The organism is Bradyrhizobium sp. WSM3983, from assembly GCF_000473045.1.
In the GTDB taxonomy this organism is placed as follows: domain Bacteria; phylum Pseudomonadota; class Alphaproteobacteria; order Rhizobiales; family Xanthobacteraceae; genus Bradyrhizobium.
The window spans coordinates 172778-230448 of sequence record NZ_AXAY01000001.1; the positions used below are offsets into that span (position 1 = coordinate 172778).

The 57671-nt window shown below is 63.7% G+C and carries 47 protein-coding genes and 3 pseudogenes (1 of these 50 cut by a window edge); 27 read left to right on the forward strand and 23 right to left on the reverse strand.

The annotated features are described in order from the left end of the window. Nucleotides 1-48: 48 nt before the first annotated feature. The 6 genes from ccoP to YUA_RS0100830 form a co-directional block, all read right to left on the reverse strand. Nucleotides 49-921 carry a cytochrome-c oxidase, cbb3-type subunit III gene (gene ccoP / locus YUA_RS0100805; RefSeq protein ID WP_027528921.1) on the reverse strand — a complete coding sequence of 291 codons (873 nt, stop codon included), beginning with the start codon at nt 919-921 and terminating at the stop codon, nt 49-51. Nucleotides 922-927: 6 nt separating this feature from the next. Then, nucleotides 928-1092, reverse strand: a complete 165-nt coding sequence (locus YUA_RS0100810; protein WP_027528922.1) for a CcoQ/FixQ family Cbb3-type cytochrome c oxidase assembly chaperone — start codon at nt 1090-1092, stop codon at nt 928-930. A 13-nt stretch (nt 1093-1105) separates the two neighbouring features. Further along, nucleotides 1106-1840 (reverse strand): cytochrome-c oxidase, cbb3-type subunit II, encoded by a 735-nt coding sequence (gene ccoO / locus YUA_RS0100815; protein WP_027528923.1) that lies wholly within the window; start codon nt 1838-1840, stop codon nt 1106-1108. Between the two features lie 10 nt (nt 1841-1850). Beyond that, nucleotides 1851-3500, reverse strand: coding sequence for a cytochrome-c oxidase, cbb3-type subunit I (gene ccoN / locus YUA_RS0100820; protein WP_035970348.1), 1650 nt, complete (start codon nt 3498-3500; stop codon nt 1851-1853). A gap of 212 nt (nt 3501-3712) precedes the next feature. Continuing rightward, nucleotides 3713-4138 (reverse strand): HPP family protein, encoded by a 426-nt coding sequence (locus YUA_RS0100825; protein WP_027528925.1) that lies wholly within the window; start codon nt 4136-4138, stop codon nt 3713-3715. Nucleotides 4139-4174: 36 nt separating this feature from the next. Continuing rightward, the gene (locus YUA_RS0100830; RefSeq protein WP_027528926.1) at nt 4175-5008 is read right to left on the reverse strand and encodes a universal stress protein; all 834 of its coding nucleotides are present in this window, start codon (nt 5006-5008) and stop codon (nt 4175-4177) included. A gap of 195 nt (nt 5009-5203) precedes the next feature. On the opposite strand from YUA_RS0100830, the gene fixL reads away from it, so the two are divergent. The 4 genes from fixL (at nt 5204) to YUA_RS0100850 (ending at nt 8625) form a co-directional block, all read left to right on the forward strand. Continuing rightward, the gene (fixL, locus tag YUA_RS0100835) at nt 5204-6721 is read left to right on the forward strand and encodes a sensor protein FixL (protein ID WP_027528927.1); all 1518 of its coding nucleotides are present in this window, start codon (nt 5204-5206) and stop codon (nt 6719-6721) included. A 3-nt stretch (nt 6722-6724) separates the two neighbouring features. Next, nucleotides 6725-7342, forward strand: coding sequence for a response regulator FixJ (fixJ, locus tag YUA_RS0100840; RefSeq protein ID WP_027528928.1), 618 nt, complete (start codon nt 6725-6727; stop codon nt 7340-7342). Nucleotides 7343-7400: 58 nt separating this feature from the next. Next, the gene (locus YUA_RS0100845; protein ID WP_027528929.1) at nt 7401-7823 is read left to right on the forward strand and encodes a response regulator; all 423 of its coding nucleotides are present in this window, start codon (nt 7401-7403) and stop codon (nt 7821-7823) included. A gap of 103 nt (nt 7824-7926) precedes the next feature. Then, nucleotides 7927-8625, forward strand: a complete 699-nt coding sequence (locus YUA_RS0100850; RefSeq protein ID WP_027528930.1) for a helix-turn-helix domain-containing protein — start codon at nt 7927-7929, stop codon at nt 8623-8625. 41 nt (nt 8626-8666) lie between these two features. Here the strand turns inward: YUA_RS0100850 and YUA_RS0100855 are convergent, their stop codons facing one another. The 4 genes from YUA_RS0100855 to YUA_RS0100870 are packed head-to-tail and all read right to left on the reverse strand — an operon-like array spanning nt 8667 to nt 14571. Then, nucleotides 8667-9977, reverse strand: a complete 1311-nt coding sequence (locus YUA_RS0100855) for an MFS transporter (RefSeq protein WP_027528931.1) — start codon at nt 9975-9977, stop codon at nt 8667-8669. Nucleotides 9978-10000: 23 nt separating this feature from the next. Further along, entirely contained in the window at nt 10001-10522 is a 522-nt protein-coding gene (locus tag YUA_RS0100860) for a PRC-barrel domain-containing protein (RefSeq protein ID WP_027528932.1), read from the reverse strand. Between the two features lie 21 nt (nt 10523-10543). Further along, nucleotides 10544-12748: an amylo-alpha-1,6-glucosidase gene (locus YUA_RS0100865; protein WP_027528933.1), complete on the reverse strand. Its 2205-nt coding sequence runs from the start codon at nt 12746-12748 to the stop codon at nt 10544-10546. 59 nt (nt 12749-12807) lie between these two features. Further along, nucleotides 12808-14571 (reverse strand): ABC transporter ATP-binding protein, encoded by a 1764-nt coding sequence (locus tag YUA_RS0100870; protein WP_027528934.1) that lies wholly within the window; start codon nt 14569-14571, stop codon nt 12808-12810. Between the two features lie 276 nt (nt 14572-14847). On the opposite strand from YUA_RS0100870, the gene YUA_RS0100875 reads away from it, so the two are divergent. Then, complete coding sequence (locus tag YUA_RS0100875) at nt 14848-15918, forward strand: glycosyltransferase family 4 protein (RefSeq protein WP_027528935.1); 1071 nt, start codon at nt 14848-14850, stop codon at nt 15916-15918. 166 nt (nt 15919-16084) lie between these two features. Here YUA_RS0100875 and YUA_RS0100880 read toward each other — a convergent pair whose 3' ends face one another. The 5 genes and pseudogenes from YUA_RS0100880 to YUA_RS0100895 form a co-directional block, all read right to left on the reverse strand. Next, entirely contained in the window at nt 16085-18016 is a 1932-nt protein-coding gene (locus YUA_RS0100880; RefSeq protein WP_027528936.1) for an alkyl/aryl-sulfatase, read from the reverse strand. A 105-nt stretch (nt 18017-18121) separates the two neighbouring features. Continuing rightward, nucleotides 18122-19405, reverse strand: a complete 1284-nt coding sequence (locus YUA_RS52485; RefSeq protein ID WP_027528937.1) for a TRAP transporter large permease subunit — start codon at nt 19403-19405, stop codon at nt 18122-18124. A gap of 240 nt (nt 19406-19645) precedes the next feature. Next, nucleotides 19646-20014, reverse strand: a pseudogene (locus YUA_RS52490) (TRAP transporter small permease); the annotation flags it as partial. A 235-nt stretch (nt 20015-20249) separates the two neighbouring features. Further along, nucleotides 20250-21263 carry a DctP family TRAP transporter solute-binding subunit gene (locus YUA_RS0100890; RefSeq protein ID WP_027528938.1) on the reverse strand — a complete coding sequence of 338 codons (1014 nt, stop codon included), beginning with the start codon at nt 21261-21263 and terminating at the stop codon, nt 20250-20252. Between the two features lie 215 nt (nt 21264-21478). Beyond that, nucleotides 21479-22249 carry a methyltransferase domain-containing protein gene (locus YUA_RS0100895; protein ID WP_027528939.1) on the reverse strand — a complete coding sequence of 257 codons (771 nt, stop codon included), beginning with the start codon at nt 22247-22249 and terminating at the stop codon, nt 21479-21481. A 155-nt stretch (nt 22250-22404) separates the two neighbouring features. Here YUA_RS0100895 and YUA_RS0100900 point away from each other — a divergent pair, with 155 nt between their 5' ends. Next, entirely contained in the window at nt 22405-23148 is a 744-nt protein-coding gene (locus YUA_RS0100900; protein WP_027528940.1) for an SDR family NAD(P)-dependent oxidoreductase, read from the forward strand. Nucleotides 23149-24006: 858 nt separating this feature from the next. Here YUA_RS0100900 and YUA_RS51510 read toward each other — a convergent pair. Next, nucleotides 24007-24333 (reverse strand): annotated as a pseudogene (locus YUA_RS51510) (transcriptional regulator); the annotation flags it as partial. Between the two features lie 160 nt (nt 24334-24493). Here YUA_RS51510 and YUA_RS0100910 point away from each other — a divergent pair. Beyond that, a complete protein-coding gene (locus tag YUA_RS0100910) occupies nt 24494-24733 on the forward strand; it encodes a DUF1127 domain-containing protein (protein ID WP_027528941.1) in 240 nt (79 codons plus the stop codon). 416 nt (nt 24734-25149) lie between these two features. Further along, nucleotides 25150-25299, forward strand: a pseudogene (locus tag YUA_RS43295) (NAD(+)--rifampin ADP-ribosyltransferase); the annotation flags it as partial. 136 nt (nt 25300-25435) lie between these two features. On the opposite strand, the gene YUA_RS0100920 reads toward YUA_RS43295, so the two are convergent. Next, entirely contained in the window at nt 25436-26365 is a 930-nt protein-coding gene (locus tag YUA_RS0100920; RefSeq protein WP_027528943.1) for an AraC family transcriptional regulator, read from the reverse strand. A gap of 506 nt (nt 26366-26871) precedes the next feature. Between YUA_RS0100920 and YUA_RS0100925 the strand changes: the two genes are divergently transcribed. The 5 genes from YUA_RS0100925 (at nt 26872) to YUA_RS0100945 (ending at nt 32024) form a co-directional block, all read left to right on the forward strand. Continuing rightward, nucleotides 26872-27822 carry an AraC family transcriptional regulator gene (locus YUA_RS0100925; protein ID WP_027528944.1) on the forward strand — a complete coding sequence of 317 codons (951 nt, stop codon included), beginning with the start codon at nt 26872-26874 and terminating at the stop codon, nt 27820-27822. 99 nt (nt 27823-27921) lie between these two features. Next, the gene (locus YUA_RS0100930; protein WP_198029358.1) at nt 27922-28911 is read left to right on the forward strand and encodes an alpha/beta fold hydrolase; all 990 of its coding nucleotides are present in this window, start codon (nt 27922-27924) and stop codon (nt 28909-28911) included. 43 nt (nt 28912-28954) lie between these two features. Beyond that, a complete protein-coding gene (locus YUA_RS0100935) occupies nt 28955-30160 on the forward strand; it encodes an NAD(P)/FAD-dependent oxidoreductase (protein ID WP_027528946.1) in 1206 nt (401 codons plus the stop codon). Nucleotides 30161-30197: 37 nt separating this feature from the next. Beyond that, nucleotides 30198-31109, forward strand: a complete 912-nt coding sequence (locus tag YUA_RS0100940; RefSeq protein ID WP_027528947.1) for an MBL fold metallo-hydrolase — start codon at nt 30198-30200, stop codon at nt 31107-31109. A gap of 168 nt (nt 31110-31277) precedes the next feature. Continuing rightward, a complete protein-coding gene (locus YUA_RS0100945) occupies nt 31278-32024 on the forward strand; it encodes an SDR family NAD(P)-dependent oxidoreductase (RefSeq protein WP_027528948.1) in 747 nt (248 codons plus the stop codon). Nucleotides 32025-32260: 236 nt separating this feature from the next. On the opposite strand, the gene YUA_RS0100950 is transcribed toward YUA_RS0100945, so the two are convergent. Next, nucleotides 32261-33322: an isocitrate/isopropylmalate dehydrogenase family protein gene (locus YUA_RS0100950; RefSeq protein ID WP_027528949.1), complete on the reverse strand. Its 1062-nt coding sequence runs from the start codon at nt 33320-33322 to the stop codon at nt 32261-32263. Nucleotides 33323-33492: 170 nt separating this feature from the next. On the opposite strand from YUA_RS0100950, the gene YUA_RS0100955 reads away from it, so the two are divergent. Further along, complete coding sequence (locus tag YUA_RS0100955; RefSeq protein ID WP_027528950.1) at nt 33493-34881, forward strand: MFS transporter; 1389 nt, start codon at nt 33493-33495, stop codon at nt 34879-34881. A 22-nt stretch (nt 34882-34903) separates the two neighbouring features. Here YUA_RS0100955 and YUA_RS0100960 read toward each other — a convergent pair whose 3' ends face one another. Further along, complete coding sequence (locus tag YUA_RS0100960) at nt 34904-37114, reverse strand: hypothetical protein (RefSeq protein WP_027528951.1); 2211 nt, start codon at nt 37112-37114, stop codon at nt 34904-34906. A gap of 162 nt (nt 37115-37276) precedes the next feature. After that, complete coding sequence (locus tag YUA_RS0100965) at nt 37277-38866, reverse strand: B12-binding domain-containing radical SAM protein (protein ID WP_035970355.1); 1590 nt, start codon at nt 38864-38866, stop codon at nt 37277-37279. 353 nt (nt 38867-39219) lie between these two features. Between YUA_RS0100965 and YUA_RS0100970 the strand changes: the two genes are divergently transcribed. The 12 genes from YUA_RS0100970 (at nt 39220) to YUA_RS46780 (ending at nt 51049) form a co-directional block, all read left to right on the forward strand. Continuing rightward, complete coding sequence (locus YUA_RS0100970; RefSeq protein WP_027528953.1) at nt 39220-39669, forward strand: (2Fe-2S)-binding protein; 450 nt, start codon at nt 39220-39222, stop codon at nt 39667-39669. 12 nt (nt 39670-39681) lie between these two features. Beyond that, nucleotides 39682-41868, forward strand: a complete 2187-nt coding sequence (locus YUA_RS0100975; RefSeq protein ID WP_027528954.1) for a xanthine dehydrogenase family protein molybdopterin-binding subunit — start codon at nt 39682-39684, stop codon at nt 41866-41868. 45 nt (nt 41869-41913) lie between these two features. After that, entirely contained in the window at nt 41914-43197 is a 1284-nt protein-coding gene (locus YUA_RS0100980; RefSeq protein ID WP_027528955.1) for an NAD(P)/FAD-dependent oxidoreductase, read from the forward strand. Nucleotides 43198-43389: 192 nt separating this feature from the next. After that, nucleotides 43390-43833 (forward strand): sulfur oxidation c-type cytochrome SoxX, encoded by a 444-nt coding sequence (gene soxX, locus YUA_RS0100985; protein WP_051383083.1) that lies wholly within the window; start codon nt 43390-43392, stop codon nt 43831-43833. A gap of 8 nt (nt 43834-43841) precedes the next feature. Beyond that, entirely contained in the window at nt 43842-44300 is a 459-nt protein-coding gene (locus YUA_RS0100990) for a SoxY-related AACIE arm protein (RefSeq protein WP_027528957.1), read from the forward strand. Next, nucleotides 44300-44617: a thiosulfate oxidation carrier complex protein SoxZ gene (gene soxZ / locus YUA_RS0100995; protein ID WP_027528958.1), complete on the forward strand. Its 318-nt coding sequence runs from the start codon at nt 44300-44302 to the stop codon at nt 44615-44617. Before YUA_RS0100990 ends, soxZ begins: the two co-directional genes overlap by 1 nt. Beyond that, nucleotides 44614-45393 (forward strand): sulfur oxidation c-type cytochrome SoxA, encoded by a 780-nt coding sequence (gene soxA, locus YUA_RS0101000; RefSeq protein ID WP_027528959.1) that lies wholly within the window; start codon nt 44614-44616, stop codon nt 45391-45393. Before soxZ ends, soxA begins: the two co-directional genes overlap by 4 nt. A 75-nt stretch (nt 45394-45468) precedes the next feature. Beyond that, nucleotides 45469-46794 (forward strand): ABC transporter substrate-binding protein, encoded by a 1326-nt coding sequence (locus tag YUA_RS0101005; RefSeq protein WP_027528960.1) that lies wholly within the window; start codon nt 45469-45471, stop codon nt 46792-46794. After that, entirely contained in the window at nt 46791-47729 is a 939-nt protein-coding gene (locus tag YUA_RS0101010; protein WP_027528961.1) for a carbohydrate ABC transporter permease, read from the forward strand. The genes YUA_RS0101005 and YUA_RS0101010 overlap by 4 nt, the downstream gene beginning before the upstream one ends. Next, a complete protein-coding gene (locus tag YUA_RS0101015) occupies nt 47726-48550 on the forward strand; it encodes a carbohydrate ABC transporter permease (protein WP_027528962.1) in 825 nt (274 codons plus the stop codon). The genes YUA_RS0101010 and YUA_RS0101015 overlap by 4 nt, the downstream gene beginning before the upstream one ends. A 238-nt stretch (nt 48551-48788) precedes the next feature. Next, nucleotides 48789-49886: an acyltransferase gene (locus YUA_RS0101020; RefSeq protein WP_027528963.1), complete on the forward strand. Its 1098-nt coding sequence runs from the start codon at nt 48789-48791 to the stop codon at nt 49884-49886. Further along, on the forward strand, nt 49883-51049 hold the full coding sequence (locus YUA_RS46780) for an SGNH/GDSL hydrolase family protein (protein ID WP_051383071.1): 1167 nt from the start codon (nt 49883-49885) through the stop codon (nt 51047-51049). Before YUA_RS0101020 ends, YUA_RS46780 begins: the two co-directional genes overlap by 4 nt. An 83-nt stretch (nt 51050-51132) precedes the next feature. On the opposite strand, the gene YUA_RS0101030 is transcribed toward YUA_RS46780, so the two are convergent. The 3 genes from YUA_RS0101030 to YUA_RS0101040 form a co-directional block, all read right to left on the reverse strand. Beyond that, complete coding sequence (locus YUA_RS0101030; protein WP_027528964.1) at nt 51133-52800, reverse strand: hypothetical protein; 1668 nt, start codon at nt 52798-52800, stop codon at nt 51133-51135. Between the two features lie 10 nt (nt 52801-52810). Further along, the gene (locus YUA_RS0101035; protein WP_027528965.1) at nt 52811-53509 is read right to left on the reverse strand and encodes a cysteine hydrolase family protein; all 699 of its coding nucleotides are present in this window, start codon (nt 53507-53509) and stop codon (nt 52811-52813) included. 275 nt (nt 53510-53784) lie between these two features. Then, nucleotides 53785-54768, reverse strand: a complete 984-nt coding sequence (locus YUA_RS0101040; protein WP_027528966.1) for a hypothetical protein — start codon at nt 54766-54768, stop codon at nt 53785-53787. A gap of 162 nt (nt 54769-54930) precedes the next feature. On the opposite strand from YUA_RS0101040, the gene YUA_RS0101045 reads away from it, so the two are divergent. Further along, nucleotides 54931-57671 carry the 5' portion of an indolepyruvate ferredoxin oxidoreductase family protein gene (locus YUA_RS0101045; RefSeq protein WP_027528967.1) on the forward strand. It continues 736 nt past the right edge of the window, so only the first 2741 of its 3477 coding nucleotides appear in the window; the start codon lies at nt 54931-54933; its stop codon lies beyond the right edge, outside the window.

The following is a 57671-nucleotide window of genomic DNA, read 5'->3' on the forward strand; positions in this document are numbered from 1 at the left end:
GTGCGTTGCCGTCGATCGAACTCCATTCGACTTCAATCCCTCGCCGCTCTACTTGCCACCGCCCAGTGAGTGGACGTAGACCGCCATGGCCTTGATGGTCGAAGGATCGAGCCGCCCTTCCCAGGCCGGCATGACGCCGGCGCGGCCCTGGCTGATGGTCTCGATCAGGGTCGCCTCGTCCGAGCCGTAAAGCCAGATCTTGTCGGTCAAATTGGCGGCGCCGAGCTCCTGATTGCCCTTGCCGCCGTCGGCGTGACAGGCGGCGCAATTGTCCGCAAAGATCTTCTCGCCCTTGGCGGCGTCATAACCTTTCCGGGTCGAGAGGCCAGACAGCGAGCGCACGTAATTGGCAACCGTGACGATCTCGTCGCCCTTCAGCACGCCGTCCTTGCCAAAGGCCAGCATCTGGCCCTCATGCGTCTTGGCGTGGCCAGAGCGTGCGCCGAACTGGATGGTCTGCAAGATCTGGTCGAGCGTGCCGCCCCACAGCCAGTCGTCGTCGTTCAGGTTCGGAAAGCCCTTGGCGCCGGCCGCGCCGGAGCCGTGGCACGGCGCGCAATTGTCGCCGAACACGGTCTTGCCCTTGGCGCGGGCGAGCGCCAGCAGGGCAGGATCTTTCTCGATGTCGGCGAGCGAGGCCGCGCCCAGCGCCGCCATCTTGTCACCCCGGATCTTGTCGAGATTGGCAAGTTCGAGCGCGACGTCGGCGCGCGACGAGTAGCCGAACAGGCCCGTCGTATTGCTGGAGATCAGCGGCCAGGCCGGATAGACGATCCAGTAGCCGATCGCCCAGACGATGGTGAGGTAGAAGCAGATCACCCACCAGCGCGGCAGCGGCGTGTTGAGCTCCTTGATGCCGTCCCACTCGTGTCCGGTCGTGGCCCTGCCGGTGACGGAATCGATTTCGCTATGATCGGTCATGATCTCTTACTCCTCCCGCAGCGGCAGGCTGGCCGCTTCGTCGAACGCGGCCTTGTTGCGGGGCCAAAACGCGTAGGCGATGATCGCGAGAAAGATCGCGACGAACACCGGCGTCCAGATTGTGGTCACGAGACCGGACGCGAGATTGTCGAGTGTCAGGATGGCTTTCATCGGTGATGCCTTCTCAGCGAAGATTGGCTTTCTCGTTGTAGAGCTTGAAGTCGACCAGCGTGCCGAGCATCTGCAGGTACGCGATCAGCGCGTCCATCTCGGTCGGCGTTCCGGTCTTGCCATCGAAATTGCGCACGACGGCCTTGGCGTAGCGCTTGGTGAATGCGTCGGTGCCGGCATTGTCCGGATCGGCCTGGGCCTTCATGTCGGCGGCCGCGCTGGCGATCTGGTCGTCGGTATAGGGAACGCCGACGGTCCGCAGCGTGCGCATATGGTCGGCGATCGTGTCCGGATCGACCTCGGTACGGGCCAGGAAGGGATAGCCCGGCATCACCGATTGCGGCACGATCGCGCGCGGGTTGGTCAGATGGGTGACGTGCCAGTCGTCGGAATACTTTGCGCCGACGCGGGCGAGATCGGGACCGGTGCGCTTCGAGCCCCACTGGAACGGATGGTCGAACATGCTCTCGGCGGCGAGCGAGAAGTGGCCGTAACGCTCGACCTCGTCGCGCAAGGGACGGATCATCTGCGAATGGCAGAGATAGCAGCCTTCGCGGACGTAGATATTGCGGCCGGCGAGCTCCAGCGGCGTATAGGGCCTGACGCCGTCGACCACCTCGATCGTGCTCTTGAGGTAGAACAGCGGCGTGATCTCGACGAGACCACCGATCGCGATCACCAGCAAAATGCCGACGACCAGGATGATCGAGTTCTTTTCGAAGATTTGGTGGCGTGTCCAGAACGACATGGGAAGCTCCTCATTCCGCCGGCTGAAGAGCGACGGGCATCTGGACTTCCTGCTCGCCGACGCGAACGGTCATCCAGAGGTTAAAGGCCATGATCAGCGCGCCGATCAGGAACAGAGCACCGCCGGCGGCGCGGATGACGTAGAAGGGATGCATCGCCTCGACGGTCTCGATGAAGGAATATTCGAGGAAGCCGAGCGAGGTGTAGGCGCGCCACATCAGGCCCTGGAGGATGCCCGACACCCACATCGCCGAGATGTAGAGAACGATGCCGAGGGTAGCGATCCAGAAGTGCCAGTTGACGAGCTTCAGGCTGTAGAGCCCCTTGCGATTCCACACCCACGGCACCAGGCAGTACAGCGCGCCGAAGGAAACGAAGCCGACCCAGCCGAGCGCGCCGGAATGCACGTGGCCGATGGTCCAGTCGGTGTAGTGGCTGAGCGAATTGACCACCTTGATCGACATCATCGGCCCCTCGAAGGTCGACATGCCGTAGAAGGCAACGGAGACGACGAGCATGCGCAGCACGGGATCGGTGCGCAGCTTGTCCCAGGCGCCGGACAGCGTCATCAGGCCGTTGATCATGCCGCCCCAGGAGGGCATCCACAGCATGATCGAGAAGGTCATGCCGAGCGTCTGCGTCCAGTCGGGCAGCGCCGTGTAGTGCAGATGGTGCGGGCCGGCCCAGATGTAGAGGAAGATCAGCGCCCAGAAATGGATGATCGACAGCCGGTAGGAATAAATCGGCCGTTCTGCGCGCTTCGGAATGAAGTAGTACATGATGGCAAGGAAGCCGGCGGTCAGGAAGAAGCCGACCGCGTTATGGCCGTACCACCATTGGAACATGGCATCCTGGATGCCGCCCCAGGCGATGTAGGATTTCGAGCCGAAGAACGACACCGGCAGCGCGGGATTGTTGCCGAGATGCAGAACCGCGATCGTCACGATGAAGGCGAGATAGAACCAGTTCGCGACGAAGATGTGCGGTTCCCTGCGCTTGATGATGGTGCCGAGGAAGACCAGCAGATAGGTGACCCAGACGATGGTCAGCCAGAGGTCGGCGTACCATTCCGGCTCGGCATATTCCTTCGACTGCGTGACGCCGAGCAGATAGCCGGTGCCGGCGATCAGTATGAAATAATTGTAGCCGAGCACGACGAACCAGGGCGCGAGATCGCCGGCAAGCCGCGCGCGGCAGGACTTCTGCACGACATAGAAGGACGTCGCGATCAAAACGTTACCGCCGAAGGCGAAGATCACCGCGGAGGTGTGCAGCGGCCGCAGCCGGCCGAATTGAATCCAGGGCAGGTCGAAGTTCAGCGCGGGCCAGGCCAGCTGCGAGGCGATGATGAGCCCGACCAGGAAGCCCGCGATGCCCCAGAACATCGCCATAAAGGAGGAGAACTTGATCGGGCCCATGTTGTAGTTGGGACGACCATTGATCTCCGCGGGCGGCAGCGCCGCCGGGCGATCGTAGTAGCGGTTGATGATGAAGAACACTACGGCCAGGCTCGCCGCCGCGCTCAGCCCGGCGTGGAATGCGAACGGCGCGTCGAGCGCCTTGGCCGAGGCGATCAGGCACAGGAAGGCAGCGACCGCGAAGATGAGCGCCAGGCCGCTTTCACCTGTTGTCATGGTCTTGGAGATGGAGGGCTGGGGCATCGCGGATTCTCTCTGAAAGAACACGCCGCCAGAAACCACATTCACCCTCGCGAGGAATTGATTGAAATCAAGATAGATGGATTTCTGTCCATGTGAGGCTGCTGCCGATCGGCAGGCGATATCAATCGCTTGGGCGCAGTGCCAACCGCGCGACGCGTCGCCGCCTCCGTGAAATCACGGAGCCAGGGCGCACAGAATTCAAGGAAGATTCGTCAGTCGCTCGCGGTCGCCTTGAGCGCGGCGATGACGTCCTCGCGTGCGACGATTCCGACCAGCTTCTGGGCCCTGTCGAGCACGATGATGCTCCGGATGCGGTGCTCGACCATGATCTGGAGCACGCGTGTCAGTCGCGTGTCGGGGCTGACATAGATGAACTCCGGCGTCATGACGTCGCCGACCTTGCGGCTCATCAGGTCGTGATAGCGCGGCAGCATCTGGCTCGGCGTGAAGGCAAAGCACTTCAGGATGTCGAATTTGGTGACGATGCCGACGACGTACCCGTCGTCCGCGACAGGATAGGAGTTGAAATCGTCCTGCTCGAACATCTCGCTGAGCGCGAGCAAGTCGAGGTCGCGCGTCACCGTCCTGACGCCGCGCGTCATGTAGTCGTCGACGGTCTGCTCAAGGAATTTGTACACGGCGCGTCCTCATCGATTCATTGTCTTGCCGGGCCCTCAGTGCGACAGCAGCACGCAGCGGGCGGTTTGCGTGACCAGGTATTGGGTGACGCCGCCGAGGATCAGCTCGCGGAAGCGGGAATGACCGTAGGCGCCGGCGACGATCAGGCCGGCGCCGACATCGCCGGCAACCCTCTCCAATTGCGCGGCGGCGGTCTCACTGCCCGTGGCTTCCGCCGCGCGCGCCGTCGCGGTGACGCCGTGGCGGGCAAGCCAGGCAGCCACGTCGCTGACATGTGCCATAACGGCCGAACGGTCGTCATCCACTTCCGGGATCTCGACGATGGCGACGTCCTTCGCCTTGCGCAGCATCGGCAGTGCGTCGGCCACGGCCCGCCGCGCCTCCGGCGTGTCCTTCCAGGCCACCAGCACGCTGCGCAGATCGAGCCAGTTGATCCGATCAGGCACGACCAGAAGCGGCCGGCCAATCTGCATCACCAAATCCCTGGAGCTTACCAGCGAAAAGGCATCGGAGAAGGCCGGGCTCTGCCCGCCGCTGACGACGATGTCGGCGCAACGCGCCTGCGCCAAGACGAATCGCGCCGGAAAATCCGTGGCGCCGCGCCATTCAACGCGCCCGCCGCGAGTCCTGGTCGCGCCGCGGAATTCCGCCTCCAGATCGGCGAGGCACCGCTTGACGGAGGCCTCCTCCTGATCAATCAGGCGCTGAGCCGCGGCACCATCGGTGAAATAAAGCGGCGGGGCGAACTTCGCGGCGGCGACCCCGACAAGTGCGGCCTCGAATCGTTCGGCAAGCTCACCCGCGACCTGAAGGCGCGCATTGTTGGGCTGATTCAGCGCCAGGCTGACCATCACGGTCATGTATGTCATCGGAAGCCTCCAGTGCATTCTCTTTGACCAAAATGTACGCCCGCCCTTCATTCCTGGAGATGAGATAGATCAAGAGCGCGCCAATGCCCCGCCCTCCGGCCGGCGACGGAACTTGCCTCCGGCCCGGGCTTGGGCGACATTGCGGCAGCGGTAATGGCGTCAGGGGCCACCGCGTCAGGATTTTAGGAGCATCGCTTGTCGCCGACCCGCGTAACGCATCCCCAAGATGACGGTCGTGGCGAGCATTTCCGGGTTCGAATCGAGGGGTTCGGCGTCGGCACCTGGGATCTTGATCTCACGACGCGCGAGCTGGAATGGTCGGAAACCGCGCGGATGCTGCTCGGTGTCGAGCCGGGCCAGCCGGCGAGCTACGACCTCTTCCTGTCACGTCTCGAGCCCGAGGACCGCGAACGCGTCGAGACGGCGATCGACCGGGTCGGCAAGCGTGGCGGCGGCTTCGACGTCTCTTTCAGGATTGCCGGGACGTCCGAGCGGGGCAAATGGATCAGGGCCCGCGCCGGTCTGATCCGGGATGATGCCGGCGTCGCGCGCCATCTCAGCGGAATCTTCCTCGATATCAACGAGGAGAAGCAGGTCGAGGAAGCGCTGCGCACGCGCGAGACCCACCTCCGCTCCATCCTTCACACCATTCCCGACGCCATGATCGTCATCGATGGTCGCGGCATCATGCAGCTGTTCAGCACGGCCGCCGAGCGCCTGTTCGGCTGGTCCGAGCAGGAAGCGATCGGCCAGAACGTCAGCATCCTGATGCCGGAGCCGGACCGCACCCGACACGACAGCTACATCGCGCGCTACCGCTCGACGAACGATCCGCACATCATCGGCATCGGCCGCATCGTCACCGGCAGGCGCCGCGACGGGACCACTTTCCCGATGCATTTGTCGATCGGCGAGATGCAGTCGGGCGGAGAGCCCTATTTCACCGGCTTCGTCCGCGACCTCACCGAGCACCAGCAGACCCAGGCGAGGCTGCAGGAATTGCAGTCCGAGCTCGTCCATGTGTCTCGGCTGACCGCGATGGGCGAGATGGCCTCCGCGCTCGCCCACGAGATCAACCAGCCGCTGGCGGCGATCAGCAACTACATGAAGGGGTCGCGGCGGCTGCTCGCCGGCAGCGCCGATCCGAATCTGGCGAAGATCGAAAGCGCGCTCGATCGTGCCTCGGAACAGGCGCTCCGCGCCGGGCAGATCATCCGGCGTTTGCGCGACTTCGTCTCCCGCGGCGAATCCGAGAAGCGAGTCGAAAGCCTGTCGAAGCTGATCGAGGAGGCCGGCGCGCTCGGCCTTGCCGGCGCGCGCGAGCAGAACGTGCAGCTCCGCTTCAATCTCGATCCGGACGTCGACCTCGTCCTCGCCGACCGGGTGCAGATCCAGCAGGTGCTGGTCAATCTGTTCCGCAACGCGCTGGAAGCGATGGCGCAGTCGCCGCGGCGCGAGCTCGTCGTCACCAATGCCCGCATCGGTGACGACATGATCGAGGTCGAGGTGTCGGACACCGGCTCCGGCTTCAAGGACGACGTCATTCCAAACCTGTTTCAGACCTTCTTCACCACCAAGGAGACCGGCATGGGCGTGGGATTGTCGATCAGCCGCTCGATCATTGAAGCTCACGGCGGCCGCATGGTGGCCGAGAGCAACGCATCGGGCGGCGCGACATTCCGCTTCACTTTGCCGGCAGCCGATGAGACCTGAGCAATGACGACCAAGGGACATGTTTACGTCATCGACGACGACGAGGCGATGCGGGACTCGCTCAACTTCCTGCTGGATTCCGCAGGATTCGGCGTCAATTTGTTCGAGAACGCGCAAAGCTTTCTCGACGCCCTGCCCGGCCTCGCCTTCGGCTGCGTCGTCTCCGACATCAGGATGCCGGGCCTCGACGGCATCGAGCTGTTGAAGCGGATGAAGGCACAGCACTCACGGTTTCCGATCCTGATCATGACCGGCCATGGCGACGTGCCGCTCGCGGTGGAGGCGATGAAGCTCGGCGCCGTCGACTTCCTGGAAAAGCCGTTCGAGGACGACCGCCTCACTGCCATGATCGAGACCGCCATCCGCCAGGCGGAGCCGGCGGCCAAGAGCGAGGCCATCGCCCAGGACATCGCCGCCCGCGTTGCCTCCTTGAGCCCGAGGGAGCGCCAGGTCATGGAAGGTCTGGTCGCCGGCCTCTCCAACAAGCTGATCGCCCGCGACTACGACATCAGCCCGCGCACCATCGAGGTCTACCGGGCCAATGTCATGACCAAGATGCAGGCCAACAGCCTGTCGGAACTGGTGCGGCTGGCGATGCGGGCCGGCATGCTCAACGATTGAGGCAGCTCAGGTTGAGGCAAGTCAAAACAGCCCCTTCCGCCTGTGCTAGGCGATCAAAATGATCGAAATCGGCTCGGAGCATCAGCGGTCGCCAAAGGCATCACCCGCACAGCCCATCGTCTACGTTGTCGACGACGATGACGCCGTGCTGGGGTCATTGCGCTTCCTGCTGGAAACTGACGGCTTCGCGGTGCGGACCTTCCGGAACGCCACGGCGCTGCTCAACGCGACGGGCCTGCCCGGCGCGGACTGCTACGTCATCGATTACAAGATGCCCGGTATCAACGGCATCGAGCTCGCTGGCCGGCTGCGCCAGTCCGATCGTGACACCCCGGTGATCCTGATCACCGGCTATCCCGACGGGAATATATCGGCCCGAGCGGTGGCGGCGGGCGTGAGAGAGGTAATTTTGAAGCCGCTTCTCGACGAAAATCTGGTCAAACGCATCCGCCGCGCCATCCAGGATCGGCCGCGAGCGTGACCTACGGGATTCTACGTAGGTAACCCCCCTTAAGATATCTCGCGAAATTTTCGAAGCACCCGATACCGCGTAGGAAAGCGTCATCACAACGGAGATGGCGCAGATGCTGACCCAGACGCTCAACACCCACGCGATCAACACGCAAGTTCGTGGCAAGATTGCCCCGGCCCATCCCGTCACCGACCAGTTCGGTGCGATCACCGGCCATGTCGGCCTGGTCGCCACCGAGTTCTCCTACCGCAAGGACGAGGAGATCTACGGCGATGACGAGCCGGCGGAATATGTCTACCAGGTCGTCTCTGGCGCGGTTCGCAGCTACAAGCTGCTCTCCGACGGCCGCCGCCAGATCGGCGCCTTCCATCTTCCCGGCGACGTGTTCGGCCTCGAATCTGGCGCCACCCATCGCCTCGCCGCTGAAGCCATCATCGACACCAATGTCCGCCTGGTGAAGCGCGCGAGCCTCGAGAAGGCCGCCGGCACCGACGTGCTGGTCGCCCGCAAGCTCTGGGCCATGACCGCAGGCGAACTGCGCCACGCCGAGGACCACATGCTGCTGCTCGGCCGCAAGACCGCGATGGAGCGGGTCGCGACCTTCCTGCTCGAAATGGACCGCCGCCTCGCCGTTGCCGGCATGATGGCGCTGCCGATGTGCCGGCGCGACATCGGCGACTATCTTGGCCTGACGCTCGAGACCGTGTCGCGCGCGCTGTCTCAGCTTCACGTCCAGGGCATTTTGGGCTTCTCGGGTGCCCGCCAGATCGTGCTGCGCAACCGTCAGCGCCTGCACAATCTCGACGCCTGATCGTTTTGTCTTCCCCATCCACCGTGGCCGGCTGACTCCGTTCAGCCGGCCATTTCTTTTGCCGTGACTCCAATGTGCCGGGTCTCCGGCATCACGAAGAGGATCAGCAAAAGCCCTGTCGCCGCAATGCTCGCCAGCCCGAAGAAAGCGGTGGCATTGCCGAACTTGTCACTGACATAACCGCCAAGCACGGTGCTCAAGGCCGCGCCGATGCCGGTCGCAGTGCCGACGATGCCCTGTGCCAGATTGAAGTGCCCGCTGCCGAAGGCAACGTCGGCCACGATCAACGGAATCATCACCGCGAACACCGCGGCCGTAAAACCGTCGAACACCTGCACCGCGACCAGCAGATAGGGATCGCGCACGGTCGCGAACAGCAGACCGCGGATCGTCAGCGCGCCGAACCCAATCAGCAGCAGCGGACGCCGGCCCCAGAGCTGCGCCTTGCGCCCGACCGTCGGCGACAGCAGCGCCACGATCGCCTGCGGCACGACAATGCAGAACGCAACCAGGACCGTGGCCCATTGGCTCGATCGCGCCGTCACCGCACTTGCCATCAGCGGCATCATCGAGGCGTTGGCGAGCTGCAACAGCAGCACGCTCAGCGCAAAGACGATAAGCGGCTTCTGCCGGATCAGATGCCAGAGATTGGTGTCGCCGCGATCTTGCGCTTCGCGCGGCATCTCGCCATGGCAGCGCGCGATATCGACTTCCTCCTCGCGGATGCGCGACAGCGCGATCAGGGTCGGGATCGCGAGCAGGAAGGTGACCAGGAACACCGAGCGGCTCGACAGGAGATAGCCAGCCGTGCCCATCACGGCAGCCGCGACGCCGTTGCCAAGCGAGGCAAAGCGTGCGTTACGGCCGAGCCGTTCACCGATCTTGAGCGGACCGACCAGACCCAGGCTGATCGCCGCAATCGCCGGCCCCAGCACGCAACTCGCCGCCGCATGCAAGGTCGCCGCGGCGATCACGACGGGGAAGATCGGCATCGCGGCATAGGCGAGCGCGCAGCAGCCGATGGTCGCGATCGCAAGTGCCGCGACCAGCCGCTCGGACTTCGCGGCGTCGATGATGGCGCCGCCCGGCATCTGGCCGATCAGCCCGACGATGCCGCCGATCGACAGCACGAGGCCGATCTCGACCTGAGTCCATTTCTGCGTCGTCAGATAGACTGCGATGAAGGGGCCGAAGCCGGTCTGCACGTCGGCGAGGAAGAAGATGAACCAGTCGAGGCCGCGCAGGCTCCGGCGCGACGGCGCCGGAATGCCCGCAGGCAAAGGCAAGGCGACGTCGTCCCGCTCAACGCGTCCCTCGCGATCTGCATGGTTCGGCTTCCTCGACAACAGCACAGGCAGCCATCCCTCCCCGCGCCTCACTGAACCGCTTGTAGCGGTTGCAGGCTGCCGGATGCGCCGAGCACGACCATCGGCGTGTCTTCCTTGTATTCCGGTGCGGCCGCGACCTGCGCCTTGGTCAATTCGAGTGTGATGCTGTCCTTCTTGTTGGCAATCTTTCCGAACCGCATCGCGTTCCAGTCGACCACGATCTTGCGGCTGCCGACGCCAAGGAAGCCGCCGAAGTCGATCACGGCGGCGCGCACATGGCCGGTGCGGTCGACGATGACATCAACGATATGGCCCATGTCCTCGTCCGCCGCACTGCGCACGTCGCGCCCGAGCACGCCATGGGCGTCGCTGGCACCGATGATGGTCACCGACGGCGGCGGTGCGGCATCCTTCGGCGTCACGGGGACCACGGAAGCCGGCGGCTGCACCGTCGGTGGCGCTTTCGCTTCGTTTGTGGCCGCGGGCAACTCCTCCGCGGCACGCGATACGGCAACCGTCAATCCCGCGAGGATCGCCACGCTCAGGATCAACCATCCGGCGGTACGCATGAAACCTCCTTGCCGGCGCCGCTAACGCGCCAGCACGATCGACACCTGGATCTGGCCGCGCGTCCGCAGCACCTCCAGCGCGACGTCGTCGCCGTGGCGGCTGACGCGCAGATCGACGCTGGACGCCCCCAGCCGCAGGTCGCGCAGGATGATCTCGTTCAAAAACGCCGGGAGATGCGGATTGCGCAGTCGGATTTCTCCGCGTCCGACATCGAACTCGATGCCCAGCGCCGCCTCCAGGAGCGTGAACGGCGTCGCGCTGGCCCAGGCCTGCGGTGCGCAGGCGACCGGATAGAGTGTCGGACCGCGGCGTCTCTCGCGGCGGAAGCCGCAGAACAACTCCGGCAGCCGGCGCAGATCCATGTAGGTCGCGGCATCGAACAGGCCCTTGAACACGTGCGCGACCGCGTGCTTGAGGCCGTAATGCGCGAGCCCGAGCGCGATCAGCGCATTGTCGTGCGGCCAGATCGATCCGTCGTGATACGACATCGGATTGTAGCGTACCTCGCCGCGCGCTACGGTGCGGATGCCCCAGCCCGAGAAGAAGTGCGGCCGCATCAGGTCGGCGGCAACGAGCCGGGCGCGGTCCTCGCGGATCATGCCGCTGAACAGCACCTGGCCCGCATTCGAGGTACGGACCTCGCATCGCTGCTTCTTGCCGTCGAGCGCGAGCGCATAGGTGCCGAGTTCCTCACACCAGAATGCCTTTTCGAAGCGCTCGGCCAGCGCCGTGGCTTCCGCATCGAGCTTCTTGGCGAGGTCAGGCTTGCCGAGCCGCAGTGCGCATCGCGCGGCGAGCTGTTTTGCGGCGTAGACATAGCCCTGGACCTCGGCGAGCGCGATGTTGCCCTCCGCGAGCTTGCCGTCGGCATGGAAGATCGCGTCGAAAGAGTCCTTCCATCCCTGATTGGCGAGCCCCTTCTCGGTGGCGCGCTGGTATTCGACAAAGCCGTCCTGATCGGGGTCGCCGGGACCGTCGATCCAGGCAAGTCCGGCCTCGATCGCGGGCCACAGTTCGACCAACGTCTTCTCGTCGCCGGTGCGCTCGAAATAGCGGCCGGCAAGCAGGACGAACAACGCGGTCGAATCCACGCTGCCGTAATATTGCGAGAACGGCACTTCGCGCAGCGCCGCCATCTCGCCGCCGCGCATCTCGTGCAGTATCTTTCCCGGTGCGGCATCGGCCAGCGGATCGACCGCCTTGGCCTGGAAATGCGCGAGCCGCCGCAGCACGCCCTTCGCCACCCGCGGATCGACCCACAGCATCTGCAGCGCGGTGATTAGGCCGTCGCGGCCGAACGTCGTCGAATACCAGGGAATGCCGGCATAGGGATAGCGCCCCTGCGGCGTCTCCGTCATGAGCATGTTGAGGTCGGCCATGGCCTGGCACAGCACCTCGTTAAAAATGTTGTTGGAGGTCTCGATGCAGGCCGCGCCAATCGTCGACTGCCGCATCTCGCGGCGGTGGGCGAGCAGGCCCCGGAAGAACCGCGCCGGCTTCTCCGCGATCGGCCGGTTGCAGGATACGGCCATGAACAGCGATTTCGTCTCATGCGGATCGAGCTCGAGCTGCCAGGTCGCGGCATTCACCGAGAGCCGCGTCGGACGCGGATCGAAATGCAGCCCGGTGGTCCGCTCGGCATCGTCGAGGCCGCGATATTCGAACAGCACGTCGGTCGGCCCGAGCAGCTTGCTGGTGCCGGTCCCGCGGCGCGGCCGCCGCTCGCCGCGGACCTCGAACAGATCGGCGAAATCGCTGTCGAACAGCAACGTCAGCTCGAAGCTGGCGCGCTGCTCGCCGTGGTTCTGCAACCCGATGCGCTGATACGCCGTGCCGCGCCACAGGAAGATCGTGCGCACGATGTGCAGCAGGTCCTTTTGCAGCACAATGCGGCCCTGGCGATAGATGTCGGGATTGGTGAGGTCGACCGTCAGTCCCGAATTGTCATCGCGCAGATTCGACCCAAGCAAGAGCGGCTGGAGATCGTCGAGGACGAGTTCCAGCCGCGCCAGATAACGCGTGTCGTAGTTGAACAGGCCATCCGGCCCGCCGGCCGAGGCGCCGATGTCGCCATGGCTGTCCAGCACGATGAACGTGTCGTCGTGCTTGAGCGACCGCCGCGGACGCGCGGCGGGGCCCGTCATCGGGATATAGAACGCCTGCTCCGCGACGGTCTCTATCGTCTGCGACACCGAAATGATCTTGGTTGCGGCTTCGGCTGCCATGAGCTGCTCCCCTGCGGCTTGTTTCTCGAACGCGACCAACGCAAACGCAACTGTTGGGTTTACGCGGCGAACTTCGCGAGCCGGCTCATTTCCTGCGTCACCAGCTCACGGTACGGACCGTGGCCCTGCATCAGGCGGTCGGGCGCGCCGTCCTCGATGATCTTGCCATGCTTGAGCACGATCACCCGGTCGAAATTGCGCAGCGTCGCAAGGCGATGCGCGATCGCGATCACGGTGCGGCCGCGCATCAGCCGCGACAGCGCCTCGCGGATGGCTTCCTCGGACTCACTGTCGAGCGCGGCCGTCGCCTCGTCAAGCAGCAGGATCGGCGCGTCCTTCACGAAGGCGCGCGCGATCGCAATGCGTTGCCGCTGGCCGCCGGACATCTTGACGCCGCGGTCGCCGACCATGGTGTCGAGACCTTCCGGCAGGCTATCGATGAAATCGCAGCGCGCCGCGATCGCCGCGCGCAGCACCTCGTCATCGGTCGCATTCGGCCGGCCGTAGCGGATGTTCTCACGAATGGAGCGGTGGAACAACGAAATGTCCTGCGGCACCACGGAGATCGCCTCGCGCAAGCTCTGCTGCGTCACCATGGAGATGTCCTGACCGTCGACAGTTACGCTGCCCTCGTCGACATCGTAGAAGCGCTGCAGCAGCGTGAACAGTGTCGACTTTCCGCCGCCGGACTGGCCGACCAGGCCGACGCGCTGGCCGGGCTGGAGCCGCAGGCTGAATCGCTCAAAGATCTTCTCAGCCCCGGGATAGCCGAAGGTGACGTTGTTATAGGCGATCGCGACGCCAGTCTTGACCAGCGGTTCCGCCTCCGGGTGATCGCGTAGCTCGTGCGGCACCAGCAGCGTCGCAATCGCCTCGGTCAGGCGCGCGACGTGCTGGGTGACATCGACCAGGGCCACGGCGAGATCGCGCGTCGCACTGAGAATGGAGATGCCGAGGGTACAGACCAGCACGACGTCGCCGGTGGTCGCCTCGCCCTGCTGCCAGAGCGTGACGGCCCAGGCCATCAGCGCAACGGTCAAAAGCACGGTCACGCCGGCATGTAACAGCCGCAGCTTCTCCAGATAACGCAGGCTGCGGCTTCGCGCGGTGAGCTCCCGGTTGACGGTGGCATCGAACCGCTCGTGCTCATGGCCGATGCCGCAGAACGCCCTAACCAGCGGCATATTGCTGATGACGTCGATCATCTCGCCGTCCACGACGGCGGCCTTGTCGGCGAAATCGTCATGCAGCGGCTTGCCGGCCGCAGCCAGATGGAACATGGCGATCACCATGCCGCCGGCGATCACGGTAAGGCCGAGTGCCATATACGGGCTCACGGTTCCAATCAGCGCTATTGCCGCAATTGTGGCGATGCACGGCGGCAACACGTTCCAGACGAACATGTTCTCGACGGTGAACACCGCATTGGATGTGGCCGTAATGCGGCTGGTCAGCATGCCCGGCATGCGGTCCGAGAAATAGCTCGGCGCATGCCCGGTCAGATGACGAAATATGTCACGGCGTAAATCGCCCGTGACACGCACGAAGGTGAAGCTCGCCGTCCAGCTCGCGATCCGCCACAGAAAGTTGTCCGCCGCGATCAGCGACATGAGCAGAATGAATGCCAGCCATACGCTACCACCATGCGAGGTCCCCGCCGACAGACTGTCGACAAGAGATTTGACGCCGTATTGCGTGCCGACCGAGCAGGCGACGGCTGCAACGACGGCGCCCAGGATCACCAGATGCGACGCCAATCGACGCCGCAAATAGCGCAGGACAAAGGCAAATGGCCTGCGCGCGTATCCAGAAAGGTGATCCATGTGACACTCGACCCCGTCGTGATAATTCCAATTGTTCTTACTGGCCGATTGAACATCGACCGCTTCGCCTCGGTTCCGGGCACCGTCATCACGACATGCGGATGCGGACGATCTGCGAAGAGGTGATGGCAGCATCGAGACAGGCGCCAGATGTGTCCAATAAGTAACGTCTGTTGAACGGAACTTCGCAACTGCGGGAACGTTCCCTTGTCTGGCATTTGCCGGTGCCGATACGCTGGGGGTTTCAAAGTTCATGATCGCAGAGGAGATGGCGAGATGCGCATCGCGCAGGTAGCTCCGTTGACGGAGGCTGTTCCACCCAAGCTGTATGGCGGCACCGAGCGGGTGGTGCATTGGTTGACGGAAGAGTTGGTTGCCCTCGGACACGACGTCACACTGTTCGCTAGTGGCGATTCACAGACGTCGGCGAAGCTGGACGCGTTATGGCCGCGGGCGCTTCGCCTCGACGGTTCCGTGCGCGATCCCAACGCGCTGCACATGGTGCTCTTGGAGCGCGTGCGGCAAAAATGTGACGACGAGGAGTTCGACTTCCTCCACTTCCACCTCGATTATTATCCGTGGTCGCTGTTTTACCGGCAGCCGACACCGTTCCTGACCACGCTGCACGGCCGGCTCGATTTGCCGGAGCATCAGCCGGTGTTCAACATCTTCTCCAAGATGCCTGTCATCTCGATCTCGAACGCGCAGCGGCGACCGGTGCCGCAGGCGAACTGGGTGAGGACGATCCATCACGGCCTGCCGGAGAATTTGCTGACGCCGAAGCCGGCCAAGCAAGAGTATCTCGCCGTGCTCGGCCGGATCGCGCCGGAGAAAGGCGTCGACCGTGCCATCAAGATCGCGATGCATTGCGGCATTCCGCTGAAGATCGCGGCCAAGGTCGATCGCGCCGACCAGGATTATTACGACGAGCTGATCAAGCCGATGATCGTGAACAATCCGCTGGTCGATTTCATCGGCGAGATCAGCGATCACGAAAAGTCCGATTTCCTCAGCGGTGCGCTCGGCCTGCTGTTACCGATCGACTGGCCGGAGCCGTTCGGCCTGGTGATGATCGAAGCCATGGCCTGCGGCACGCCGATCGTCGCCTTCAACCGCGGCTCGGTGCCGGAGATCATCGACGAGGGCCTCACCGGCTTCGTGGTCGAGGACATCCTCAGCGCCGCCGGCGTCGTCAACCGCCTCGCGCAGCTCGACCGCACCGCCATCCGCAAGCAGTTCGAGACGCGCTTCACCGCGCGGCGGATGGCGCTCGACTATCTCGCCGCCTATCGCAGCCTGACGGATGCGCAGGCGCCGCGGATCAAGCTGGTCAGCAGCGCGGAGTGAGGGGCGCGCTGTCGCCTCAAGACACACTGTCATGCCCCGGCTTGACCGGGGCATCCAGTACGCCGCAGCTTCTCGGCTCAAGCCTTGCCGTCTCTGGAATACTGGATCGCCCGGCCAAGCCGGGCGATGACAGCGAGTGTGTGGCAACGACAGAGGCAGCAGCGCCCTACACCACCACCGCCCGCTTCGGCTCCACAATCTCGAACATCCGCGGGAATTCATCCATCAGGCCCATCAACTCGGCGAGCCGCATCGGGTTGCCTGACAGCTTGACCTTCCCTGCGGCGACGGCTTCCGGAAAGCTCGTCAGCTTCGCGATCACCTCATCCAGCGTCGCGCGTGCCAGCGTGAAGCAGGCGTCGGCATTCTCCGCCTGAAGGCCTTCCGTATAAGTCAGCGCGCAGTTCTCCAGATTGAGCACGAACGTTTCGCCCGTATCGGAAAAACTCCAGTTCAGCACGATGTGCTTGCCTTCCGCCTTCGGGCCGTTGAGGCGGACGCCGAGCACGTCCCAGAGCTGCTCGGTGCGCAACGCCGCCAGCGTCTCACGCGGCATCGGCGGGCGCGGCGGGGTATTTGGCATGCCCTGGCGCAATTCCTGGGCGCCAAACAAATAGGCGTTACGCCAGGTCGAGCTCTCGGCGGCATAGCCGAGCTGCTCCAGCGTATCGGCCAGCAGCGCACGCGCCGCTGCATTATCGGGCTCGGCGAAGACGAGATGGCCGAGGACCTCCGCCACGAAGCGAAATTCGCCCTTGTCAAAGTCCGCAGCGGCCCGTGCGAGGATCGCGTCTGCGCCGCCCATATACTCGACATATTTCTTGCCCGACTCCACCGGCGGCAGCGGATCGAGATTGACCGGATTGGCGTCGTACCAGCCGAGATATTTCTGGTAGATCGCCTTCACATTGTGCCGGATGTGGCCGTAATAGCCGCGGCCGTGCCAGGCGCCGTCCAGGCTCTTCGGCAGTTGGATCGTCTCGGCGATCTCGGCGGCGTTCAGACCGTGGTTCATCAGGCGGATGGTCTGGTCATGCGCGAATTTGTAGAGGTCGCGCTGCTGCCGGATCATTTCGCCGATGCGCTCGCGGCCCCACACCGGCCAATGATGCTGGCCACACATCGCCTCGGCCTTGCCGCCCCACAGATGCAGCGCCTCGTTGAGATATTTCGACCAGGCCAGCGCGTCGCGCACGTCGGCGCCGCGGAACGGCAGCAGATTGTGGAAATTATGCGTGCAGTTCTCGGCAAGGTTCAAAAGCCTGTAGCGCGGTAGGAAGAAATGCATCTCCGCCGGCGCTTCGCTGTTCGGCGCCATCTGGAATTCGAATTCGACGCCGTCGATGACGCGCTTGTCGCCGGTCGCCATGATCAGGTCGGTCGGACGCAGCAGCGCGACCGCGCCCGCCGCCATGGTCTTGCCGAGGCCGCAATCGACATGGCCGCGCACGCCCTTGGCGAGGAACGGCCCGAACTGGTATTGCGCCCGGCGCAGCATCGCCGGTCCCGCAATGATGTTCTCGGAGACGGCGTGCTCCATGAACAGGTTCGGCGCGATGATGGGCACGCTCGCACTGGCCAGCGCGTCCTCCTCCAGCACGCCGCGCGCGCCGCCCCAGTGATCGGTATGGGTGTGGGTGAAGATCACGGCCGCGACCGGCTTCCGGCCGCGATGCTCGAAGTAGAGCTCGAGCGCGGCGCGGGCGCCTTCGATCGCGGTCAGGGTATCGACCACGATGACGCCGCTGTCGCCCTCGATCAGCGTCATGTTGGCGATGTCGAGCCCGCGCACCTGGTAGACGCCGGGCACGACCTCGAACAACCCGTGCTGCATGTTGAGCCGCGACTGCCGCCACAGGCTGGGATTGACCGTGGGCGGCGCCTCATCAGTGGACAGAAAGCGATAGGGCTCGAGGCTCCAGACCGTCCGCCCCTGCGGGTTCGTAATCTTCGCGTGCTCGATCGTGCCGAGGAAGCCGCGCGCAGCGTCGTCGAAATCCCGTGCGTCGGAAAAAGGAAGCGCATTCAGCATCGCCGTTTGCTGTGCAATGACGGACGGCGTTGCGTCCTTTGGCTCGCTGCTCGAAATCTCGGTCATTGGGATGGCTGCTCCCCTCATTTGGTTGGAGCCATCTAATCCGATTAGTGTACCGATTCCAACAGCCAACGACCGGCAACGCCGGTCGCTGAACGCGGCGTCGACCTAGTGCATCCCCAGCACCCGCGGCAGCCATAGCGTCAAATCGGGCCAGTAGGTCACGATGACGAGGAAGCCGAGCATGGTGAGCAGCCATGGCATCACCGCTCCCGCCAGATCGGTGATGCGCATGCGCGCTATCATTGATGCCACGTAGAGGTTCAGGCCGACAGGCGGATGACAGAGCCCGACCTCCATATTGACATCCATCACGATGCCGAAATGGACGAGGTCGATGCCGAGCTTCTTGGCCGCCGGTGCCAGGATCGGCGCCATGATCAGGATGATCGAGTTCGGTTCCATGAAATTGCCCGCGAGCAGCAGCAGCACGTTGACGACCAGGAGGAAGCCGACCCAGCCGAGATTCTGCGCCGCGATCCAGTCCGCGAGGACCGTCGGCAGGTTCTCGTTGGCGAGCACGAAGGAGAATAGCACCGCGTTGGTGACGATGTAGAGCAGCATCGCGCTGGTATTGGCGGCGCGCAGCAACACCCGCGGCACATCCTTCAGGCCGATCGCCTTGTAGACGAACACTGCAATGATGAAGGAATAAACCGCGGCCATCGCGGCGGCCTCGGTGGCGGTGAACAGGCCGCTATAGATGCCGCCGATGATGATGACGACCAGCATCAGGCCCCAGATGCTCTCACGGAAGGTGCGGACGGTCTCGCCCCAGGTCGCCTTCGGCAGTCGCGGATAGTCGCGACTGCGCGCGAGCCACCAGGTGACGATGCAGAGCATGGTCGTCAGCAGGATGCCAGGCAGGAGGCCCGCGACGAACAGCGCGCCGATCGAGGTGTTGGTGGAAACCGCGTAGACGATCTTCGGAATCGACGGCAGCATCAGGATGCCGAGCGAGCCCGCGACGGTGATGATGCCGGCGCCGAAACGCATGGGATAGCCGTGGCGGACCATCTCCGGCAGCACGATGGCCCCGATCGCGGCGACCGTCGCCACACTCGAGCCGCACACCAGCGCGAACATGGCGCAGGCGACGATGCCGGCGAGCCCCAGTCCGCCGTGCCAGTGCCCGATCAGCGACGTCGCGAAGTTGATCATGCGGCGCGCGACGCCGCCATGGGTGAGGAAATTGCCCGCCAGGATGAAGAACGGGATCGCCATGATCTCGAAGCCCTCGATGCCCGTGAAGAGCTTCATCGAGACCGCTTCGATCGGCACCGTCGTCAGCGTGAACAGGAAGGTCATCACGGTGAGGCCGAGCGCGATCGAGACCGGGATGCCGGTCAGCATCAGCGCGATCAGGAGCCCAAACACCGTCGCAGCCCGCATCCATTGCGGCAGCGCGAACACGCCGAACTTCTCGGCAAGGCACATCGCGAAGATCAGGATCGGCGCCATGATCAGGATCACGCCGAGCGGCGAAACCTTTCGCGAGGCAGCCTTCGTTGCGGCGCCAGCGGGCTGCGGATGCAGCGCCGGCGAGCCGTCGGCCTCGACGCCCTCGACATGGCTCTCGTCATGATGCGGCAGCTCGCCAGTCCAGTAGTAGGACCACGAGACCTGGAGGAAGCGGAAGCACATCAGGCCCGAGCCGAGCGGGATCGCCAGATAGACGAACCACATCGGCGCTTCCAGGTCGTTGGACTGCTGCCCGGTCTTGAACATCTCGGAAACGAACGAGGCGCCGAAGGTGGCAATCATGCCGGTGAACAGCGCGCCGCAGAGCAGCGAGAACAGGATCACGTGCTTGCGCGAATGTTCGGGCAAACGGTTGACGAGCAGATCGACGCCGACATGGATGCCGGTGCGCACGCCATAGGCCGCGCCGAACTTCGCCATCCAGATGAACATGTAGATGCACAGTTCCTGCGCCCAGGAGAGGTCGAGCTCGGACAGGAAGGTGAACACCGCCATCGACAGCGACGCGAGCCAGGTCATGCCGTGCGCGGCGGCCCATCGCGACAGATTGATCGATTCACCCGCACCGTAGCGGTGCACGACGGCGATGAAGATCAGTCCGGTTGCAGCCGCAATGAGCGTCGCGATCAACCATTCTTCGAGATGATTGAGCAGCTGGTTGAGCACGCGCAGCAAATCAAGTCCCCCTATCGATGCGAAACGGTCGGGAGTGCGCACACTCCCGACCGTTGGTATTATTCTCCCGGAAAACGCGTCAGTTCATCTTGACGTCGAGCTCCTTGCCGATGAGATCGAGCACTTCCTGCCCGACCCGGCCCTTGGCCCATTTATAAGTCGGCTGCATCGCTTCCTGCCACGCCTTGCGGTCGGCGTCGCTGAGATAATGCAGCGTGGTCTTGCCCGTCTTCTTGATCTCGGCCAGCGCGTCCTCGTTCTCCTGGTGCGCGATCTGGTTCGTGTACTCGGTCGCGTCCGCCATCGCCTTCTCGAGCTGGGTGCGCATGTCAGGCGGCAGGCCGGACCAGAATTTCGAGTTGACGATGACGGCATATTGCAGATGCGCGTGATAGGACACGGTGATGTCCTTCTGCACCTCGTAGAACTTCTGCGTCAGATAGTTGGACGCGGTGTTCTCGCAGCCGTCGACCACGCCGGTCTGCAGCGCCTGATAGACTTCGGAGAATGCCATGATTTGCGGGATCGAGCCCATGAGACGGAAATACTGGTCGGCGATCTTCGAGCCGGAGATGCGGAATTTCAGGCCCTTGAAATCCTCCGGCTTCATCAACGGACGGTTCGACGACACCATGTGGAAGCCGTTGTCCCAATAAGCGAGACCGGTGATGCCCTTGGCCTCCAGTTTCTGGAACAGCCATTTGCCGACGGTGCCCTTCATCGCGTTGGAATAGGTCGCGTCGTCCTTGAACAGCCAGGGCAGATCGAGCGCCTCGAATTCCTTGATGCCGAGCGGCGCGAATTTCGCGGTCGAGGGCGCCAGCATCTGGACCGAGCCGAGCTGGAGCGCCTCGATCTCCTCCTTGTCCTTGTAGAGCGAGGAGTTCGGATAGACTTCGATCTTGACCTTGCCGTCTGTGTACTTCTCGGCAAGCTCCTTGAACTTCAGCGCGCCCTTGCCCTTCGGGGTATCGTTGGCGACGACGTGGCTGAACTTGATGATGATCGGGCTCTGTGCCTGGGCCAAGTCCGAAGACAAGACAGGGGCCAGGGCGAACGCGGCTGCAGCGGCCGCAAAGAGCAGTTTGCGCATGAAGGACCTCCCCAACAACCTCGGAAACCGGGTTCTTTTTTGTTTTACGGTTTCAGTAGTGGCAGCAATCCTTACCCCGAACAACTAGACCTAAGCCCAATTTGCCGCAGCGAAGCTATGCCGCAGTGAAGCTATCTTGATGGCGGTCGCAAGCGCAACCCGCCGCCCGCTTCGTCCCCTGGGAGCGAGCGCTTATGTCGCATCGCCGAAAGGCATTAGCCCTTGCGCTGGGCGACCATGAACAGCCGCCGGAACGGGAATAGCGTCTGCCCGGCGGCATTCTTCGGATAGGCCCTTGCCACCCGCTCGCCATAGGCCGCTTCGAATGCGGTCTTCTCGTCGCCCTGCAACACGTCGAGATAGCGCGTCAGCCAGGTGCCCTTGGTCCATTCCTTCACGGGATTGTCGCCCTCGAGGACCTGGAGATATTCGGTCTCCCAGATGTCGATATTCTCAGACAGCGGCGCCAGAAGATCGTGATAGAAGGCCGGCCCCTCGACCGGTGGCGGCGTGACGAGGTGCTCGACCTTGGACCGCCACGGCCCGTTCAGGGCGGTCTCGCCGATCAGAACATGCGACGGCGCCAGGAAGTTACGCGGCATCTGCACTGCAAGCATGCCGCCGGGCGCGACCTTCTCCATCACCGACGGGAAGAGTGCCGCATGATTGGGCAACCAGTGCAGTGCGGCATTGGAATAGACGACGTCGTATTGCTTGGCGGGGCGCCAATGGCCGAGGTCCTCATGTGACCATTCCACGTCCGGAGCGGCTTTGCGCCCCGCGGCAACCATCTCGGCCGAGCCCTCGACGCCCGTCACCGCGGCGGACGGCCAGCGCTCCTTGATCAGCTTCGTGACATTGCCCGCGCCGGCTCCAAGGTCCGCGACCGTGCGCGGGCCAACATCGGGAATCCGCATCAACAGGTCGACCGCGGGCCGGAGCCGGTGGCCGGAGAATTTCAAATATTGCTGCGGATCCCACACCATCGTTCAAGCCTTTTCTTTTTCGTATTTCCTTCGCTGTCGCCCTTGGTTACCACTGCTCGTCCCGGTCGGGCAAATCGCCGCACCTGGGACAGGGCAGGAAACGAACGACAAACGAACAGCAAAACGCAAATAAGCGAACAAGAGAGCGTGTGACCATGGACCTCGGGCTGAAATCGAAAACCGCAGTCGTCACGGGAGCGAGCATCGGCATCGGCCGCGCCATCGCCAAGGGCCTGGCGGCCGAAGGCGTGCGCGTCGTCGGCGTCGCGCGCCGGACCGACCTGCTCGCCGAGCTGGTGAAGGAAGTCGGCGGCGGCCTGATCACGCCGTTCGAGCAGGACGTGATGGCCAAGGACGCAGCCGAGAAGATTTCAGCCTTCGCCGTGAGCGAGCTCGGCCATGTCGACATCCTCATCAACAATGCCGGCGGCAGCCGTCCGCTGCCGGTCGACGCGCCCGACAGCAAATGGGACGAGGCGATCGCGCTGAATTTCACCAGCTACCGCCGCATCGCGCATGCGCTGCTGCCGCAGATGATCGAGCGCAAATGGGGCCGCATCGTCAATATCACCGGCAAGTCCGAGCCGGAGGGCCTCAACGCGGCGTTCGCGGCGAAGGCCGCCGTGCACGCTTGGGCCAAGGGCCTGTCGCGCGAGATCGGCGAGCACGGCATCACCATCAACTGCATCCCGCCCGGCCGCATCATGAGCGAGCAGATCCGCCGCAACTATGCGCCGGATTATCGCGAGCGTTTCGCCGAGGAAGAGATTCCGGTCGGATATTGGGGCGAGCCGGAGGACCTCGCGGCGCTCGCGGTGTTTTTGGCGTCGCCGGTGGCGCGCTACATCACGGGGACGGTGATCCCGGTGGATGGGGGATTGAGAAGGTATCAGTTCTGAGGCGCGGGTGCAAAATCAGGATGTGCGTTGCGGCGCAGGGTCATTGCCCTCGCCCGCCGTCCCCTTCTGTCTCGCCGGCTCGTAAGCCGAGATCAGGCCAATGTAGGCCTCAACGTCCGCACCCGTCGTGTTGAGCGAGCGGCTACACTGTTCAATGGCCTCTTCGTATTGACGGAGGCGGAGGTGCGCAACGCAGAGAAGCCGCGCTGCGATGTTGTTTCGCAAGACGGCGAGGTTTGCATGATCGCCGTAAAACCGATCTGACCAGACATCGCGGACGGTATCGAGATCGGTCAGCGAGACATTGATCCGCACCTGGTCTCCGTTGCGACTCACTACGCCGTGTACGGCCCAGCGGATGCCGAGATCCGCCTTGAGCCGCGCCAGGTCGATCGGCTTGTCCTTGTAGGCAAAGGCCGTCTCGCGCCCGACAACGAAAATGGCGGGGGTTCGCGCGAGATCAATCGTCAACTCCGTTGTGATGGCGTCGGCAAATTCGTCTTGTTCGGAATCGTTGCTGTGGTTGACGAAGGGCAGCACGACCAGCGAAAGACGAGGTGCGATCTCACGCCGGACTGCCGATTGACTCTCAATCTTTTGAGTTTCACGAGCGGCGTCGGTGCGAACAATCTTCCAGACATTCCAATAGCCGATAAGGCCGCCGGCAATCGCGCCGACGGCGGCAACCGACGTCAGCGCTCCACCGACGAGCTTCAGGCGCCCCCTGAAGTGACCGAGCCAGCTATCGGATCGCTGTTTGCCAGCATTCTCTTCGGACAGAGCCGGGATCAAAACTGCTGCCTCCCCGGTCGCGCAGCCAAGCCTCGACGGTTCTGCGAGAGCGATCAAGTCCACCGCCGTTTCCGGGCGCCGATCCTCATCATGCACCGCGCCCACGAAGCGAAAGCCTCTTCGTGGGAATGTTTTGATAAGACGCTGCTGTTCGCCGGAGTCACCGATCGCGCGTCGGACGGCGTTCAGCCGGGTCGTCAGCGCGGCGTCGGACACGATGCGACCATTCCAAATCACGCGTACGAGATCGTCCTTACTGACAACGCGGTCCCTGCTCCGGATCAGATATTCGAGCAGATCAAGAACCTGTGGCGTGGTCGGCACAATATCGGGCCCGCGCCGCAACTCGCGCCGGTCGGTATCCAACGCAAAATCCTCGAAGAAATAGCGCATGGCACCATTCCCTGGGCTTGCTCTCTGTCCCCGGAGAGCGCGGCATCATTCGTCCAGCAACAATAAGCCGCCGATAAGGAAAATGTAAGCCGGATATCAAGCGCACCCAGCGATACTGGGGCAGCGTGGCATAGGTGGATCAATCGGCGGAGTTACCGCGATGAACACAGCCTATGACACAACCGGGTCTCCACGGACTTTCGCGCAGATCGGAACTGTCGGATTTTCTGAGAGATTTTGGAGCGCGCTTCGAGAACGGCGCGAGCGTCGGAGGGTCCAAGCGGCCCTGTCCGGCCTCAGTGATTGCGAGTTGCTGGACATCGGCACCACACGCGGCGAGATCGATTATGTCGCCTCCCACCGGGATAGCGACCCCCGGGGGATCCAATCCGCCGGATAGGTCAAGAATCCCTTCTAGACCGGCGATGCCCGACATCTTGTATCAGGCATCGCCGTCGTCAGTCTATTTCTCGCTCTTATAAGACTGGTTCTTGGCAATCGTCACCCAGCGGCGGTTCTTGATCCGGCCGATGATTGCGGCGGATACGCGAGATGGTTGTCCTTGGAGAAGGACACCGGCGCGCCGCCAAAAATGTCTTCGAACGAGGTTCGGTTCAAAAAATTACTTGGCCCGCTTGAATGCAAGCTCAAGAGTTGTGCGCGGACTGGTGAACCTTAACTCGTCGTCGGTGATCGATGTGACGATCCGGCGCCGATTAGGTGCGCCTGCATTGGCCCAGCGCCCGGCACCAGATATTTCTGCTCTGAAATTGTGTACTCAATCACCTCTTCGGGTGAGGTCTCCAGGATTGTCTCATGTCATCTGCTGCAACCGCGTTCGCGCAATCGTTTTTCCACGGCACGCGCGCCGATCTGAAGCCTGGCGACCTCATCGTCGTCGGCCATCAATCCAACTTCATCGACATCAAGCCGCTGTCCTGGGTCTATTTCGCGGCCACGCTGGATCTGAGATTCGAAAACCAGCCCTCGACCACGTGGCGCGGCCATTGCCCCGGGCCGGACGCCGAGTGATAGGGCTGATCGACGCGATTGTCGGCGGAAAGATCGTAGCCCGCCGAAGAGCACGGGCCGCCAATGCAGATCACCTCTCGCGGCTTGGTGTTCCCAGCGCATCGCGCCGCCATGCACCCGGGCTGATGCCGGCGATCTCGGAAAAGACCCGCGTGAAGTGGCTCTGGTTGGCAAAGCCGGCCGAAATCGCAACCTCGGACAGCGACAGGCCGCGCGCGCTCATCAAGCGCTTGGCCGTTCTCACGCGATGATGCAGAAGCCAGCGATATGGCGGCAGGCCGGTCGACGCGCGAAACGCACGCGAGAAATGGCTGACCGAGAGGCCGAGTTCGGCCGCGATGGCCTGCAATGGCAGCTTGCCGCCGAGATCCGCTTCGAGCTTGTCGCAGGCGCGCGCCAGCTGCCATGGCGCAAGCGCACCCCGGCTGGTCTCGGCCTTGTGCCGAAAGCCCCCATAGGCCTGAGCGACGTGGGCGGTGAGCGCCAGCATCATGTGATCGATGAAGAGTTGGTTGGCCTCGGCCGGCCGGCGTAGTCCCTCGCGCAACGAAGCGCCGATATGGCGGACGATGGCGTCATCGCGCCCGACAGGCCTGCAATCGAGCGCGTCGATACGCCGCGCCCCCGATTGATCGGAGAGACCATCGAGCGCCGAACGCGGCACGTAGAAATGGACTGAGTGAAACGGCTTGTCGATCACGTAGCGGGGGTCGGTCTTGAGATCGTAGAGATAGGTCGTCCCGGCGTGGACATCCTCCTTCTTGATGTGGCGGCCCTCCCCCCAGATCTCGCATTCCGGATAGTCACGCAGCTTCAGGCTGACGAGATAGGCATCCTCCGCAGCAAGCGAGCCGGAAAGACCCGGCACAGGATTGTCGTTGCGTGTTTCCGTGACCGCGATCTCGGTGCTGCGCAGCGAACGGGTCACCAGCGTGGGCGGCGCTTCCTCGAGGCGGAGGAATTCTCCGAGCCGTTCACCGTAAGCGCCTGTCCTGATCATCATATGTCTCTTCTGTGACGGCCAAGAGAAGGTTCGCGCGCAGGCCACAGCATCCTGCCATTTCGGGCACGATGTATCGGCTATTCGTCCATTGCTGTCCACGACCGACGACGTCGCACCCGCCGGGCCTGCCCGCTCGCCCCGACGCGACCCACGTCAAAATTCGGCAATCATTTCAGAAAGATCCGGTTCGTGCCTTGACGGCTTGCGGGTGTCGTCGAACCGAAACAGGACATCACGACTTTTCACAAACGCACGCACGCTGCGCGCGTGAGGCATCCGCGAAGCAGGATCAGGCAACGCAGGGCAGCATCAGGAAAGACGCGGATTTTCGCGCCGCCTAGAACCCGCAAATCAACGGTACCGGAGCTGCAACGGATCGCCTTCGTCCCCGGTCCATCCGTTTGAGCAAGCATCCCCTGACGTCCAGCTCCCCCATGCGACGGCTGACGACATGATCACGACGTCGCGCACCCAGCGACGCTGCCCCACACGAGCGAAAGTCCATGAGCAAGATCGTCTTACGCGAGTCTCCGAATGAAATGTCCGCTGCGTCTCAACTACGCCGCGACGTCGCGCCGGCCGGCGACCGGCCCGCTGCCGATGTGGAGATGGCCCGCGTGCTCGGAACGGTGCCTTTTCGCATGGCATTGGACTCCTCCGGCGCCGGGATTGCCCACTGGAAGCACGAGCCGTTGCACGACGTGGTCGAGCCCATGAGTCACCACGTCATCATGGCTTACAACGGCTCGGTCCAGCGCATGGAGCGGCGGTCCGGACGATCCGTCGCGATCGGGACGTTTCGCCCCGGCGTCGTGATCATCATTCCGGAAGGATCAAGCTCGCGGTGGGACATTCCGAAACCTGTCGACGTCGTTCAGCTCTATCTTCCGCAGACTACGCTAAAGCGTGTTGCGGACGAGGCCGAAGCCGGCTCGCCGGCCGATCTGCTGGAGCGAACCGCGCATCCCGATCCCGTGACGTCCCGGTTGCTTCTGAGCGCAGCCGATGTGCTGGAGGGTAACGAGGCGCTGGACACGCTGTTCAGACAGCAACTCATGGATCTGCTGGCGACGCGTCTTCTCGCTGCGCACAGCGGCTCGCCGAACATGATCGCGCCAACCCGGGGTGGGCTTGCGCCGAAGACGCTGCTCCGCGCGATCGAGCGGCTGCGCTCGGACAGTGATGCCGACGTCTCGCTCGCAGCTCTCGCTGCCGAGGCCGGCCTGTCGCGCTTTCACTTCTGCCGCGCATTCAAGGACAGTACCGGGCTTTCCCCTCATGCCTGGCTGCGCCAGCACCGACTTGAGCAGGCCATGAACATGCTGCGCGATAGCGACGTGTCCGTCGTCTCGATCGCGGCCACGCTCGGCTACTCCTCGCAGACGGCCTTTGCCGCCGCGTTTCGAAAGTTGACCGGGGAATCGCCAAGGGATTGGCGGCGACGCGCGCGTTAGCAGCAATCGCGCTGCAATCGCGTCAATCGCGCTGGGGCATCAGCACATGCGGTTCGCTAGGAATCGTGGCGCCCCACACCACTGAAACGGAAATTGCAAATGGCCTTGATCAGTTCTGTCAGCCGGCTCGCAACCACCTCACGGCGAAAGATTCTGGCAACAACGCTCATGTACGCGGCTTCGATGACCGTCCGCTCCACCTCGGCAGCGGGCGGCGACACGAAAGCCGCGGCCCTCTCGACCGGCAAGAACGACGTTGCGACCTCCGTCACCACCAGCGACGGCGTGAATATCTTCTACAAGGACTGGGGACCGAAGTCCGCGCAGCCGATCGTCTTCCATCATGGCTGGCCGCTCAGCGCCGATGACTGGGATGCCCAGATGCTCTTCTTCCTTGGCAGGGGGTTTCGCGTGATCGCGCATGATCGCCGCGGCCATGGCCGCTCGAGCCAGGTCAGCGACGGGCACGACATGGATCATTATGCGGCCGACGTCGCAGCCCTCGTCGAGCATCTCGATCTTCGCAACGCCATTCACATCGGCCACTCGACAGGCGGCGGGGAGGCAACCCGTTACGTGGCGCGCCATGGCCGGGATCGCGTGTCCAAGCTGGTGCTCATCGGCGCTGTGCCGCCGCTGATGCTCAAGACCGAGTCCAATCCCGGCGGATTGACTCTCGAGGTGTTCGACGGCTTGCGCCGCCAGCTTGCCGCCAACAGGTCGCAGTTCTATCTCGAATTCGCGAGCGGCCCTTTCTACGGCTACAATCGTCCGGGAGCGGAGCCTTCGCAGGCAGCGATCTGGAACTGGTGGCGTCAAGGCATGATGGGCAGCGCCAAGGCCCATTACGAGGGCATCAAGGCCTTCTCCGAGACCGACTTCACCGAAGATCTGAAAGCCATCACCGTGCCGACGCTGATCCTGCACGGCAGCGACGACCAGATCGTCCCCGTTGCCGACTCGGCACCGCTGTCGGCCCGGCTTCTGAAGCACAGCACACTGAAGATCTACGATCTGCTGCCGCACGGCGTCTGCACGACACATCCCGACATCGTCAACGCCGACTTGCTCAAATTCGTGACGGCGTAACCCGCGCTTTCATCGCAATCACCTCAACCAAGGAACAATCGACATGCGAATCGTCATCATTGGCGCCGGCTTCGCCGGCATGTATGCCGCCCTTTCCGCTGCCCGCCTCCGCGACATCCAGGGTGTTTCGCCCGAAAAGCTCGAGATCGCGCTGGTTGCGCCCGAGCCGACGCTGGTCGTTCGCCCGCGGCTCTACGAACCGAAGCCCGAGACCCTGACGGCACCGTTACAGGACGTGCTGAAGGCGATCGACGTCGTCTACGTCCAGGGCCATGCCGAGGCGATCGATACCAAGTCAGGGGTCATCGAGATCGCTGCCACGCAAGGCGCCAGGAAGAAGCTGTCCTACGACCGGCTGGTCGTCGCCACCGGCAGCCGCTTGTTCCGCCCGAACGTTCCAGGTCTTGCCGAGCATGGCTTCAGCGTCGACCAGCTCGACGACGCCATCGCGCTCGATCGTCACCTGCATAAACTGTCGAGCCGCCCGGCCTCGAAAGCACGCAATACCGTTGTCGTGGCCGGCGGCGGATTCACGGGGATCGAAGCAGCAACCGAGGTGCCGTCGCGCCTGCGCGAGATTCTCGGCAAGGACGCCCAGTTGCGCGTGGTCATTGTCGACCGCAACGAGGCGATCGCTCCCGACATGGGCGCAGGTCCCCGCCCCATCATCCGGGATGCGCTGCACACGCTCGGCGTCGAGACCAGGCTCGGTGTCGGCGTCGCCTCGCTCGACAAGTCCGGCGTCACGCTCTCCAGCGGCGAACATATCGAATGCGAAACCGTGATCTGGGCCGCCGGCATGCGCGCTGCTCCGTTGACGACGCAGATCCCCGCCGAGCGCGACCAGTTCGGCCGGCTGCTGGTCGACCGTGATCTTCGCGTGCCATCGGCGAGTGGTGTCTTTGCGACCGGCGATGCCGCACGGGCCGCGTGCGACGATGTCGGCAATTACGCGCTGATGTCGTGTCAGCATGCGACGCGGATGGGCGCCTTCGCCGGCAACAACGCCGCCGCCGAACTGCTGGGCGTTCCGACCAGGCCTTATCACCAGAAAGCCTACGTTACCTGCCTCGACCTCGGCGAAGCCGGCGCGCTGTTCACGCGCGGCTGGGAGCGCACAGTCGAAATGGTCGGCGACGTCGCCAAGAGGACCAAGCAGGAAATCAACACGGTCTGGATCTATCCGCCCAAAGCCGAGCGCGCCGCAGCCCTCGCCTCGGCCGATCCGGAGCGCGTCACCGCCCTCTAAGCATCTCACCGTCCGCAACATTCAACAGGAGACGAACATGAATCTGCACAACGCATCCGTTACCTCGAAACCCGAAGAGCTCGTCCCGTCACGCTACGCATTGCGTATCGGCGAGATCGACGTGCTGGTGGTCAGCGACGGCGTGCTGCCGCTCCCAACCACCATGCTGGCGCACAATGCCGACCCAGCCGTCCGGGCAAGCTGGCTGAACGACATGTTCCTGCCGCCGGACGCCTTCGACTGGGCGCTGAACGCGGTGATGGTGCGGAGCGGCGACAAGACCATCCTCATCGACGCCGGACTGGGGTCCGATCCGGACCTGCACCTGCCGCGAGCCGGTCAGTTGATCAAGCGACTGGAGGCCGCCGGGATCGATCTCGCGTCCGTGACCGACCTGGTGCTCACCCACTTGCACATGGACCATGTGGGCGGGCTGCTCGTCGACGGCGTGAAGGAGCGGTTGCGCAAGGACCTGCGCATCCATGTAGCGGCCGCCGAGATCAAGTTCTGGGAGTCGCCCGATTTCACCCACACCAACATGCCGCAGGGTTTCCCGGATGCGCTTCGCGCGGCCGCCAAGCGCTTTGTGAAGGAGTACGGCAGTCAGATACGGCAGTTCGACGAGGAGCACGAGGTTGCACCTGGTGTCGTCGTCCGCCGCACCGGCGGTCACACCCCCGGACACAGCGTGGTTCGCGTGGCGTCCGGCGGCGACGCCCTGACATTCGCCGGCGACGCCGTGTTCGCTGTCGGGTTTGACCAGCCCGAGTGGCACAACGGCTTCGAGCACGATCCCGAGGAGGCGGCGCGCGTTCGTATCCGTCTCTTGCGAGAGCTCGCGGAGACCGGCGAGCTGCTGGTGGCCACGCATATGCCGTTCCCATCCGTCGGCCATGTCGCGATCGCCGGCGATGCCTTCCGTTGGGTGCCGGTCTTCTGGGACTACTGAGCGCTCTTGAGCGAACCAGGGCGCGCGCTCGCGGAATGCGTGGGTGCGCGCTCCAGTTCAAAACCTTCATATTTGCCACGGCGCCGAAAACCGAAGCGGACTGCGGTGACCGACAACTCGTCTTCAATCCAACCGGACGGTGCGGCCGGCCGCACAAGAGGCTAGAACATGCAAGATCACAAGGTAGTCGTCGTGACAGGCGGCAGTTCAGGTATCGGGCGGGCAGCGGCGTTGCGGTTCGCGAAACAGGGCTACCAGGTGCTCATCACCGGCCGCCGGGCGAGCCTGATCCAGGAGACAATGCTGCAACACCCGAACATCGCGGGGATGACGGCGGACGCGGCCTCTGCTGAAGACGCCAAGCGAACGATTGCGAAGGCATTCGACAAATGGGGCCGCCTCGATGCGCTGGTCAACAATGCCGGCGCCGGTGCGATTCTGCCGCTGGCCGATGCGACCGCCGATCACATCATGGATATCTCCGCCGTAAACGTACTCGGTCCGAGTCTGCTCGCGTCGGCCGCGCTTCCTCATCTCAAGGCCACCCGCGGCACGATCGTCAACGTCTCCAGCACCTTTGGGCATAAGGCGGCGGCTAGCCTGTCTCACTACGCAGCCAGCAAGGCTGCCGTGGAGCATCTGACACGGTGCTGGGCGCTGGAGCTGGCGCCATTCGGCATCCGGGTGAACGCCGTCGCTCCAGGCCCGACCGAGACGGGCGCGCTGACCGGCATGATGGGATTGTCGGCTCAACAGGCCGCAGCGGTCGAGGAACAGGAGCGCGCCAGCATACCGCTCGGCCGCCGCGGAGTGCCCGACGATATCGCCGAATGGATCGTCCAGCTCGCCGGGCCCGCTTCGGCATGGATGACCGGCCAGGTGATTGCTATCGATGGCGGCTTGGGATTGGCCTGAGCCTGCGTGGCTGATTGCCCGGCCAGAACTTTTCCTCCACGACAGACGCCAGTCTGCGCATCACGCCATGATGACATCGTGCCGGTGTTTTGCCCGACGTGTCAACGTACCCGGCGCGCCGAAGGTCGATCCGGAGCCGAACGACAAACCCCTTGTCCATCAAGGGGGCCTTCTACTGTGCATGGGGTTGTTTTCGAGCGTTTTGCTTCGAGCGTGAAAGAAAAAGCAGACGCAGATCACTCCGCCTGCAGGATTTCGGCGATCGCGGCGCCCGCCGCGATCGTGCCGAGCTTGCCGCCGACGTCGCGCGTCGCCCTGCCCTCGCCGATCGCCTTCGCCACCGCCGCCTCGATCGCACGCGCCGCTTCCTCGTAACGGGCCGCACCGTTCTTCTCGCCATGCCAGCCAAGGAGCAGCGCCGTCGAAAGGATCAGCGAGACCGGGTTGGCGACGTCCTGGCCTGCGATGTCGGGCGCCGAGCCGTGCGCGGCCTGCGCCATGGCGTAGCGGTCACCGACATTGAGCGAGCCGCCGAGGCCGAGGCTGCCCGAGAGCTCCGCGGTGAGATCGGACAGGATGTCGCCGAACATGTTGGTGGCGACGATGACATCGAAGCGATCGGGGTTGCGCACCACATGCGCCATCATGGCGTCGACCAGGATGTCGTCGACAGCAAGGCCCGGATACGCCTTCGCCGCCGCGTGGCAGATGGCGAGAAACATCCCGTCGCCGATCTTGAGCACATTGGCCTTGTGCACGATCATGAGATGTTGTCGACGTTTCATCGCCAGACGACAGGCGGCATGCGCGATGCGCTCGCAGCATGCCCGCGTGATCCGGCGCAGCGAGATCACGACATCAGGCGTGACCAGCAGTTCGCCATTGCCCTGCTCCATGTTGCGGTCGGCATAAAACCCTTCGGTGTTCTCGCGCACCACGACGAGGTCGAAATCGCCGAGGCGACCGGCGCGCCCTGCATAGGTGCGCGCGGGCCTGATGTTGGCGTAGAGGTCGAGGTTCTTGCGGAAGTGGCGCGACGGGTTGATCTCGCCTTGCGCCTCGTCCTTGAAGTCGAAGGTCGCGGTCGGCCCCAGAATCAGGCCGTCGGCGGCGCGGACGGTGTCGAGCAGCTCGGGGCGCACCGTGGTGCCGAACTGCTTCAGGCTCGCATGCCCGACCGCATGCTCCTCCAGCCGCAGATTGAGCTGGAAGCGCTCGGACGCCGCGCGCAGCACACCCGTTGTGGCGGCCGTGATCTCCGGTCCGATGCCGTCTCCTGGCAGAACGACGATTTGCATGGTGATCCCCTGTGACAGCGGCAGCTGGCGCGATCATACGCCAGCGCGAAGGCTCATCGCCCGACCTTCGCGCATACAATGCATGCAAGCATATGCCTGTGGAAGCAGACCCAAGCGTAGTACATGCCAGAGATCATCGATGCCAGATCGCCGGAGCAAAGCGCAAGGCAATGACAATCACGTTACCTGCCGCTGCGCGCGAGCCCGATCATCCCGTTGCCGACGGCCTGCCGGCCGAGCAACGCCGCTGGGCGATCGCAGCGATCTTCACGGCGCTGGCAATGGCCTCGCTCGACACCGCGATAGCCAACATCGCGCTGCCTGCCATTGCCGCCGATCTGCATGTCAGCCCGGAGCAGTCGGTCTGGGTGGTCAATGTCTACCAGATCGCGCTGGTGGCGACGCTGCTGCCGCTTGGTGCGCTCGGCGAGATAGTCGGGCACCAGCGCATCTATCTCGGCGGCCTGATCCTGTTTACCGTCGCCTCGCTGTTCTGCGCGGTCGCGTGGTCGCTGGACAGCCTGCTGGTCGCACGCACCCTGCAAGGCCTCGGCGCCAGCGGCATCATGAGCGTCAACACCGCGCTGGTGCGTTTCGTCTATCCCGGCCGGATGCTGGGCCGCGCCTTCGGCCACAACGCGCTGGTGGTCGCCACCGCCTTCACCTTCGGCCCCTCGATCGCGTCTGCCATCCTCGCGGTCGGCCCGTGGCCGTGGCTGTTCGCCGTCAACATCCCGTTCGGCCTCGTCGCGACCGCCATCGGCTTTGCGATGCTGCCGAAGACGCCGCGTGCCGATCATGGCTTTGATTTTCTCGGCGCGCTTCTCGCGGCCATCTGCCTCGGGCTGTTCATCACGGGCATCGGCAGCGCCGCGCATAATCTGTCGCCGGTCGTCGTGGCCGTCGAGCTGGTCACGGCGCTCGCGCTGGGCTTCATCCTGACGCGACGTCACGCCGATCATCCCGCGCCGATGCTGCCGATCGACCTGTTCAGCCGGCCGATGTTCGCGCTGTCGGCGGCGACCGCCGTCTGCTCCTTCGCCGTGCAAGGCCTCGCCTTCGTCTCGCTGCCGTTCTATTTCGAGGACGTGCTCGGCCGCTCGCAGGTCGAGACCGGTTTCTTCATGACGCCGTGGCCGCTGGTGGTCGGCATCATGGCGCCGATCGCCGGCCGCCTCTCCGATCGCCATCCGGTCGGCCTGTTGGGCGGCATCGGCCTTATCCTGCTTGGCCTCGGCATGGCGCTGCTCGCGTTGCTTCCGGCGAGCCCGAGCATTCCCGATATCGTCTGGCGGATCATGATCTGCGGCATGGGGTTCGGATTCTTCCAGGCGCCGAACATGAAGGCGATCATGGGAAGCGCGCCGCCCCACCGCGGCGGCAGCGCCTCGGGCATCGTCGCGACCGCGCGCCTGACCGGACAGACGACCGGCGCGGCGCTGGCTGCGGCGTGCTTTGCGCTCGCCGGCCACAACGGCGCGACCGTGGCGCTGGCTCTAGGTGCGGGCTTTGCCGCGCTCGGCAGCGTGATGAGCTTTTTGCGGCTGGCCGTGAAGTAGACGCCAGCCTGCTTGTCACCGTTCAGCCGGCCGGCTTGTCCGGGACTTTCGATGCGATGGGCCGGCTCACAATTGTCGCCGCATCGAGCGGGGCGCATTTGATCTTCCGTTGCAGCCTTTCTCCATCCGGCCAACCGGCGGGCTTGAGCGGGGGCGCAAACGTGTCTCCTTCCGGCTCCAGGATGATCGGCTCCGACTTCAGGCAGAAATCGGGAAATGCGATCGCGTGTCTGCCGCTCGGCGAGAATCGTCCGACCAGCATCTGGGATGCCCGCATCCTGGCAGCCGGCGACGAGCGCATTGAGCGGGTGGGATCGAACGGACGATAGCACTCCCACTCCGTGCGGTTCGGTACGAAGTCGTAGACAACCTCGCAAGTCGCTCCAGCCGATTTCACGAATGGCGCGTCCGAAGGCGCCGCGACATCGCGCTCGAAAACCAGCGCCTGCAATGTCAGCGTGTCGGTCGTCGCGCTGGACGGCTCGCCGTTCTCGTTCGCCAGTTTCCCGCGCGAGACCATCAGCTTGGTCTTGGGTCGAGCATCCCTAGTTTCCAGCACCAGCATGGGCCTCTCGGCCCACGAGCGATCGAGGTCCACGTCAGCGCCGCCCATGGTCAGCCGCACGTTGCCGACGGCGGGATTGTCCTTGGCGAAGTCGATCATACGAAGGTGTACGCTCGACTGCGATGCCTCGAGGCTCAGGAAGCGAAGGTCGTCCACTTTGCGCGTGATCGGCATCATCGGATCGAAGCGATCGTCGATGTCAAAGCGGACAAACTTCTTCAGCTCGGCCCGGACCGCGTCCGTGGCGGCGAGCGGTGGCTTGACGTCGATCACGAGCAAGGCGCCGCCGGGCGAATAGGCGTCACCGAACACACGTTGCCGGATCGCCGTCAGCGCCGAGTCCGTCCGCTGCTCGACATCGCGTGCGAAGATGAGCTGCTGCCCGGGACGAACCACCGCAAAGTCCTGGAATGCGCCTAATGCCGCTCCCTTCTTGACGCGTTCGTCGGAGAATGTGGTGCACTTGGACCGATCGTCGTCCTTCTCCAACCTGTCGACTTCCCTGGATGCAGAACGTGAACAGAAGCTAAGATCGTTATCGCGCGTCATCTGGGGGCTGATGGCCGTCGCGTAGATCGGATTCAAGGCTCCGGGGATCTCCATCGGAAGCGGCGAGGTCGCAAACATGTCGATCTCCACCATGGTCAGAGAAGACTTCGCATCGACCGTCGAGCAGAGATCCAGCTTCGGTAGGGTATTGGTGAGCAATCGCGCCGCGTCCGCCAGCACGATACAGGTTATGGTGTTCTGCGGATTGTTCCGGCTCATCCAGATCAGATGGTTCTTGCCTTGTGCATCGACGAGCAGGTGCGGTGCCGCGTGACGGCGGCGCGGCGGCAGCCAGACCGGCGCCGTCTCCGACAGTTTCGGATCGCGCTCGAGCAGCACCTCCGGCAGCCAGAGAACACCAAGCGAACGCAATTCGGCGCTGACCTCACCCGGATTACGGGTGAACCCGATCGCACCCTTGTCTTTGCATGTGATGCACGTGACAGCGATGTTGGAGCGGACGTTCTCGAACGTCAGGATGACCTGATCCGGCTCGCTGCCGTACTTGGCGGGGACAATGGCCTTGAACGGATGGTCCACCACCCGGCTGACGAGAAATCCGTTCGAACGCGACGGGTCTGGATCGAACTCGAAATAACTCGACCGGCCCCAGTCACGAAAGGCGTTGTATCCTCCGAAGCTCACCCCCGCGAGGACCATCTTCGAGTCGGTCTGACAGCGATCGGCCCTGCTGCCCTTGTCGTCGTTCCGAATGTAGAGGCACAGTCGAAAGGCTGCGTTTTGCAGGATCCGATCACAATCATTCTGGTTATAGCCATATGTTGCGAGACCATGGCGATAGCAGACATCGTGAAACACGCATGCCTGCCTGAAGCGTTGCAGAACGAGATGGCGCCTGCCTTTCGAATCGCTGCTGCCGTCGAACAGGATGTTGGCCCATGCCGGAAGGCTACAGTTCAATCCCTCGCCGCTGCCACCGAGGGTGCTGACCACATCCGGGCCCGATTGAAAAGCGGTGACGGTGGCGGGCATTTCCCCATCGGTCAGATCGTCGACATTTTTGTAGACGGAGTCGGCGACAAACGAAGGCAGATACGTGATTATCAACGCGATCGCGGCAATCGCCGCGACAGACCAGCCGATCAGCTTCCTGGACATGCCGCACCTCGCCCGGTGTCATCCGGATCACGATCAGCTCCAGGTTGTTTCGATGTCAAGCGACAGGCTCACACTTGCCGCCCAAATTCGGAAGCCGCGCCCACGACCTGTCAACTCAACCCGATCCGCCTCCCGGCGAGGGCGCATCCCCTCTTTTCGCTGTCAGGCCGGATTTCGTGCCACGGTCGCGCCGTCAGCAACGACCGGAACCGGCACTTGCTCATCCAGCGCGGTAAGGCGCGCGTCGATGGCGTCGATGACCTTGCGCGAGAACGGCCCGAGATGCGCATAGGCCGCGATCATCTGCACCGCGATTCGCGCCGACGAGGTGTCGCGCTTGGCGCAGTTCATAAAGGTCTGCCACAGCGGTGCCCGCGCCTCGGGGATTGCGGTGACCACGCGGTGCACGGTTTCCATCGCGCCGACCCGCGAACGGATGTCGCCCTCGGCAAGCTCGCGGCGCTGCCTTGAACGGTCGAGCAGCGTCATCAGCTTGTCGACACGACCCGCATAGGCGGCCGGGCTGTAGACCCGCTCCAGCACCGTCTTGTAGTCCATCAGGATATCGCGCAGCGGCCGCACCGGATCGAAATTGATGCCGCCGGTGCACTGGTCGCCGCCGGTCGTCGATGCCAGATCGTGGTCTGCGTGCAACCGGCCCTCCTTCGCGAGCCGGCGCGTGAGCTGCGTGTTCGGCAACGCATAGAGCAGACCGACCATGGCGACGGGAATCGCGGCCTCCTCGATGAAATCGATCATGGCCTCGGCCATCGAGACCTTCTCGCTGTCGAAGCCGACGATGAAGCCGGCGGTGACGAGCATGCCGGCGGCGTAGATCTTGTGGATGCTCTCGGCGATGTTGCGCCGCGTATTCTGCTTCTTCCGCATCGCGACCAAGGTCGCGGGGTCCGGACTTTCGATGCCGACGAAGATGCCGAAGAAATTCGCCGCACCCATCAGCTCCAGCAGTTCGGGATCGTCGGCCAGATTGACCGAGGCTTCCGTCGATAGCTCGAAGGGAAAACCGTGCGCGCGCTGCCATTCCGCGAGCTGGGGCAGGAACTGCCGCAGCGACTTCTTGTTACCGATGAAATTGTCGTCGACGAAGTCGAGATGGCCCCGATGGCCCATCTGGTAGAGCCGCTCGAGCTCGACGAACATCTGCTCGGTCGTCTTGGTCCGCGGCACGCGGCCATAGAGCTCGATGATGTCGCAGAACTCGCAGGTGAACGGGCAGCCGCGCGAATACTGCACACCGAGATAGAGATAGTCCTCGAACTTCAGCAGGTCGAATCGCGGCACAGGCGTCCTGGTGACATCGGCCTGGAATTTCGGCGCGGTGAAGACGCCAGAGCGTTGCCCGCTGTCCCAGGCGGCGATGAACTCGTCGATGACGCTCTCGGCTTCGCCGAGCACCCGAAAGTCTGCACTGGCATAGAGGTGCGGGCTCGACGTGGGATCGGGACCGCCGACCACCACCGGCTTGCCTGCCGCGCGGCACTCGTCGATCAGACGGAGCGTGTCGGCCTGCTGCGGCAACATGCCGCCGGTGAAGACCACATCGGCCCAGGCGAGATCGTCCTCACCGAAGGCTTGCGTGTTGCAGTCGATGAGCCGCACCGTCCAGCTCTCCGGCAACATCGCCGCAACGGTGATCAGGCCGAGGGGAGCAGCCGGCCGGCGGACGCCCATCAGCTTGCAGGACTCGCCAAAACTCCAGAAGGACTCCGCCGTGAACAGCGGATAGAGCATCAGCACGTTGCAGGGGCTCGGCACTTCATGGAACTCCCAAGGAAATTTCAAATGCTTTGGCGCAGTGTAGCAAAGCGTCGTGGTCTTGCACCCCGGCAAAAGGGACAAGCTGTCGCGCCCCATTGAGCCGCGACGTCGCCTCAGGCCCTGCCGCTGGCGTTCAGGGAGATGGCGCAGTCGGGGCGCTGGCCGGGCCTTCTCAAAAGCGCACAACACCATCTGGCCCACAATCTTCCCGCAGCCGCGAGAATCTTCGATAGCTGCCCTCGGACTGTTGATTTGAAAGGTTCCAATTTGCCGGACACATTGCGCCCCTGAGTCCATCGGTGGATGGGCCAATAAGGGGACTTGCGATGGCAAACCTAACAATCAACGGAAAAACCTTCACACTCGACGTCGAGCCGGACACGCCGCTGCTCTGGGCAATCCGCGAGAATGCCGGGCTGACCGGCACCAAATACGGCTGTGGCATTGCACAATGCGGTGCCTGCACCGTTCACATGGACGGTGTCGCCATCCGCTCCTGCGGGATCTCGGTCGCCGAGGCCGAGGGCAAGATAATCACCACGATCGAGGGGCTCGCCTCCGGCAGCACGCTGCACAAGGTGCAGGAGGCCTGGATCGCCAAGGACGTCCCGCAATGCGGTTATTGCCAGAGCGGCATGATCATGGCCGTGGCGGCGCTGCTCAGCGAGAAGCCGAAGCCGACCGACGCCGACATCGACGAGGCCATCACCAATATCTGCCGCTGCGGCACCTTCCAGCAGGTGCGCGAGGCGATCCACACGATCGCAAGCGCGTAAGGAGCGGCCAACATGAACAAGCACGTTACTCCCAAGATGAACCGCCGCACCTTCGTCATCGGCACCGCCGCTGTCGGCACAGGGCTCGCCATCGGCCTCGATATCCCCTTCGGCGGCCCCGCCATAGTCCGCGCGGCAGACGGTTCGCCCGAGGTCAATGCCTGGGTCGTGATCCGGCCCGACGACACTGTGGTGATTCGCATCGCCCGCTCGGAGATGGGCCAGGGCTCGCTCACCGGCCTTGCCCAGCTTGTCGCCGAGGAACTCGAATGCGACTGGTCGAAGGTCACGACCGAATATCCGACCCCCGGCCAGAGCGTTGCCCGCAAGCGCGTCTGGGGCGATTTCTCGACCGGAGGCAGCCGCGGCATCCGTAGCTCGCAGGACTACGTCCGCAAGGGCGGCGCCACCGCCCGCGTGATGCTGATCCAGGCCGCCGCCGACGAATGGAAGGTGCCAGCGTCCGAATGCACAGCCGCCAGCAGCGTCATCACCCATACGCCATCGGGCAGAACCACAACCTACGGCAAAGTCGCCGAGGCTGCAGCGAAGCTGACGCCGCCGGCCGATGTCAAGCTGAAGGACCCGAAGGACTGGAAGCTGATCGGCAAGGGCTTGCTGCGGCTCGACACCGCCGACAAGACCACCGGCACGATGGTCTACGGCATCGATATCAAGCTGCCGGGCATGCTGAACGCTGCGATCAAGGATTGCCCGGTGTTCGGCGGCAAGGTGAAGAGCTTTGACGAAGCCAAGGTCACCGGCATGAAAGGCGTCAAAAAGGTCGTCAAGGTCGGCGATTCCGCGATCGCGGTCGTTGCCGACACCTGGTGGCACGCCAAGACCGCGCTGGAAGCGCTGCCGATCGTCTGGGACGAAGGCGATAACGCAAAAGTCTCGAGCGAGACGATTGCGAAGTGGCTGGCCGAGGGTCTCGATGACGCGCAGCCGGCCTATGTCGGCAACAAGAACGGTGACGTGAAGGCGGCAATTGCCGGCGCCGCGAAGAAAGTCGAGGCGGTTTACAACTATCCCTACCAAAACCACGCCACGATGGAGCCGATGAACGCCACCGCGCTCTACACGGCGGACAAATGCGAGGTCTGGTGCGGCACGCAGAATGGCGAGGCAGCCTTCGCGGCGGTGCTCGAGGCCTCCGGCCTGCCGGCGGAGAAGTGCGACGTGCACAAGGTGATGCCCGGCGGCGGCTTCGGCCGGCGCGGCATGACGGACTATGTCCGCCAGGCCGTCGCGATCGCCAAGCAGATGCCGGGCACGCCGATCAAGCTGTTGTGGTCACGCGAAGAGGACATGGCGCACGGAAGGTATCACCCGATCACCCAGTGCAAGATGACCGGCGCGTTCGATGCCGACAACAATCTGGTCGCACTGCACTACCGCCTGTCCGGACAGTCGATCCTGTTCTCGCTCCGCCCCGAAGCGCTGCAGAACGGCATGGATCCGGCGGCCTTCCAGGGCGTCGCCCAATCCGGCGAGGCTGCGTTCGGCTATTCCGTGCCGAATCTCCTGGTCGAACATTCGATGCGCAATCCGCACGTTCCGCCCGGCTTCTGGCGCGGCGTGAATGTCAATCACAACGCGATCTACATGGAATGCTTCATGGACGAGCTCGCCCATGCTGCAGGCCAGGACCCGCTCGAGTTCCGCCGCAAGCTGATGGGCAAGAACCCCAAGCATCTGGCGGTGCTCAATGCCGTGGCCGAGAAGATCGGCTGGACCACGCCGGCGCCGCAAGGCGTCTATCGCGGCATTGCGCAGGTGATGGGCTATGGCAGCTATGTCGCCGGCGCCGCCGAAATCTCGGTGACCGACGGCAGCAAGATCAAGGTGCATCGCATCGTCGCGTCCACTGATCCCGGCTACGTCGTCAATCCGGCGCAGGTGGAGCGGCAGATCGCGGGCTCGTTCGTCTATGGCCTCTCGGCGCTGTTCTACGGCGGCTGCACAGTCAAGGACGGCCGCATCGAGCAAACCAACTTCGACACCTACAACTCGATGCGCATCAACGAGATGCCGAAGGTGGAGGCGGTGATGGTGCCGAGCGGCGGGTTCTGGGGCGGCGTCGGCGAGCCGACCATCGGTGTCGCGGCACCTGCGGTGCTCAACGCCTACTTCGCGGCGACGGGCAAGCGCATCCGCTCGGTGCCGCTGCGCGACCAGAACATCAGCTTCGCGTAACAGAAGCCGCGGCGGCCACAACGACCGCCGCGGCATTTTGCCTGGATGATCCTGATGACCACGCGCCCGATGACACGGCGAACTGCCGTGCTCGGCATCACCGCCGCTGCCGCGACTTTGGCGCGGCCAGCGGTCTTGCGCGCGCAATCGACCGGCCGCGTCGTCGTGGTCGGTGGCGGTTTCGGCGGAGCGGCTTGCGCCCGCGCGCTGAAACGCGCGCAAGGAGACCTGCAAGTCATCTTGATCGAACCCAATGCAGTCTTCACCTCATGCCCGTTCAGCAACGAGGTGATCGCGGGTCTGCGCAACATCGAAGCGCAGCAATTTGACCATGACAAGCTCGCCGCCGAGAGCGTCACCGTGATCGGCCAGGCCGTGACCGCCATCGAGCCGCAGCAGCGCAGCGTCCTGACGGCCGATGCCGTCGCGCTGCCCTATGACCGTCTCGTGCTTTCGCCCGGCATCGACTTCCATTTCGAGGCCCTGCCCGGCTACGACGAGGCCGCATCAGAAAAGATGCCGCACGCCTGGAAGGCCGGCGCTCAAACCATGCTGCTACGCAGGCAGTTGGAGGCGATGGACGATGGTGGCACGGTCGCCATCGCGATCCCCGCCAATCCCTCGCGCTGTCCGCCCGCGCCCTACGAGCGCGCCAGCCTGATCGCACACTACCTGAAGACGAAGAAGCCGCGCTCGAAAGTGCTGATCCTCGATGCCAAGGACAATTTCTCGCAGCAGCGGCTGTTCGAGAAGGCATGGAACGAGCTCTACGGCGACATGATCGAGCGCATCGGCCTGTCGCAAGGCGGCCGCGTCACTTCGGTCGACCCCGCGACCAGGACCATCATTACCGAGTTCGGCAACTACACCCCCGACGTCGCCAATGTCATCCCGCCGCAGCGAGCCGGGCACATTGCCGAACTCGCGGGCGCAACTGACGCCACCGGCTGGTGTCCGATCGATCCTGTCACCTTCGAGTCAAAACTCGTCAAAAACGTTCACGTCATCGGTGACGCCTGCCTCGGCGGCGGCATTCCCAAATCGGCATCGGCCGCGAGCGCGCAAGGCAAGGCTTGCGCTGCAGCCATCGTCAACCTGCTCGCCGGCCGCGCGCCGGAAATGCCGCGGCTAACTGGCGTCTGCTATAACACCGTCGCGCCCGGTTACGGCTTCTCACTCGCCGGCAATTACCAGCCCAAGGGCGATATCTTCGCCGAGGTCGAGGGCGGCGTGACGAGCCCGGTCGATGCACCGCGCGAGCTGCGTGCGCGCGAGGCGGCCGAGGCCGAACGCTGGTTTCAAACCATCACGGCGGATACCTTTGGCTAGGACATGATGAGACCAAGCTGTCGCCAAGCTCACGGTGCGCCCCCTCCCCCGCTTGCGGGGGAGGGCTGGGGAGAGGGTGTCTCCGCTCGCGAGAACCCCCAAGAGGAAAGAGCCCTCACCCGCCGCTACGCGGCGACCTCTCCCGCAAGCGGGAGAGGTAAGAGCAGCCCGTGGCCCGATCTCTCGTCTCACATTCAATCGATTGTCGCTGCGGCGATCACCATCAGCATTGCACTTGCCGCCGGCACGCGCGCAGACGAACTCGCGCCTTACAAGATCACCGGCGACGGCATCGCGGATTCGCTGACGGGCGCGCTCGGCGACGCCGCGCGCGGACGCGCGCTGGTGCTGGCGCGCACGACGACCTGCATCCTCTGCCATTCCGGCCCGTTCCCGGAAACGCGGTTCCAGGGCGACCTTGCGCCTGATCTCACCGGCGCGGGGAACCGCTGGACGGTGAGCCAGTTGCGGCTTCGGCTGGTTGACGCCTCGCGCTTCAACCCGGACACCATCATGCCGTCCTATTATCGTGCTGACGGCCTCGTCCGCGTCGGACGCAATTTCACCGGCAAACCGATACTGTCGGCCGCAGAGCTCGAGGACATCGTGGCCTATCTTGCAACACTTCGGGACTAGGACTGGTCATGCCAACGACGCGACGACAATTTTTAAGCCTGGCTGGCAGCGTCACGGTCATTCCGATCGTCACGCTGCGGCCGCTCGAAGCGACGCCCGCGATGCTCAATACCGCGATCCGCAACGTCGTCGGCGAGGCGCCCATTCGCACCGGCAAGGTCAAGCTCGACATTCCGCCGCTGGTCGAGAACGGCAACACGGTGCCGATGACGGTGAGCGTCGCAAGCCCGATGACGGCGGACGACTACGTCAAGAGCATCCACATCTTCAACGAGAAGAACCCGCAGCCGAACATCGGTAATTTCTATCTCAACCCTTCTTCCGGCCGCGCCCAGGTCTCGACGCGGATCCGGCTCGCCGACACCCAGAAGGTGGTCGCGGTCGCCCGTCTCTCCGACGACTCGTTCTGGCAGGTCACAGCCGATATCGTCGTGACGCTGGCCGCCTGCACCGAGGAGGTGAATTGATGGCCGCCCTCATCAACGTTCCTTCGCGCGCCAAACGCGGCGACATCATCGAGATCCGCACGCTGACCTCGCACATCATGGAAACCGGCTTCCGCCGTACCGTGGACGGCGCACTGGTGCCGCGCGACATCATTACGAGCTTCACCTGCCGCTACAACGGCACCGAGATCTTCCGCGCCGATCTGTTTCCTGCCATCGCCGCCAATCCGTATTTGTCCTTCTTCACGGTCGCCAAGGAGAGCGGCAAGTTCGAATTCGCATGGATCGGCGACAACGGCTATTCGTCCACCGCTTCGGCATCGATCACGGTCGAATGAATCTTTGGCGCGCGATAGTGCTGGCGGTGCTTGTCGCCACGGCCCCTGCCCTGCTCGCCGGTGAAATCCCGCCCGATGCGCACCGCTCCGGCTATTCCTTCATGGGTCCCGACACGCGCGCCATGCAGGATGACGACACCTCCAATCCGGGCATGCTGTTCGTGCTCGACGGCGAAGCGCTGTGGGGAAAGAAGACAGGCGGCGCGGACAAGGCGTGCGCAGACTGTCATGGCGATGCGCGAAGCAGCATGAAGGGCGTCGCGGCCCGCTATCCGGCCTTCGACAAGGCGCTCGCACGCCCCGTCACGCTCGACCAGCGCATCAACCTCTGTCGCGCCAATCACCAGCAGGCAGCGCCGCTGCCCTATGAGAGCCGCGACATCCTGGCGCTGTCCGCCTTCGTTGCCCACCAGTCGCGCGGCGTCGCGATCACCGCGGGCGATGATCCACAGCTCAAGCCTTTCGTCGAACAGGGGCGCAATCTCTTCATGCAGCGCGAAGGTCAACTCAACCTGGCCTGCACCAATTGCCACGACGACAACTTTGAGAAGCGCCTCGCGGGCTCGCCGATCACGCAAGCGCAGCCGACCGGCTATCCGCTCTATCGGCTAGAATGGCAAACGCTGGGATCGCTGGAGCGGCGCCTGCGCAGTTGCATGACCGGCGTCCGGGCCCAGGCCTATGATTACGGCGCGCCCGAGTTGACCGCGCTCGAGCTCTATCTGATGGCGCGGGCGCGCGGAATGCCGATGGAAACGCCGGCGGTGCGACCGTAACGCCCAAATTAGGGCTAGGCAGACGTGGAACGGTCGCTAGTATCCCCCCAAATTGAGTCACAGGGAGGAATTAAAGTGGCTGACCACAAAATCTCGCGCCGCACGCTTTTGACCGGCACTGCCGCAGCCGGCGCGCTCAGCCTGACGGGAGTGCCGGCGCGCGCCGAGGTCAACTGGAAGAAATACGCCGGGACCAAGCTGGAGGTGATCCTCGCCAAGGGGCCGCGCGGCGACAACCTGCAAAAATACGTCAAGGAGTTCACCGAACTCACCGGCATCCAGGTCGAATCCGAGCAGATTCCCGAGCAGCAGCAGCGGCAGAAATGCGTCATTGAGCTCACCTCCGGTCGGCCGAGCTTCGACGTGGTCCATATCAGCTATCACGTGCAGAAGCGACAGTTCGAGAAGGCCGGCTGGCTCGCCGACATGACACCCTTCATGAAGGATCCGACGCTGACTGCGCCCGATCTCGTCGAGAGCGATTTCTCGGCCGCCGGCTTGCAATACGCCAAAAACGACAAGGGCCAGATGCTGTCGCTGCCCTGGTCGGTCGATTATTTCATCCTCTACTACAATAAGGAGCTGTTCCAGAAGAAGGGTGTCGCCGTCCCCAAGACCCTCGACGAGATGGTCGCGGCTGCGGAGAAGCTCACCGACACCAAGGAAGGCACCTTCGGCTTCGTCGGGCGCGGCTTGCGCAACGCCAACATGACATTGTGGACCAATTTCTTCCTCAACTATGGCGGCGAATTCCTCGATGCGAAGGGCAACATCCTGACGGACGGTCCTGAAGCAATCGCGGCGACCAAACTCTATCAGACGCTGCTGACGAAAGTCGCCCCGCCCGGCGTCGCCGGCTTCAACTGGATGGAGTCGATGGCTTCGTTCACGCAAGGACGTTCGGCGATGTGGATCGACGGCGTCGGCTGGGCGCCGCCGCTGGAAGATCCGGCCGCCTCGCGCGTGGTCGGCAAGGTCGGCTACACTGTCGTGCCGGCCGGACCGAAGGGGCAATATTCGGCCACCTACGGCGACGGCGTCGGTATTGCCGCAGCGAGCAAGAACAAGGAAGCGGCTTATCTGCTCTGCCAGTGGATCGTCTCGAAGAAGCAGGGCGCACGGTTGTTGCAGACTGGTGGCGGCGTGCCGTTCCGCAACTCGATCCTGAACGATGCGGAGGTCCAGAGTGGCGTCAAGATGCCGAAGGAATGGCTGCAGTCGGTGATCGATTCCGGCAAGATCAGCAAGCTCGGCTTGCCCGTCGTGATCCCGGTCGCCGAATTCCGCGACATCGTCGGCGCGGCGCTCACCGCGACACTATCAGGCGCCGATCCCGCAGCCGAACTGAAGAAGGCCAACGATCAGTTCCGGCCGATCCTGGAGCGCAGCGAAAAGGCGTGAGTGCGTTGACACAATCGACTCCAGGCGCGGCACAGTCTGATGCCGCGCCGGAGAAGGAACTGCGGCCGCCGTCCTACTGGCCGTTCGTGGTGCCGGCGCTGGTCGTCGTGCTCGCGATCATTATCTTCCCGTGGGTCTTCACCATCTGGATGAGCCTGAACGAGTGGAAGGTCGGCTCGTCGACCACCTTCGTCGGCTTCTCCAACTATCTGCGCCTGACAAGCGATCCCCGCTTCATCGAGGCGATCGGACACACTCTGGTTTACACCGTGCTGTCCGTGCTGCTGCCACTCGTGTTCGGCACGTTCGCAGCCGTGGTGTTTCACCAGAAATTCGCCGGCCGCGGCTTCCTGCGCGGCATCTTCATCATGCCGATGATGGCAACGCCGGTGGCGATCGCGCTGGTCTGGACCATGATGTTCCACCCGCAGCTCGGCGTGCTCAACTATTTGCTGTCGCTGGTCGGGATCCCTCCGCAGCTCTGGGTGTTTCACCCGGCAACGGTGATCCCCTCGCTGGTGCTGGTCGAGACCTGGCAATGGACGCCGTTGGTGATGCTGATCGTGCTCGGCGGCCTCGCCGCGATCCCGACCGAGCCCTACGAGAGCGCGCAGATCGACGGCGCCAACCTGTGGCAGGTGTTTCGCTTCATCACCCTGCCGCTGATCATGCCGTTCCTGTTCATTGCGGGCATGATCCGCATGATCGACGCAGTGAAGAGTTTTGACATCATCTTCGCGATCACGCAGGGCGGACCTGGCTCAGCGTCAGAGACGATCAACATCTATCTCTACAGCGTCGCCTTCACCTATTACGACCTCGGCTACGGCTCGGCGATCGCGGTGGTATTCTTCCTGCTGATCGTCCTGCTTGCGGCCGTAATGCTCTACGCCCGCCAACGCATGGTGTGGACAGAAATCGCGAGCGACGCATGACGCCCCGTCAAATCATCGGCAAGATCGGCCTGTGGCTCTCGGTGTGCGTCATCGTGTCGCCGGCAATCCTGTTCTTCCTCTGGATGCTGTCGCTGTCGCTCAAATTCGAGATCGACAACGCCGCCTACCCGCCGGTGTTCTTCCCCGAGCATATCGCCTGGAAGAACTACGCCGACGTGCTCGCCTCCAACCGCTTCCTGACCTATTTCATCAACAGCCTGATCGTGACCGGCGGCGCGACTGCGCTGGCGCTGATCGTCGGCGTCCCAGCCGGCTACGGCATCGCGCGCATGGCCGCGCACAAATCCGCGATCGTGATCCTGATCGCCCGCATCACGCCCGGCCTGTCCTACCTGATCCCGTTGTTCCTGCTGTTCCAGTGGCTCGGCCTGCTCGGCACACTGGTGCCGCAGATCATCATTCATCTGGTGGTGACGGTGCCGATCGTGATCTGGATCATGATCGGCTATTTCGAGACGACACCGATGGAGCTGGAGGAAGCCGCGCTCATCGACGGCGCCACGCGCTGGCAGGTGTTCCGCCACGTCGCGCTGCCGATCGCCAAGCCGGGCATCGCGGTCGCCTTCATTCTCGCGGTGATCTTCTCCTGGAACAATTTTGTGTTCGGCATCGTGCTGGCTGGACGCGAGACGCGAACCCTGCCCGTCGCCGTCTACAACATGATCTCGTTCGACCAGCTGAGCTGGGGCCCGCTGGCAGCTGCCGCGCTGATCGTCACCCTCCCGGTGCTGCTGCTCACGGTATTCGCCCAACGGCAGATCGTGGCCGGGCTCACCGCGGGTGCGGTCAAGGGCGGGTGAGCACACCTCATCGTCAGCCGGCCAAGCCGAATGAGCGATGAGACCAGCCGCTGCGGCGAGAGGCGCGTGCCCGTTCCAGATCCATGGTTAACGGCTACCCGGACTGACTGTCATTCCGTTTAAATACGCATCAATGCTTTTGGCTTAGACCGCTCATCTTCACCGGGTAGCCGGATCCCTGGCTCGCGGCTTGCACACTTCGTCGCATCATTGTTCTTGGGGAAGAGAGTGGCCTGAAATGACACAGTTGATCTCCCGCTTCGAGACAGGCGGGGCAGCGTCCGACCGAGCGCAGCTTGTTTCCATCCAATATCTGCGGGCGCTGGCCGCGCTGATGGTCCTCGTCACCCACGCGCTGTACTGGCCGCTCGAGACCCGCAATGAGGCCCTGCTCATCACTGGCCGGCTCGGCGTGGAGATCTTCTTCGTGCTCAGCGGCTTCATCATCACGGTGATTGGAGGAGAGGCGTACTTCGAGCCGGTCGCCTTCGCCCGCAACCGGATCATGCGCATCGTGCCGATGTACTGGCTAGCGACCTTCCTGATCGTCGGTCTCGCAACCGCCAGTCCGAGCAGCTTTCGCACTACGGTGCCGACGATCGAAGGCATTATCAAGTCGCTGCTGTTCATTCCATCCGATGTGCCGAAGGCACCCCTCTTGGGTCTCGGCTGGACGCTGGATTACGAGGCCTTCTTCTATTTGGTATTCGGGAGCCTGTTCTTCGTGAGAGCAGCGAGCCGTACCGCGCTGCTTGCCGTCCTTTTTGTCGGCCTGATGGTCATTGGGCGGCTCATCGACCACCCGTCCCACACCCAGAGTTTCTACACGAGCCTCAGCCTGCTCGGCTTTCTCGTCGGCACTGGCGTCGGTCGGCTGTACCAACTCGGCTCGCTGCAGCGACTTGGCCGTAACCATGTCCTAGGTCTGCTCGCCGCCGGCGCACTATCGCTTGTCATCCTTTACCGGACCGATCCGCAGACGAATCTGCCGTTGTTCCATATGTCAATGTCGTTTGGCGCCATGACCATCGTCGCCGCGATGATCTGGGCCGAGGAAGCTGGGCGCCTGCCGGTCATTCCGGCTTGCCGCTTCCTTGGCGATGCATCCTACTCGCTGTACCTCTTCCATTTCTTCGCCATGGCCGCGGCCTGGGCGATCGGACGCAAGCTGTTCGGCCCGGTCAGCGCACTGAACTATGCGCCCCTGGCCGTTGCGGCGATCGCCGCTGGCCTCGCCGTCGGATGCCTTGCCTATTGGTATCTGGAGCGGCCGATCCTTAACTGGACGCGGCAGCGACGCCGCCCGACGGCCGTGACGCAAGGAAGCGCGTCGTGATCGTCCGTCGACGCGATCTGCTGCTCGGCGCCGGCATCGCTATGGGCACCACGCTGTTGCCCACCTCCCTTCTCGCCCTTGCTGCACCGAATGCCGAGGTGGTCGCGCGCAGCGTCGTCTCGCCGGGCAATACCACGCGACTGAAGCGGGTGTTTGCCAAGGCGGCGCGAGGTGAACCAGTCACGCTCGGTTTCATCGGCGGCTCGATCACCCAGGGTCCACCGCAAAACTATGCATCGCAAATTGCGGCTTGGTGGGGCCAACGCTTTCCCAACGCGTCCCTCTCCGTGGTCAATGCCGGACTTGCGGGCACAGGTTCGCTGCTGGGCGCGTTTCGCGTCGGCGTCGATCTGCTGTCTAAAGACCCGGATCTCGTGATCGTCGAATTCGGTGTCAACGATGCCTCCGCCGATGCATACGCCTACGAGGGACTGTTGCGGCACATCCTTGACCACCGCACCGCGCCGGCCGCGCTGCTGCTGTTTATGATGTGGGAGAAGGGCGGCAACATGCAATCGATGCAGGCGCCGATCGGCCGGCACTACGACCTGCCGATGATCAGCTTCCGCGACGCGCTGTGGCCGGAGATAGAGGCCGGTCGGCTCGCTTGGCGCGACGTGATCGTGGACGTGGTTCACCCCAATGATCTTGGCAATCGCTACGCTGCCAGCTTCTGCACGAACTTCTTCGAAAAAGTGTTGCGGCAGCAGGCGGCGACGCACGGCGCACTCACCCTCGACCCGTTGCCGGCGCCGATTGGATCCTCGCTCTATGAGCATGTCGGGCTGATGCCGGGGACCGACTTCGCTCCCATCGATCGCGACGGGTGGGAATTGACCCCTTCGCAGATCTGGGGGCAGATCTGGGCCATCACGCAAAGCAACGCTCGCTTCGAGCTCGACTGCAAGGCGTGTGGCATCGCGCTCATCGTCGGCGGCCGCGCCTCGACGCTGCTCGAGAGATCAATAATCACAATCGACGGCGTTGAGGTTCGGCCGATGAAGGCGCCCAATTTCCTTGACCGGGACACAATCGTCCTCCTAACCGACCTGCCGAACAGCCATCACAGCTTGCGGCTGGAGACCGCGGATTTTCCCTCATCCGCATTCGGCAGCAGCGGTCTGCGCGCACTCGGTCTGTTCGACGACCCCAGGGCCGACTGACCGACCTGCAGGAACCGCGAAATCTATCGACGAAGCGGCCGGGTCGCTTGCTTCACCGGCCGCAATCGCCAAATCTCGACTGTCTATTCCGCCGGTGCCGCATGCATTTCCGGATGCGCGGCATAGTGCTCGGTGGTGCCGAGCTTGCTGGCCGCGAGCAATCCGCCTGCCATCACGGCATAGGCGAACGCCACGGCAGGCGTGACACCAAAGCCGCCGCCGATGCCGACAGCTTCGCCGTGCATGAAGCCGAAATAGGTCAGCACTGCACCGACGAGTGCGAAGGCTGACGCCTTTTCGAAGTCACGCTCGATGATGAAGACGCCGAGCGCGCCCAGGATCAGACCGCCGAGGATGGAGCCGCTGCCCATCACTTCCAGTCCGTGATAGAATACGCCCTGCTGCGGCAGCGCGGCAATCGCGGCAGTCTTCACTGCGTCGGCCTTGTCTGCGGCCATGCCGCCGACGGTCGCCGCCGCATTCATGGTTGAGCCCAGCATGGTGTCGATCTGGAGCTTGGCCCAGGCCGCAAGATGCGGGGTCAGCGCCAGCACGATCGCGGGAGCGTGCTTGACCGGCGTGGTCTGGAACGCCTGTGCGCCGATGAGCATGCCGATATAGAGCAAGATCGGCGAGATCGCGACCACCGGCACCAGCGCGAGCAGCACCGAGATGATGCCGAACCACGCCAGCACCACCACCATGATTCCGGTCGCAGCCGAATAGCCGATGCGGCCGCCCATCGCCTTCCAGCCGGGATGGCCGATATAGACTGCGTTGATGAAGGGATTGCCCATCAGGCAGCCGATCAGGCTGACGACGCCGTCAGCGGTCAGCACGCGCGTGGTCGGATATTCGTCGCCGGCGGCTTCCGCGCTTTCGACATTGTCCATGGCCTCGACGAGGTCATAGATGCCGAAAGGAATAGCGGTCACCAGGATGACGCCGAGGTATTCGAAGCCCGAGAAAACGTACCCAACCGCCGGGATCGGCACCGAGAAGCCGAAATTGGCAAACGCTGCGCCAACGCCCGCGATGCTCAATCCGCCAAGACCGAGGCCGAACAGGTTCGAGCCCCAGGCGATGATCATGCCAGCCCCAATGGCGACGAGGCCCGCAGGAATGCCGCGCCAGTATTTTACACCGCCGAACCAACTCACCAGGATGATGGCGAAGCAGACGAGACCGATCTGCGGCGTCATGTACATCTCCAGCGCAGGCCGCATCGAGATGAAGGTTACGGAGACGCCGGCAAGCGTGCCGAGCAGCGCTGCCCGCGGCGTGATCCTGCGGATGAACGGCGCGATGAAGCCGCCGATCATGAGGATAAAACTCTGGAAGAACACCCAGACCAGGCCCGCCGACCAGCCCTTGAGCGGATCGCCGGTCTTCAGCGTGATCGGCAGCATGATCACGAAGGTCACGATGAACATGTGCGGCACGCTGACGCCGGATGGCAGCGCGCAAACGTCGCTACGGCCGGTCTTCTGCGCAAGACGATAGGCGAGGTACGCGTAGTAGAAGGTGGAGAGGCACATCATGAGCCCGAGCGCGGGCAGGATGCGGCCGAACACGAGACTGTCCGGCATCTTCAGCACGAAGCGCAAGAGACCCGTGAGCACCAGCATGTTGACGAGGATGTTGGTGCCGAAGCCGAAAAACGCGTTCCAGTCGCCCGATGTCCATAGCGCCGGCTTGAACTCGGACCTGTTCGTCTCAGATTTGCCGGCCGTCCCCGTCAATGTGCTCATGGTCATACCCCTATGTGGTCGAAGTCTTCATCGCCTCCAAGACTGCGGCTGAGTCCGCGACCCAGCCGAAGATGCCGCCCTGGGCCTTGATCATCTTCAGGCCCATCTCGTGAAACTCGGGGAAGTAGGATGCGCAGCCGTCCGAGATGACCACGCAGCGATAGCCGCGGTCATTGGCCTCGCGCACGGTGGTGTTGACACACACTTCGGTGGTAACGCCGCACACCAGGAGATTCTCGATGCCGTATTTCTCCAGCACGTCGGTGAGCTCGGTGGCGTAGAACGCGCCCTTGCCGGGCTTGTCGATCACGACCTCGCTGTCGAGTGGATAGAGCTCGGGGATGATGTCGTGGCCGGCTTCGCCGCGGATGAGAATGCGGCCCATCGGGCCGGGATCGCCGATGCGCAAGGACGGCGCGCCGCGCTCGACTTTCGCCGGCGGCGCATCGGAGAGATCGGGCAGATGCCCTTCACGGGTGTGGACGACAAGCATGCCGGTATTGCGCGCAGCCTTCAGCACGGCGCCGATCGGCTTCACCGCACGCGCGAGCTGGCTGACATCATTGCCGAGGGTCTCACCGAATCCGCCGGGCTCCATGAAGTCGCGCTGCATGTCGATGATCACGAGCGCGGTGCTCGACCAATCGAGCTTGATCGGCTCGGGCTCGGCGCTGATGACACCCAGTGTCGGCTTGGTTGAGTTCAACATAACGCCCCCGCGAGAACTCTCTTTGCCAGGAGTTCTGCAAGCGCCGTGCCATTGTGTACAATTGAGGTGGGGCGCGCCGCGTAGAGAAATTCGCTGCTCTATCAGAACGTTATCGGAAGAGACCGCGTCTGCTTATTCGCTGTGCGATGGCTTTGCGACGTGCGTTTGCTTAAAGGATGAGCGGCCTCCGTCGTCATTCCGGGGGCGCGACGAAGTCGCGAACCCGGAATCCATCGAGCCGCAGTGCATGAGGTGAAATGGATTCCGGGCTCGCGCTATGCGCGCCCCGGAATGACGAGAGTGGTGTTACCCCCCGCCCCATACAGCCGCCGATGCTCCTCCTCATACGGCGCATAGGAATCCTTCAGCGTCGCCATGTTGAGCAGCATCGTGGCAACCATCGTGCCCGCCTTGTCGAACACGCGCGTCTTGATCCAGGCGCTTTCGGTGCGGCGGCTGCCGGACAGCGCGACGACCTCGCGCTCGACTTCGTATTCCTCGTCGACGAACAGCGGTCCCTTCACCAGCCGGATTTCCTGATCGGCGAACAGGCCGACGGCCGGCCCTTTGGTCGGCAACGGATCGTCTTTGGAGCGGTACTGAAACAGCACGCTCAGCATCTCCATCGGGATGATGGCTCTGTTCCACGGATTGTCCGCGCCGGAATAGTAGGGCGAGGTCTCGGTGATGACTGCGAGCTTCTGCCGGAGTGAGAACGGGTAGAGATCGCCCATGTTCTGGTCGAACGCCATCCGCACCGTCTGCCGCTTGCCCGTCTGCGCCACCTTCACGTCGCGCAGGATCACGGGATCGCTCAGCGGCTTGAGTTCGCCGAGGCGCGCCTCCAGCGCGGTCGCGACTTGCGCATCGCCGACCGAGGCCGTGCCGCGCAGCACCTCGGTGCCGTCGCGCTTCACCATCTGGATCTGGCACTGGCTCGTTCCGGGCAAAGGCTTCTGCAGGATCGCCTGCACCTCCTCACCTTCGAAGCAGGCGTTGCGATAATGCGCAGAGAGGCAGCCGCTCTCGAACCAGGCCTGTCCCCACAGTCGTGCGCCGAGCGGGGCGAACTGGCTGAAATGCGTGGGACCCTCGATGGTGCCGCCCTTGAAGCCGAGCTTCTGCGCGGTGGCATCGTCGTGGATGGACGCATGCGCGTCGTAAACCTGCGCGTGCAGCATCTGGCGCGGTTGGCGCCACGGCCCGATCAGGGCTTCGGTTGTCTCAGTGATCTCGGTGTCGAATGCGTTTGCGGCCATGATGTTCTCCACAAGCAGCCATGACTAGCAGGAGCGCCACGGATGCGGCTAGCCGTATTGACTTCGCAGGCCCATGCTCTTGACTGTCACAATTCGCGTCGCGCAGCCGCAAATCCTTCCCGCAGCGCAAACCCCGCCGATTAAGAGACGAGGACTCCTAAAATGACGCTGATGCAGGTCGAGCTGGACGACAAATACCGGCTCGAATCGAAGCGGATCTTCCTGTCAGGCACCCAGGCCCTGGTTCGCTTGCCCATGTTGCAGCGCGAACGCGACCGACTCCAGGGGCTCAACACCGGCGGCTTCATTTCCGGCTATCGCGGTTCCCCGCTCGGCATGTACGACCACGCGCTGTGGCGCGCGAAGTCACACCTCCAGCAGCACGACATCGCCTTCGTCCCCGGCCTGAACGAGGATCTGGCGGCGACCGCCGTCTGGGGCAGCCAGCAGGTCGGCCTGTTTCCCGGCGCCAAGGTCGATGGGGTGTTCGGCATCTGGTACGGCAAGGGTCCCGGCGTCGACCGCTCCGTCGACGCGCTCAAGCATGCCAATGCGGCCGGCACTTCGCTCAATGGCGGCGTGCTCGCGCTCGCCGGTGACGACCATGGCTGCCAGTCCTCGACGCTGGCGCATCAGAGCGAGCAGGTGTTCGCGGCGGCTCTGATTCCCGTGATCAATCCGGCAACGCTGCAGGATTATCTCGATCTCGGCCTCTATGGCTTCGCGCTGTCACGCTTCTCCGGCTGCTGGGTCGGCTTCAAGGCGATCAGCGAGACCGTCGAGAGCTCGGCCTCGATCGACAGTGATCCCGCTCGCATCCAGATCAGGCTGCCCGACGATTTCGAGATGCCGCCCGGCGGCCTCAACATCCGCTGGCCCGATCCTCCGCTGGAGGCTGAGCGTCGCCTGTTCGGCCCGAAGATGGCCGCGGTGCAGGCTTTTGCCCGCGCCAACCAGCTCGACCGCATCGTGCTCGATTCAAGGCCGGCGCGGCTCGGCATTGTCGCGACCGGCAAGGCCTATCTCGATCTGCGCCAGGCGCTCGCCGACTTAGGGATCACCGACAAGGACGCGCAGGATCTGGGCTTGCGCATCTACAAGGTCGCACTGACCTGGCCGCTGGAGGAAAGCGGCGCGAAGCGATTTGCGGAAGGTCTTCAGGACGTGCTCGTGGTCGAGGAGAAGCGCGGCTTCATCGAAGACCAGCTGATGCGCATTCTCTACAATATCGATGCGTCAAGGCGCCCGATCGTCACGGGCAAGCGCGACGAAAGCGGCGTGCCGCTGCTGCCGAGCGAAGGTGAGCTGACGCCGACCATCGTCGCGGGCGCGCTGGTGGCGCGATTGCGCAAGCTCGGGCATCACAGCCCGGTGCTGGAGCAGCGCCTCGCGCGGCTCGAGGCCTTCGACAATCCCATCTCCGCCAGCACGCAGATCAAGCTCGCGCGCACGCCGTTCTTCTGCTCGGGCTGTCCGCATAATTCCTCGACCCGCGTGCCCGAAGGCAGCCGCGCCATGGCCGGCATCGGGTGCCACGGCATGGCCCTGAGCATGCCGACGCGCCGCACCGATCTGATTTCACATATGGGCGCCGAGGGTGTGAACTGGATCGGCCAGTCGCCCTTCACCACCGAGAAGCACATTTTTCAGAATCTCGGCGACGGCACCTATACGCATTCCGGGCTCCTCGCCCTTCGTGCAGCGTCTGCCGCCGGCATCAACATCACCTACAAGATCCTCTACAACGACGCCGTCGCGATGACCGGCGGTCAGCCGGCCGAGGGCGCCTTTAACGTCGCGCAGATCGCGCACCAGGTCTGGGCCGAGGGCGTGAAGCGGCTTGCGGTCGTCTCGGACGATCCGGGCAAATATCCTGAGGGCAACTACTTCCCGCAGGGCGCGACCATTCATCATCGCCGCGAGCTCGATGCCGTGCAGCGCGAGCTGCGTGACATCGAGGGCCTCACGGTCGTGATCTACGACCAGACCTGCGCCGCCGAGAAGCGCCGCCGCCGCAAGCGCGGGCTCTATCCCGATCCCGCCAAGCGCGCCTTCATCAACGAACTGGTCTGCGAAGGCTGCGGCGATTGCTCGCAGGCCTCCAACTGCGTCTCGGTGCAGCCGCTGGAAACCGAGTTCGGCCGCAAGCGCCAGATCGACCAGTCCAACTGCAACAAGGACTTTTCCTGCGTCGAGGGCTTTTGCCCGAGTTTTGTCACCGTGCATGGCGGTTCGCTCAAGCGCATGAAAACCTCGGCGGTCGATTCCGGGCAGTTGTTCGCTGACCTGCCGCTGCCGCCCGCGCGTGAGCTGGAAGGCCCCTACAACATTCTCGTCACCGGCATCGGCGGCACCGGCGTCATTACCATCGGTGCCCTGCTCGGCATGGCCGCCCATGTCGACGGCCGCGGCTGCTCGGCACTGGATTTCACCGGCCTATCGCAGAAGAACGGCGCGGTGATGAGCCATGTCCGTATCGCGCCCAAGCCGGAAGACATTTCCGCGGTCCGCATCACCACCGGCGGCGCCGACGTCATCCTCGGCTGCGATATGATCGTCTCGGCCGGCCCGACCGCGCTCAGCCGCGCCGAGCGCGGCGTGACCAAGGCCTATATCAACGCCGATTTGCAGCCGACCGCCAGCTTCGTGCAAAACCCCGATATCGATTTCGAGATGGGCACGATGCAGACCGTGCTGCGCGATGCCGTCGGCGACAAGAACCTCGATATCATCGACGCCACCGGCATTGCCGCCGCCCTGATGGGCGACAGTATCGCGACCAACCCCTTCATGCTCGGCTTCGCCTTCCAGAAGGGTGCGATCCCGCTGTCGCTGGAGGCCCTGCTCCGCGCCATCGAGATCAACGGCGCCGCGATCGAGATGAACAAGCTCGCCTTCACCTG

What these genes read in the sequence shown, in the direction of transcription:
- ccoP (WP_027528921.1), bottom strand. Translation starts at nt 921, where the DNA reads ATGACCGATCATAGCGAAATCGATTCCGTCACCGGCAGGGCCACGACC.
- YUA_RS0100810 (WP_027528922.1), bottom strand. Translation starts at nt 1,092, where the DNA reads ATGAAAGCCATCCTGACACTCGACAATCTCGCGTCCGGTCTCGTGACC.
- ccoO (WP_027528923.1), bottom strand. Translation starts at nt 1,840, where the DNA reads ATGTCGTTCTGGACACGCCACCAAATCTTCGAAAAGAACTCGATCATC.
- ccoN (WP_035970348.1), bottom strand. Translation starts at nt 3,500, where the DNA reads ATGCCCCAGCCCTCCATCTCCAAGACCATGACAACAGGTGAAAGCGGC.
- YUA_RS0100830 (WP_027528926.1), bottom strand. Translation starts at nt 5,008, where the DNA reads ATGACATACATGACCGTGATGGTCAGCCTGGCGCTGAATCAGCCCAAC.
- fixJ (WP_027528928.1), top strand. Translation starts at nt 6,725, where the DNA reads ATGACGACCAAGGGACATGTTTACGTCATCGACGACGACGAGGCGATG.
- YUA_RS0100845 (WP_027528929.1), top strand. Translation starts at nt 7,401, where the DNA reads ATGATCGAAATCGGCTCGGAGCATCAGCGGTCGCCAAAGGCATCACCC.
- YUA_RS0100850 (WP_027528930.1), top strand. Translation starts at nt 7,927, where the DNA reads ATGCTGACCCAGACGCTCAACACCCACGCGATCAACACGCAAGTTCGT.
- YUA_RS0100860 (WP_027528932.1), bottom strand. Translation starts at nt 10,522, where the DNA reads ATGCGTACCGCCGGATGGTTGATCCTGAGCGTGGCGATCCTCGCGGGA.
- YUA_RS0100865 (WP_027528933.1), bottom strand. Translation starts at nt 12,748, where the DNA reads ATGGCAGCCGAAGCCGCAACCAAGATCATTTCGGTGTCGCAGACGATA.
- YUA_RS0100870 (WP_027528934.1), bottom strand. Translation starts at nt 14,571, where the DNA reads ATGGATCACCTTTCTGGATACGCGCGCAGGCCATTTGCCTTTGTCCTG.
- YUA_RS0100875 (WP_027528935.1), top strand. Translation starts at nt 14,848, where the DNA reads ATGCGCATCGCGCAGGTAGCTCCGTTGACGGAGGCTGTTCCACCCAAG.
- YUA_RS0100880 (WP_027528936.1), bottom strand. Translation starts at nt 18,016, where the DNA reads ATGACCGAGATTTCGAGCAGCGAGCCAAAGGACGCAACGCCGTCCGTC.
- YUA_RS52485 (WP_027528937.1), bottom strand. Translation starts at nt 19,405, where the DNA reads ATGCGGGCTGCGACGGTGTTTGGGCTCCTGATCGCGCTGATGCTGACC.
- YUA_RS0100890 (WP_027528938.1), bottom strand. Translation starts at nt 21,263, where the DNA reads ATGCGCAAACTGCTCTTTGCGGCCGCTGCAGCCGCGTTCGCCCTGGCC.
- YUA_RS0100895 (WP_027528939.1), bottom strand. Translation starts at nt 22,249, where the DNA reads ATGGTGTGGGATCCGCAGCAATATTTGAAATTCTCCGGCCACCGGCTC.
- YUA_RS0100900 (WP_027528940.1), top strand. Translation starts at nt 22,405, where the DNA reads ATGGACCTCGGGCTGAAATCGAAAACCGCAGTCGTCACGGGAGCGAGC.
- YUA_RS0100910 (WP_027528941.1), top strand. Translation starts at nt 24,494, where the DNA reads ATGAACACAGCCTATGACACAACCGGGTCTCCACGGACTTTCGCGCAG.
- YUA_RS0100920 (WP_027528943.1), bottom strand. Translation starts at nt 26,365, where the DNA reads ATGATCAGGACAGGCGCTTACGGTGAACGGCTCGGAGAATTCCTCCGC.
- YUA_RS0100925 (WP_027528944.1), top strand. Translation starts at nt 26,872, where the DNA reads ATGAGCAAGATCGTCTTACGCGAGTCTCCGAATGAAATGTCCGCTGCG.
- YUA_RS0100930 (WP_198029358.1), top strand. Translation starts at nt 27,922, where the DNA reads ATGGCCTTGATCAGTTCTGTCAGCCGGCTCGCAACCACCTCACGGCGA.
- YUA_RS0100935 (WP_027528946.1), top strand. Translation starts at nt 28,955, where the DNA reads ATGCGAATCGTCATCATTGGCGCCGGCTTCGCCGGCATGTATGCCGCC.
- YUA_RS0100940 (WP_027528947.1), top strand. Translation starts at nt 30,198, where the DNA reads ATGAATCTGCACAACGCATCCGTTACCTCGAAACCCGAAGAGCTCGTC.
- YUA_RS0100945 (WP_027528948.1), top strand. Translation starts at nt 31,278, where the DNA reads ATGCAAGATCACAAGGTAGTCGTCGTGACAGGCGGCAGTTCAGGTATC.
- YUA_RS0100950 (WP_027528949.1), bottom strand. Translation starts at nt 33,322, where the DNA reads ATGCAAATCGTCGTTCTGCCAGGAGACGGCATCGGACCGGAGATCACG.
- YUA_RS0100955 (WP_027528950.1), top strand. Translation starts at nt 33,493, where the DNA reads ATGACAATCACGTTACCTGCCGCTGCGCGCGAGCCCGATCATCCCGTT.
- YUA_RS0100960 (WP_027528951.1), bottom strand. Translation starts at nt 37,114, where the DNA reads ATGTCCAGGAAGCTGATCGGCTGGTCTGTCGCGGCGATTGCCGCGATC.
- YUA_RS0100965 (WP_035970355.1), bottom strand. Translation starts at nt 38,866, where the DNA reads ATGCTCTATCCGCTGTTCACGGCGGAGTCCTTCTGGAGTTTTGGCGAG.
- YUA_RS0100970 (WP_027528953.1), top strand. Translation starts at nt 39,220, where the DNA reads ATGGCAAACCTAACAATCAACGGAAAAACCTTCACACTCGACGTCGAG.
- YUA_RS0100975 (WP_027528954.1), top strand. Translation starts at nt 39,682, where the DNA reads ATGAACAAGCACGTTACTCCCAAGATGAACCGCCGCACCTTCGTCATC.
- YUA_RS0100980 (WP_027528955.1), top strand. Translation starts at nt 41,914, where the DNA reads ATGATCCTGATGACCACGCGCCCGATGACACGGCGAACTGCCGTGCTC.
- YUA_RS0100990 (WP_027528957.1), top strand. Translation starts at nt 43,842, where the DNA reads ATGCCAACGACGCGACGACAATTTTTAAGCCTGGCTGGCAGCGTCACG.
- soxZ (WP_027528958.1), top strand. Translation starts at nt 44,300, where the DNA reads ATGGCCGCCCTCATCAACGTTCCTTCGCGCGCCAAACGCGGCGACATC.
- soxA (WP_027528959.1), top strand. Translation starts at nt 44,614, where the DNA reads ATGAATCTTTGGCGCGCGATAGTGCTGGCGGTGCTTGTCGCCACGGCC.
- YUA_RS0101015 (WP_027528962.1), top strand. Translation starts at nt 47,726, where the DNA reads ATGACGCCCCGTCAAATCATCGGCAAGATCGGCCTGTGGCTCTCGGTG.
- YUA_RS0101020 (WP_027528963.1), top strand. Translation starts at nt 48,789, where the DNA reads ATGACACAGTTGATCTCCCGCTTCGAGACAGGCGGGGCAGCGTCCGAC.
- YUA_RS0101030 (WP_027528964.1), bottom strand. Translation starts at nt 52,800, where the DNA reads ATGAGCACATTGACGGGGACGGCCGGCAAATCTGAGACGAACAGGTCC.
- YUA_RS0101035 (WP_027528965.1), bottom strand. Translation starts at nt 53,509, where the DNA reads ATGTTGAACTCAACCAAGCCGACACTGGGTGTCATCAGCGCCGAGCCC.
- YUA_RS0101040 (WP_027528966.1), bottom strand. Translation starts at nt 54,768, where the DNA reads ATGGCCGCAAACGCATTCGACACCGAGATCACTGAGACAACCGAAGCC.